The sequence below is a fragment of the Acinetobacter sp. WU_MDCI_Abxb74 genome, from assembly GCF_025513915.1.
GTDB lineage: Bacteria > Pseudomonadota > Gammaproteobacteria > Pseudomonadales > Moraxellaceae > Acinetobacter > Acinetobacter calcoaceticus_C.
In genome coordinates, this window is record NZ_JAHPRP010000012.1 from 1 (window position 1) to 57,671 (window position 57,671).

The 57,671-nt window shown below is 38.3% G+C and carries 59 protein-coding genes (1 of these 59 running past the window's edge); 22 read left to right on the forward strand and 37 right to left on the reverse strand.

Translation table 11 applies throughout. From position 1 onward, the window contains the following. Positions 1-182 precede the first annotated feature (182 nt). Positions 183-986, reverse strand: a complete 804-nt coding sequence (locus KTH84_RS16255) for a protein kinase domain-containing protein (protein ID WP_262474206.1) — start codon at positions 984-986, stop codon at positions 183-185. Continuing rightward, positions 973-2,481 carry a DUF3336 domain-containing protein gene (locus tag KTH84_RS16260; protein ID WP_004643431.1) on the reverse strand — a complete coding sequence of 503 codons (1,509 nt, stop codon included), beginning with the start codon at positions 2,479-2,481 and terminating at the stop codon, positions 973-975. Before KTH84_RS16260 ends, KTH84_RS16255 begins: the two co-directional genes overlap by 14 nt. 177 nt (positions 2,482-2,658) lie before the next feature. On the opposite strand from KTH84_RS16260, the gene KTH84_RS16265 reads away from it, so the two are divergent. Next, entirely contained in the window at positions 2,659-3,540 is an 882-nt protein-coding gene (locus KTH84_RS16265) for an ATP-binding protein (protein ID WP_262474208.1), read from the forward strand. Positions 3,541-3,648: 108 nt separating this feature from the next. Further along, complete coding sequence (locus tag KTH84_RS16270; RefSeq protein ID WP_262474210.1) at positions 3,649-4,746, forward strand: DUF6670 family protein; 1,098 nt, start codon at positions 3,649-3,651, stop codon at positions 4,744-4,746. 8 nt (positions 4,747-4,754) lie between these two features. Here the strand turns inward: KTH84_RS16270 and tsaD are convergent, their stop codons facing one another. Further along, on the reverse strand, positions 4,755-5,765 hold the full coding sequence (gene tsaD, locus KTH84_RS16275; protein WP_075431473.1) for a tRNA (adenosine(37)-N6)-threonylcarbamoyltransferase complex transferase subunit TsaD: 1,011 nt from the start codon (positions 5,763-5,765) through the stop codon (positions 4,755-4,757). Positions 5,766-5,910: 145 nt separating this feature from the next. On the opposite strand from tsaD, the gene rpsU reads away from it, so the two are divergent. Beyond that, positions 5,911-6,126 carry a 30S ribosomal protein S21 gene (gene rpsU, locus KTH84_RS16280; protein ID WP_001136722.1) on the forward strand — a complete coding sequence of 72 codons (216 nt, stop codon included), beginning with the start codon at positions 5,911-5,913 and terminating at the stop codon, positions 6,124-6,126. A gap of 25 nt (positions 6,127-6,151) precedes the next feature. Further along, positions 6,152-6,598 (forward strand): GatB/YqeY domain-containing protein, encoded by a 447-nt coding sequence (locus KTH84_RS16285; protein ID WP_042897124.1) that lies wholly within the window; start codon positions 6,152-6,154, stop codon positions 6,596-6,598. 90 nt (positions 6,599-6,688) lie between these two features. On the opposite strand, the gene KTH84_RS16290 is transcribed toward KTH84_RS16285, so the two are convergent. The 12 genes from KTH84_RS16290 to KTH84_RS16345 all read right to left on the reverse strand — a co-directional run bounded on the left by KTH84_RS16290 (position 6,689) and on the right by KTH84_RS16345 (position 19,043). Then, positions 6,689-8,116 carry a M48 family metalloprotease gene (locus tag KTH84_RS16290; RefSeq protein WP_128814455.1) on the reverse strand — a complete coding sequence of 476 codons (1,428 nt, stop codon included), beginning with the start codon at positions 8,114-8,116 and terminating at the stop codon, positions 6,689-6,691. Between the two features lie 142 nt (positions 8,117-8,258). Then, positions 8,259-9,224 carry a 2-hydroxyacid dehydrogenase gene (locus KTH84_RS16295; RefSeq protein ID WP_262474213.1) on the reverse strand — a complete coding sequence of 322 codons (966 nt, stop codon included), beginning with the start codon at positions 9,222-9,224 and terminating at the stop codon, positions 8,259-8,261. Positions 9,225-9,235: 11 nt separating this feature from the next. Next, positions 9,236-9,883: a hypothetical protein gene (locus KTH84_RS16300; RefSeq protein ID WP_262474215.1), complete on the reverse strand. Its 648-nt coding sequence runs from the start codon at positions 9,881-9,883 to the stop codon at positions 9,236-9,238. 100 nt (positions 9,884-9,983) lie between these two features. Next, a complete protein-coding gene (locus KTH84_RS16305; RefSeq protein ID WP_262474217.1) occupies positions 9,984-11,873 on the reverse strand; it encodes a M48 family metalloprotease in 1,890 nt (629 codons plus the stop codon). A gap of 78 nt (positions 11,874-11,951) precedes the next feature. After that, positions 11,952-13,493 (reverse strand): amidophosphoribosyltransferase, encoded by a 1,542-nt coding sequence (gene purF, locus KTH84_RS16310; protein ID WP_262474219.1) that lies wholly within the window; start codon positions 13,491-13,493, stop codon positions 11,952-11,954. Positions 13,494-13,518: 25 nt separating this feature from the next. Next, positions 13,519-14,106 (reverse strand): CvpA family protein, encoded by a 588-nt coding sequence (locus KTH84_RS16315; RefSeq protein WP_262474221.1) that lies wholly within the window; start codon positions 14,104-14,106, stop codon positions 13,519-13,521. 6 nt (positions 14,107-14,112) lie between these two features. Next, positions 14,113-15,117: a quinone-dependent dihydroorotate dehydrogenase gene (locus KTH84_RS16320; protein WP_262474223.1), complete on the reverse strand. Its 1,005-nt coding sequence runs from the start codon at positions 15,115-15,117 to the stop codon at positions 14,113-14,115. Between the two features lie 89 nt (positions 15,118-15,206). Continuing rightward, a complete protein-coding gene (gspM, locus tag KTH84_RS16325; RefSeq protein ID WP_133972571.1) occupies positions 15,207-15,686 on the reverse strand; it encodes a type II secretion system protein GspM in 480 nt (159 codons plus the stop codon). Next, complete coding sequence (gspL, locus tag KTH84_RS16330) at positions 15,686-16,825, reverse strand: type II secretion system protein GspL (protein WP_262474226.1); 1,140 nt, start codon at positions 16,823-16,825, stop codon at positions 15,686-15,688. The genes gspM and gspL overlap by 1 nt, the downstream gene beginning before the upstream one ends. 22 nt (positions 16,826-16,847) lie before the next feature. Beyond that, a complete protein-coding gene (locus KTH84_RS16335) occupies positions 16,848-17,303 on the reverse strand; it encodes a SixA phosphatase family protein (protein ID WP_042897139.1) in 456 nt (151 codons plus the stop codon). A 56-nt stretch (positions 17,304-17,359) separates the two neighbouring features. Continuing rightward, positions 17,360-18,433, reverse strand: coding sequence for an NAD(P)H-dependent glycerol-3-phosphate dehydrogenase (locus KTH84_RS16340; protein WP_202741592.1), 1,074 nt, complete (start codon positions 18,431-18,433; stop codon positions 17,360-17,362). Positions 18,434-18,467: 34 nt separating this feature from the next. Next, positions 18,468-19,043, reverse strand: a complete 576-nt coding sequence (locus KTH84_RS16345) for a nitroreductase (protein WP_262474229.1) — start codon at positions 19,041-19,043, stop codon at positions 18,468-18,470. A gap of 209 nt (positions 19,044-19,252) precedes the next feature. Here KTH84_RS16345 and KTH84_RS16350 point away from each other — a divergent pair, with 209 nt between their 5' ends. Next, positions 19,253-19,633: a hypothetical protein gene (locus KTH84_RS16350; protein ID WP_005046134.1), complete on the forward strand. Its 381-nt coding sequence runs from the start codon at positions 19,253-19,255 to the stop codon at positions 19,631-19,633. A 39-nt stretch (positions 19,634-19,672) separates the two neighbouring features. On the opposite strand, the gene rhlB is transcribed toward KTH84_RS16350, so the two are convergent. Together rhlB and KTH84_RS16360 are read right to left on the reverse strand one after the other, a co-directional pair. Next, the gene (gene rhlB, locus KTH84_RS16355; protein ID WP_197730994.1) at positions 19,673-20,824 is read right to left on the reverse strand and encodes an ATP-dependent RNA helicase RhlB; all 1,152 of its coding nucleotides are present in this window, start codon (positions 20,822-20,824) and stop codon (positions 19,673-19,675) included. Between the two features lie 102 nt (positions 20,825-20,926). After that, positions 20,927-21,139, reverse strand: a complete 213-nt coding sequence (locus KTH84_RS16360; protein WP_000126912.1) for a cold-shock protein — start codon at positions 21,137-21,139, stop codon at positions 20,927-20,929. 374 nt (positions 21,140-21,513) lie between these two features. Here KTH84_RS16360 and KTH84_RS16365 point away from each other — a divergent pair, with 374 nt between their 5' ends. The 5 genes from KTH84_RS16365 (at position 21,514) to KTH84_RS16385 (ending at position 24,245) form a co-directional block, all read left to right on the forward strand. Beyond that, complete coding sequence (locus KTH84_RS16365; RefSeq protein WP_042897147.1) at positions 21,514-21,759, forward strand: sulfurtransferase TusA family protein; 246 nt, start codon at positions 21,514-21,516, stop codon at positions 21,757-21,759. 133 nt (positions 21,760-21,892) lie between these two features. Next, on the forward strand, positions 21,893-22,759 hold the full coding sequence (gene rpoH / locus KTH84_RS16370; RefSeq protein ID WP_003650733.1) for an RNA polymerase sigma factor RpoH: 867 nt from the start codon (positions 21,893-21,895) through the stop codon (positions 22,757-22,759). A 110-nt stretch (positions 22,760-22,869) separates the two neighbouring features. Then, entirely contained in the window at positions 22,870-23,235 is a 366-nt protein-coding gene (locus KTH84_RS16375; protein ID WP_262474238.1) for a DUF423 domain-containing protein, read from the forward strand. A 13-nt stretch (positions 23,236-23,248) separates the two neighbouring features. Further along, positions 23,249-23,446 carry a sulfur carrier protein ThiS gene (thiS, locus tag KTH84_RS16380; protein WP_042897149.1) on the forward strand — a complete coding sequence of 66 codons (198 nt, stop codon included), beginning with the start codon at positions 23,249-23,251 and terminating at the stop codon, positions 23,444-23,446. Between the two features lie 13 nt (positions 23,447-23,459). Continuing rightward, positions 23,460-24,245, forward strand: coding sequence for a thiazole synthase (locus KTH84_RS16385; RefSeq protein WP_005039404.1), 786 nt, complete (start codon positions 23,460-23,462; stop codon positions 24,243-24,245). A 127-nt stretch (positions 24,246-24,372) separates the two neighbouring features. Here KTH84_RS16385 and KTH84_RS16390 read toward each other — a convergent pair whose 3' ends face one another. Together KTH84_RS16390 and yaaA are read right to left on the reverse strand one after the other, a co-directional pair. After that, entirely contained in the window at positions 24,373-24,999 is a 627-nt protein-coding gene (locus KTH84_RS16390) for a metal-dependent hydrolase (protein WP_262474244.1), read from the reverse strand. Between the two features lie 22 nt (positions 25,000-25,021). Next, the gene (yaaA, locus tag KTH84_RS16395; RefSeq protein WP_133972557.1) at positions 25,022-25,795 is read right to left on the reverse strand and encodes a peroxide stress protein YaaA; all 774 of its coding nucleotides are present in this window, start codon (positions 25,793-25,795) and stop codon (positions 25,022-25,024) included. Between the two features lie 125 nt (positions 25,796-25,920). On the opposite strand from yaaA, the gene KTH84_RS16400 reads away from it, so the two are divergent. Continuing rightward, positions 25,921-26,553 (forward strand): alpha/beta hydrolase, encoded by a 633-nt coding sequence (locus KTH84_RS16400; protein WP_042897153.1) that lies wholly within the window; start codon positions 25,921-25,923, stop codon positions 26,551-26,553. A gap of 199 nt (positions 26,554-26,752) precedes the next feature. Continuing rightward, positions 26,753-27,709: a ribonuclease Z gene (locus tag KTH84_RS16405; protein WP_262474249.1), complete on the forward strand. Its 957-nt coding sequence runs from the start codon at positions 26,753-26,755 to the stop codon at positions 27,707-27,709. Positions 27,710-27,815: 106 nt separating this feature from the next. Here KTH84_RS16405 and KTH84_RS16410 read toward each other — a convergent pair whose 3' ends face one another. The 4 genes from KTH84_RS16410 to pheA form a co-directional block, all read right to left on the reverse strand. Next, positions 27,816-29,276, reverse strand: coding sequence for an aminoacyl-histidine dipeptidase (locus KTH84_RS16410; RefSeq protein ID WP_262474253.1), 1,461 nt, complete (start codon positions 29,274-29,276; stop codon positions 27,816-27,818). A 171-nt stretch (positions 29,277-29,447) separates the two neighbouring features. Beyond that, the gene (locus tag KTH84_RS16415) at positions 29,448-29,831 is read right to left on the reverse strand and encodes a hypothetical protein (RefSeq protein ID WP_042897158.1); all 384 of its coding nucleotides are present in this window, start codon (positions 29,829-29,831) and stop codon (positions 29,448-29,450) included. A 127-nt stretch (positions 29,832-29,958) separates the two neighbouring features. Next, positions 29,959-32,205 (reverse strand): bifunctional prephenate dehydrogenase/3-phosphoshikimate 1-carboxyvinyltransferase, encoded by a 2,247-nt coding sequence (locus KTH84_RS16420; protein ID WP_197730993.1) that lies wholly within the window; start codon positions 32,203-32,205, stop codon positions 29,959-29,961. Between the two features lie 107 nt (positions 32,206-32,312). Beyond that, positions 32,313-33,422 carry a prephenate dehydratase gene (gene pheA, locus KTH84_RS16425; RefSeq protein WP_003650703.1) on the reverse strand — a complete coding sequence of 370 codons (1,110 nt, stop codon included), beginning with the start codon at positions 33,420-33,422 and terminating at the stop codon, positions 32,313-32,315. Positions 33,423-33,606: 184 nt separating this feature from the next. Between pheA and KTH84_RS16430 the strand changes: the two genes are divergently transcribed. Beyond that, on the forward strand, positions 33,607-34,551 hold the full coding sequence (locus KTH84_RS16430; protein WP_262474256.1) for an alpha/beta hydrolase: 945 nt from the start codon (positions 33,607-33,609) through the stop codon (positions 34,549-34,551). 106 nt (positions 34,552-34,657) lie between these two features. Next, positions 34,658-35,284, forward strand: a complete 627-nt coding sequence (locus KTH84_RS16435; RefSeq protein WP_262474258.1) for a hypothetical protein — start codon at positions 34,658-34,660, stop codon at positions 35,282-35,284. Between the two features lie 47 nt (positions 35,285-35,331). Here KTH84_RS16435 and KTH84_RS16440 read toward each other — a convergent pair whose 3' ends face one another. Both KTH84_RS16440 and KTH84_RS16445 read right to left on the reverse strand, forming a co-directional pair. Then, positions 35,332-36,477 (reverse strand): acyl-CoA dehydrogenase family protein, encoded by a 1,146-nt coding sequence (locus KTH84_RS16440; protein ID WP_202741578.1) that lies wholly within the window; start codon positions 36,475-36,477, stop codon positions 35,332-35,334. Between the two features lie 163 nt (positions 36,478-36,640). Continuing rightward, positions 36,641-37,999 (reverse strand): dicarboxylate/amino acid:cation symporter, encoded by a 1,359-nt coding sequence (locus KTH84_RS16445; RefSeq protein ID WP_133972539.1) that lies wholly within the window; start codon positions 37,997-37,999, stop codon positions 36,641-36,643. Between the two features lie 503 nt (positions 38,000-38,502). On the opposite strand from KTH84_RS16445, the gene KTH84_RS16450 reads away from it, so the two are divergent. Then, entirely contained in the window at positions 38,503-39,498 is a 996-nt protein-coding gene (locus KTH84_RS16450) for a glycosyl transferase family protein (RefSeq protein WP_262474262.1), read from the forward strand. A 38-nt stretch (positions 39,499-39,536) separates the two neighbouring features. Here the strand turns inward: KTH84_RS16450 and KTH84_RS16455 are convergent, their stop codons facing one another. From KTH84_RS16455 to KTH84_RS16465, 3 genes are all read right to left on the reverse strand, one after another. Further along, entirely contained in the window at positions 39,537-39,944 is a 408-nt protein-coding gene (locus KTH84_RS16455) for a hypothetical protein (protein ID WP_003650692.1), read from the reverse strand. A gap of 62 nt (positions 39,945-40,006) precedes the next feature. Then, positions 40,007-40,279 carry a YeaC family protein gene (locus KTH84_RS16460; protein ID WP_133972533.1) on the reverse strand — a complete coding sequence of 91 codons (273 nt, stop codon included), beginning with the start codon at positions 40,277-40,279 and terminating at the stop codon, positions 40,007-40,009. Next, the gene (locus tag KTH84_RS16465) at positions 40,276-41,184 is read right to left on the reverse strand and encodes an NAD(+) kinase (protein WP_003650688.1); all 909 of its coding nucleotides are present in this window, start codon (positions 41,182-41,184) and stop codon (positions 40,276-40,278) included. Before KTH84_RS16465 ends, KTH84_RS16460 begins: the two co-directional genes overlap by 4 nt. A 186-nt stretch (positions 41,185-41,370) precedes the next feature. Here KTH84_RS16465 and mrcB point away from each other — a divergent pair, with 186 nt between their 5' ends. Then, complete coding sequence (gene mrcB / locus KTH84_RS16470; protein ID WP_133972531.1) at positions 41,371-43,767, forward strand: penicillin-binding protein 1B; 2,397 nt, start codon at positions 41,371-41,373, stop codon at positions 43,765-43,767. A 21-nt stretch (positions 43,768-43,788) separates the two neighbouring features. Next, positions 43,789-44,340, forward strand: coding sequence for a tetratricopeptide repeat protein (locus tag KTH84_RS16475; RefSeq protein ID WP_202741575.1), 552 nt, complete (start codon positions 43,789-43,791; stop codon positions 44,338-44,340). Positions 44,341-44,365: 25 nt separating this feature from the next. Here KTH84_RS16475 and KTH84_RS16480 read toward each other — a convergent pair whose 3' ends face one another. Then, positions 44,366-45,265, reverse strand: coding sequence for an NUDIX domain-containing protein (locus KTH84_RS16480; protein ID WP_262474268.1), 900 nt, complete (start codon positions 45,263-45,265; stop codon positions 44,366-44,368). 136 nt (positions 45,266-45,401) lie between these two features. On the opposite strand from KTH84_RS16480, the gene hemP reads away from it, so the two are divergent. Then, positions 45,402-45,572: a hemin uptake protein HemP gene (gene hemP, locus KTH84_RS16485; protein ID WP_004643472.1), complete on the forward strand. Its 171-nt coding sequence runs from the start codon at positions 45,402-45,404 to the stop codon at positions 45,570-45,572. Between the two features lie 71 nt (positions 45,573-45,643). Here the strand turns inward: hemP and KTH84_RS16490 are convergent, their stop codons facing one another. The 4 genes from KTH84_RS16490 to KTH84_RS16505 form a co-directional block, all read right to left on the reverse strand. Further along, positions 45,644-46,984, reverse strand: coding sequence for a sensor histidine kinase (locus KTH84_RS16490; protein WP_262474270.1), 1,341 nt, complete (start codon positions 46,982-46,984; stop codon positions 45,644-45,646). Continuing rightward, positions 46,981-47,643 (reverse strand): response regulator transcription factor, encoded by a 663-nt coding sequence (locus KTH84_RS16495; RefSeq protein ID WP_262474272.1) that lies wholly within the window; start codon positions 47,641-47,643, stop codon positions 46,981-46,983. The genes KTH84_RS16490 and KTH84_RS16495 overlap by 4 nt, the downstream gene beginning before the upstream one ends. Positions 47,644-47,748: 105 nt before the next feature. Continuing rightward, a complete protein-coding gene (locus KTH84_RS16500) occupies positions 47,749-48,108 on the reverse strand; it encodes a NirD/YgiW/YdeI family stress tolerance protein (protein WP_202741571.1) in 360 nt (119 codons plus the stop codon). 80 nt (positions 48,109-48,188) lie between these two features. Next, a complete protein-coding gene (locus KTH84_RS16505; RefSeq protein WP_262474274.1) occupies positions 48,189-49,946 on the reverse strand; it encodes a GspE/PulE family protein in 1,758 nt (585 codons plus the stop codon). 288 nt (positions 49,947-50,234) lie between these two features. On the opposite strand from KTH84_RS16505, the gene KTH84_RS16510 reads away from it, so the two are divergent. After that, positions 50,235-51,506 carry an MgtC/SapB family protein gene (locus KTH84_RS16510; RefSeq protein ID WP_262474277.1) on the forward strand — a complete coding sequence of 424 codons (1,272 nt, stop codon included), beginning with the start codon at positions 50,235-50,237 and terminating at the stop codon, positions 51,504-51,506. 8 nt (positions 51,507-51,514) lie between these two features. Here the strand turns inward: KTH84_RS16510 and tsaA are convergent, their stop codons facing one another. Then, positions 51,515-52,249 carry a tRNA (N6-threonylcarbamoyladenosine(37)-N6)-methyltransferase TrmO gene (tsaA, locus tag KTH84_RS16515; RefSeq protein WP_262474280.1) on the reverse strand — a complete coding sequence of 245 codons (735 nt, stop codon included), beginning with the start codon at positions 52,247-52,249 and terminating at the stop codon, positions 51,515-51,517. 101 nt (positions 52,250-52,350) lie between these two features. On the opposite strand from tsaA, the gene KTH84_RS16520 reads away from it, so the two are divergent. Continuing rightward, positions 52,351-53,130, forward strand: a complete 780-nt coding sequence (locus KTH84_RS16520; protein ID WP_005039353.1) for a ferredoxin--NADP reductase — start codon at positions 52,351-52,353, stop codon at positions 53,128-53,130. Positions 53,131-53,182: 52 nt separating this feature from the next. Here KTH84_RS16520 and KTH84_RS16525 read toward each other — a convergent pair whose 3' ends face one another. Beyond that, positions 53,183-54,052, reverse strand: coding sequence for a PhzF family phenazine biosynthesis protein (locus KTH84_RS16525; protein WP_262474283.1), 870 nt, complete (start codon positions 54,050-54,052; stop codon positions 53,183-53,185). A gap of 230 nt (positions 54,053-54,282) precedes the next feature. Here KTH84_RS16525 and KTH84_RS16530 point away from each other — a divergent pair, with 230 nt between their 5' ends. Together KTH84_RS16530 and abeS are read left to right on the forward strand one after the other, a co-directional pair. Continuing rightward, complete coding sequence (locus KTH84_RS16530) at positions 54,283-55,743, forward strand: PLP-dependent aminotransferase family protein (RefSeq protein WP_262474337.1); 1,461 nt, start codon at positions 54,283-54,285, stop codon at positions 55,741-55,743. Positions 55,744-55,996: 253 nt separating this feature from the next. Continuing rightward, positions 55,997-56,326, forward strand: a complete 330-nt coding sequence (abeS, locus tag KTH84_RS16535; protein ID WP_004791191.1) for a multidrug efflux SMR transporter AbeS — start codon at positions 55,997-55,999, stop codon at positions 56,324-56,326. 73 nt (positions 56,327-56,399) lie between these two features. Here abeS and KTH84_RS16540 read toward each other — a convergent pair whose 3' ends face one another. Together KTH84_RS16540 and KTH84_RS16545 are read right to left on the reverse strand one after the other, a co-directional pair. Beyond that, a complete protein-coding gene (locus KTH84_RS16540; protein WP_262474285.1) occupies positions 56,400-57,176 on the reverse strand; it encodes an ABC transporter ATP-binding protein in 777 nt (258 codons plus the stop codon). Positions 57,177-57,185: 9 nt separating this feature from the next. Further along, on the reverse strand, positions 57,186-57,671 hold the 3' portion of the coding sequence (locus KTH84_RS16545; RefSeq protein ID WP_262474288.1) for an ABC transporter permease. Its footprint extends 228 nt past the window's final position; only the last 486 of its 714 coding nucleotides appear in the window; the start codon falls outside the window, past its right edge; the stop codon is at positions 57,186-57,188.

The following is a 57,671-nucleotide window of genomic DNA, read 5'->3' on the forward strand; positions in this document are numbered from 1 at the left end:
GCGAAGAGACTCGAACTCTTACACCTTGCGGCGCTGGAACCTAAATCCAGTGCGTCTACCAATTTCGCCACGCCCCCGATGGCTGTGTATATTAGCGATAAGATCTAACAGTGACAAGTGTTTTTTTTCTAAATAAATCTGACCGTGTAAATTGTATACAGAAACTAGATCAATGATTTTTATCAGATTGAAACTGCTTTTAAGCAATTGATCGCTTCAGCAGCATTTGTAAATCGATTTTGCTGCTTTTTTTGCAATAAACCTGAAAGTAATGGATAAAAACTCATAAACTGTGTGGGTAATTGAATGGTTAACTTTTGGCAATGCAATACTGCCCAATCATAGTAACTGCTTGCTTCTAAGCGAGTTTGGGTTAACCACTCATATAAAACAACACCAAATGCGTATAAATCGCTTTGTATATCCTTACACGCCCCTCCAAACAGCTCTGGCGCCATATATCGTGGCGTAGCATCCATCCTTGAATCTGAACTTGATAAAAGTCGGGCTTTCTCAAAATCAATCAAATAAGAATTTTGCTGAAACTTTCGAAAATGCTCTTTCTTAATATCTCCATGAATCCAACCAAATCTATGGAGTTCTGCGAGCTTATCTAACGCGAACCAAATCGTATGATATATATCAGTTAAATCTGTCTTAGAAAGCAATGATCCAAACCACAAATCAGTATGAGGTAAAATTAAAACCCTGCCTAAAGAATGGTTCAACTGAGGAATGGCACTCACTTCGATTAATTTATGGGGTAAAAGCCACGCAGGTTTCTGATGATTAATTTCTTCGTAAAATAATTGTTCATGGATAAAATCTTGCTCACTTTGAACATGCGTTTTAGGCAAATGATATTTTAACCAATAATCTTTGTTATCTATGCTAAATGTCCATAGATACCGCCCTAAAGCGGCACTCGCAGGTTTTGTCACACTTTTTAAGTTCTCAATATGCGAAGCAAAATCATGCTTCAGCATAGTAAGACTCTGGCTGTTGTTGCTTTTCTTCAAAACGCAAAACTTCTAAGCAATGCTGAATTGTCTTGCCAATACGAGCATGGGTCTCAATTGAAGAAATTTTTGGCCAAGTCGCGCGTTCCCCTTCTCGTTGCAAACGTTTAAACAAATGTGGACGTGGGTTTTGCAAAGTATAGGTATAGTGACTCAAGCCATATTTAGCAATAATATTAACATCGCCATAATAACGTTGCCCCATTACGCCATATCCATGATCTAGCAATCTCCTAATCGGAGAAATAGAACCAAGTCTTTGACGGGTAAAATCCATAATTCCCATCGACAGTACTTTGCCTTGACGTCTTAAAATACGTTCTGGCCAACTTAAAACGTCTTTACGAAAGCGGTCTGCATCATTTTGCATAAATGGCACAATATGCGGGTTCACCTGACTGGCAATGGTGTAATTTAAATTATATAAACGCGCCATTCTTTCTTGCGGAAAATCATTTCTTACACTGCCATCTACCCATTTTGTGTTTGCCATATAAGGTGTATGTTCACCATCATAACGTTTACTGGTTAAACGAACTGGCGGAAATAACACAGGTACAGCACATGAAGCCAATACAGCACTCCATACCAAAACGTTCGGAGTCATAATGGCATTCATAATTCGTGGGTTTTCTGTTGCATCATAGGGAGCAACCGCAACATTAATATTTAAACCAGATTTTTTGAAAGCTTCCTCAAAAGTAAGATCACCTAAGTTTTCAACAAGGAATTTTTTCAAATAATGCACATCGGCAATGCCACCATTTCCCTTAATGAGTTCACGAAGTTTTCTAAAATGAAAAGCATCGCTAAAGAATTGTTCTCCATTTAATAAATTTTGAACATCTTCACTGGCAGAAGTTCCGAGCATGCCTGTCATAATTGCCCCAGCGCTTGAGCCAGATAACACTTTAGGCATTAAGTCTTGTTCAATTAAAGCTTTACACACCCCAGTGTGGAAAAGACCTAAAGTCGCTCCACCTGAGAACATAAGAGCCGGTTGTCCATATGCTTTTTCACAATTTTCAAAAAACTCAATTTTTTCTTTTCGTTGGAAAGTAATACACTCACTTGAAGCAATATAGGCCAAACTTTGGCTAACTTCTTCAATATAATCTTCAATTAGTTTTTTTGTGCCTACATGCGTTGCAGCAAAAAGCATTGGATGACCAATGTTTGCAATATCGTACGTTAAGCCTTCTTTGAGTAGATAGATTAAATCTAATGTTCGATGTTGCTGGCGGTATCTTTTCAGTAAGGTATATCGATAAGAAATAAGTTCCGCATCGAAATAAGGTGAACTATTATCAAATTTCCACTCTTGCACACCAGTTTCTTCATCTAGTTTTAATGCAAAAGACTTCCACTCTTCATAAGATTCAGCCATGTCTAATTGACGTTGTAATTTTTTGATACGGTAAGCCTGATGCGGATTCATATCACTTCGTATTTTTTCAAACATATTTCGTCCTCATCTTCACAGATGATTTTACTGAATAGACATGACAACACTATGCGCGGTCTGAACATTTCAATCAATTGCAAAACCGATAAACTGTATAGCAATAACTTTTTTGTCAGCCTGTTATTTTCGGTGTTAGTATCTTAGTAAATTACTGTTTAACATGATTGACTTACCATGGCTACCTTTGATTTACCAGACAATTTAGTTCAGACATTATCACTTGTATTAAATCAGTTACAGCAAGTCTTACCTGAACCTAAACAAGAGACAGATTTTACTGCACCTGCATTTAGATGGGAAAATCAGCAGCTTAAAGCCATCTATACGCCCAAAAATATTTATTTAGATGACTTAAAAGGTATTGAACGCCAAAAAGAAAAAATCATTCAAAATACTTTGCAATTTTTAAATGGTTTACCAGCAAATGATGTACTTTTAACAGGCTCACGTGGTACAGGTAAATCATCTATTGTTCGTGCTTTATTGACTGAATATGCAAATCAAGGGTTACGTTTAATTGAAATTGAACGTGATGATTTAGCAGACTTACCTAAAATTCAAAAACTTATTCAAAACCGAACTGAAAAATATATCGTATATTGCGATGACTTAGCTTTTAATGCTGAAGATGAAAACTATCGTAGTTTAAAAAGTGTATTAGATGGCTCACTACAATCTGGTTCGAGTAATTTTATTATTTATGCAACTAGTAACCGTCGCCATTTGTTACCCGAATTCATGCATGAGAATACACCTGTAACTAGAGTTGATGTTCCACAATATACTGAATTACATCCACAAGAAGCTATTGAAGAAAAGATCTCTTTATCAGATCGCTTTGGTTTATGGTTATCTTTTTATCCAATGGACCAGAGTTTATATTTAGAAATCGTAGAACATTATATTCATAAAGCAAACATGACTTTTAGTGACGAAGTTCGTGCTGAAAGTTTACGTTGGTGTCAAATGCGTGGTCAACGTTCTGGACGTGCTGCTTATCAGTTTTCTAAGCACTGGATTGGTTTAAATGGATTAAAAGAGTTGTCTAACAATTAAACGAAATGTCCCGCAAAGCCTTAGCTTTGGCCTGAAAACCGCTTAGATTTGGCAGTTGTTTTTCATAATCTAAAACAAAGATAGTCCTATCCTTATTTAGGTTTATATATGAAAAAACAAATGCCCAAAATTTCTATAGGCAGCAAAGTTTTAGGTCAAAGCTTATTGCTCGCGCAAGGCACCTTGGATCAAGCGGAAAAATACTCAACTCTTCCTTTTACTCAGTCTCATATCATTCGCCCACGAGTTGACGAAAAATATTATAGCTGGACACATTACGGTATCTTTTTCCCACTTTTACCCGAACCGCATCGTTATCTAAACATTATGATTTTATTAGGTACGCCCGGTGCGCTAGCCTTTGATCATGACGACATAATTAATGAAGACCCCAGAAAAACAGCCACATTCTTTTCAAGTACTGCCGCAGTTGAGCAAGCTTTGCTTAAGGCTTACATCATTCCCAAGGATACAAAAATTGATAAAGACGGAAGCTTGATAGAATTAGGCAAAGAAATTTCAATACAAGGGACATTTCCGCAAGTTCATATCCATGGACATTATGATGGACTTGATTTCGACTTTGATATTGATGTTACATCACATGTTTCGTGGTTTATAAAAACACCGATTTATGATCATTTTAGTTTATTGGCAAAGTTTAAAGGCTTTTTAAGTTATCAAGCAGAACGCATTAAAAGTGAGGGACTCTGTACGTATGAATATGCACGAGCAGTTGGTCCACATAGTTTCATAAACAAACTTCTTCCTGACGCTTATAAACTGCCGCTTGATTTTTTTACTTATCAAATTATTAATTTAAATGAGACCACTCAACTTCTTCTTACAAAAGCAGATATTGCTGGACAGACAGTAGCTTATACCCTGCATATTAGACATCTTGATCAGCCAGCTGAAATTTATACAGATGTTAGCTTTGACGTTATTTCTCATCAAGTCGATGAATACATCTCACCGACTGGAGAAAAAATGCGACTTCCGAAATACTTTTCGTGGATTGCTCGAAATGAGAATAAACAAATTATTTTGAATATTCAGGCAGAAATTGACTGCCCACTCCGTTATGGTCATGGGCGAGGTTATGCCAGTGGGTATAAATTTACTGGTAATTACTTCGGCAACGAAGTTCAAGGCCGTGGTTATATCGAATACATTGATATCGAAAACCAAAAAGCTTTTGAATAAAAATAGTTTTATTCAGGAATAGACAATTCTGTCATTGGCCAACGTGGTGTTGTGGTTACAGCCAAACCATCATGTTGACCTGCTTTTAAGCGCTGATAACCAGCAAAAGCAATCATTGCCCCATTATCAGTACATAAGGCAGGTTCAGCATAGTAAACTTGTGCCTTAATTTTAGCTAATGAAGTTTCCAACTGTTCACGTAATCGTAAATTTGCGCTCACCCCACCCGCTATAACTAAACGTTTTAGTCCAGTTTGCTTTAGAGCTTTTACTGATTTTTTTACTAAGGTATCTACAATTGCTTCTTGGAATGAAGCTGCAATATCCGCGTCTCGATTTTCACCATTCAATTTTTTCAATTGCACAGAAACTGCGGTTTTTAAACCACTAAAAGAAAAATCTAAACCTTGGTGAAGCATTGGTCGCGGAAATGCAAATGCTAATGGATTTCCACTTAAAGCTAATTTTGCAATATTTGGACCGCCTGGGTATGGCAAACTCATCATTTTTGCAACTTTATCAAAAGCTTCTCCAGCTGCATCATCAATAGACTCACCCAAGAGTTCATATTGACCAATACCGTGAGCGGCCATTAATTGTGTATGTCCACCTGAAACTAATAAAGCAACAAATGGAAATTCGGGTGGTTGACTTGAGAGTAGAGGTGCCAACATGTGCCCCTCCATATGATGAACACCAATTGCAGGTTTATTTAAAGAAAAAGCTAAAGTTCTTCCAAATAAAGCCCCTGTCATTAAGGCTCCCATTAAGCCAGGACCGCGCGTATAAGCAACCGCATCAATCTCTTGCTTTTTTATTCCGCTTTGGTCAAGCAATTGATTCATTAAAGGAATTAATTTACGAACGTGGTCACGAGAAGCAAGTTCAGGTACTACTCCACCATATTCGGCATGAAGTTTAATCTGACTATAAAGAACCTGTCCCCGCAAGCCGAGTTCGCTATCATAAAGTGCCAACCCTGTTTCATCACAAGAAGTTTCCAAGCCTAAAACAATCATCAAAACTGCCTTTTATATGAGTCAAAATATTGCAATCGCTATTATAGACTTGTGATATGAGTTGTAAATGAGTAAAATACTGACCTTCACTTGTGATCCGGCACAATAGTGTGCTTGATCTTATCCATAATCTAGAGGATTTTACATGCCACAAGTTAAGTTGAAAGAAGGCGAACCAGTTGACGTAGCTATCCGTCGTTTCAAGCGTTCATGCGAAAAAGCTGGTGTTTTAGCTGACGTTCGTAAACGCGAATTCTACGAAAAACCAACTCAAGAACGTAAGCGCAAAAAAGCTGCTGCAGTTAAACGCTACCAAAAGAAATTGGCTCGCGAATCTGTACGTACTACTCGCCTTTACTAATTAATTTGTGATTGACTGCTGAATTATGACTACTTTAAAAAACCAAATTACTGATGCATTAAAAACTTCTATGCGTGCCAAAGATATGGCAACAGTGACGGTTTTGCGTGGTCTACAAGCAGCAATTAAGCAAATCGAAGTCGATGAGCGCAAAGAGCTTGGCGACGCTCAGGTTCTTGCGGTCATTGAAAAGCAAATTAAACAACGTAAAGAATCGATCAAAGCCTTTGAAGGTGCTGGTCGTGATGATTTAGCTAGTAAAGAACAAGCCGAAGCTGAGATTTTATCTCAGTTTCTACCAGAAGCTATGACTGAGGAAGAGCTTGATTCTCTCATTGAGCAAACGATTTCTGCTCAAGAAGCAACTAGCATGAAAGATATGGGTAAGGTGATGAATTCTCTACGTCCGATCATAGCCGGGCGTGCCGATCCTTCTATAGTTTCAGCAAAAATTAAAGCTAAATTAGCTTAATTTCTTCTCTTAAATTTCATACTCCTTCAAACTAAAATTCTTTTTAGTTTATGTAAACGTGTCTATCTGAAAATTTTAAAAGATCTATCTTTAAATTTTCATTCTTCGCTCATCTTGCATTTGTTTTAATCTACTATCTATTCTAGCCGACATTGCTTGATTGTCTTTTGCTAAACGCTGAGCATGCAACATCGATTTAATTGCATTTTCTTCACTACCCGACCAATATTCAGCTTCTGCTCGATAGCGTAAAACGTTGACTGCCCTCAACGATCCTGCCTTGTCCAAATTAGCGGCTTGCTGTAAAAATTGCCAACCTTGTATATCTCTTGGGTTTTTATTAATAAATCGTTGAACAAGCGTTTGAACTTGTGCAAATTTTCCTTGACGTAATAGCACTTCAGCCAATTTATAGCTAAAAGCTCTATTTTCAGGCATAGTCATTTGTGTAGAAGCGATTGAAGAATAAGCTTGATCAAGTTTGTTTTGCCCCAGATAAATATCTGTCTGCAATAAGGCAACAAGGGGTTTTCCACTAGATTTCACTTGATCTAAGGTAGATTGTGCCTGTGCATAATCACCCTGTTTTGCATAAAAAGCTGTCAAACCAATAAGACCAGCAATATTTTTTTGAGAAGCCAAACTCTGTAGTTGGTTTTCAGTAGCCTGATTTGAAACCACCATTGTGTACCATTTTAAAATTTCAAAATCTGCATCATACATACGATTTTTAACTTTAGGCATTTGGTTTGCACGAAGCCGAGCTTCACTCATACGCTCGGTCGTCAATGGATGAGTCAGCCAAAAATCTGGTAAAAAACTTACCCGACTCGTTGCACGATGCATTGTTTCAAAATAATCCGCCATACTTTGAGGGTTATAACCCGCTGCATACATATATTGCATGCCAATACGGTCTGCTTCACGTTCCTGATTTCGACTATATGTTAACTGGCTATCCATTAGTGCAGCCTGTGTTCCCAACATCACTGCTGCGCCTGCATCTCCACCGCCCTGTGCAGCTATTGCCACACCTGCTAAAAGCCCAGCTAAACTTAATAAAGTTTGTCCCTTAAAGGCTTCCTCTGAACGGCTAAAATGTCTTTGTGATACATGGGCAATCTCATGCGCCATAACTCCAGCAATTTCATCAATATTGCGAGCTGAAGCAATAAGCCCAGTATTTAGTGCAAATAGGCCACCCGGAACAGCAAAAGCATTAATTTGTGGATCTTTAATAACAACTAGACCAATAGGCTGACCAAGCTGAGTCTCGCTCAGAATACTTGAAAATACCTGAAAAAATTGATCTTCGAGCCAGATATCTTGAATAACTGGCATTTGTTTATGAACTTCACGGAAAACTTTTTCACCAATAAATTTTTCTTTTTGTTGATCAAGCAAGCCTATCCCACTTCCAATATTTGGAATTTCCACCTGATTCGCAGATGGCAGAGGGTCGAAAGACTGTGCATACGACACATTTGCTATAAAAGTCGCACTTAAAATAACTGGCAAAAATCTCAAAAGTTTTTCTCTATTAAAATTAAACCATAAAAAAAGCCTACTGATGTAAACCATAAAAAATGATGTTCAATCAATAGACTTTTACTATATCACTCGAAATCGACTAGTTTTGCAATGAAGTGTTATTAATCACTTATATAAAGTTTTGGTTTACCAGATATCTAGGAGTTTTATCCTCCAAAGCTTCAACCAGATTTTTATAGGCAAGATTTGCCATTTTTTTACGGGTTTCGGCAGTAGCTGAACCCACATGAGGTAAAGTGACTACGTTAGGCAATTTAAAAAGTGCTGAATCCTGTAAAGGTTCTTTTTCATACACATCTAAGCCAGCAGCAAAGATCTGATTTTGCTGCAAAGCTTCAATTAAAGCTTGCTCATCAACTACTGAACCACGCGCAATATTAATAAAAATAGCGTGTTTTTGCATAAGTTCAAACTGAGCTTTACCCATTAAAGCTTTCGATTCGTTATTTAAGTCAACCGCAGTTACTACAAAATCAGACTGCTGGAGTAATTGATCCAAACCAAGATATTGTGCGTTTAATGGCTCAGCTAATTCAGGCTTTTCACGACGATTATGGTAAACAATATTCATGTTAAATCCATAAAAACCACGCCGTGCAATTGCAGCCCCAATATTACCAAGCCCAATAATCCCCAATGTCTTTCCAAAAACATCCAAACCGAATTGCTGAGGCCCTACTGTTCTTTTCCATTCACCTTGTTTAGTCCAATGATCAAGAAAAGGAACTTTTCTAGCAGCGCTTAGTAACAATGTAAAAGCAAGATCAGCTGTCGTTTCAGTTAAGACATGAGGTGTATTTGATAACCAGATTTTTCTTTGATTTAGATAAGCCAGATCATAATTGTCATAGCCCACCGTTACAGATGAAATAATTTTTAGTTTTTGAGCTGGTGCGAGATTACTTTCATTGAGTAACCGTCCTGCGCCAATCATTCCGTCAGCATCTATAACGTGTTGTCGTATTTGTTCATTAATATCACCCAATTTGGGGTTAAGAACTACAACATGATAATTCTGTTGTAATCGAGACAAAATTTCTTCATCAATTTGGCTAAAAACTACAACTTTTTTCATGTAAATCCCTACTACTCGTTGTTATCTTGCATTAATTTCCATAACCTTTTTTTAAGGAGTGGTTTCTCCAACATTTCTTTTAAACTTGCTAAATGAATAATATTGGCGTGTTGAATATAAGAACAGTCACCAAGACACAATATTTTCTTCTCCGCGGCGACAGCATCTAAAAAGCCTTGTATATATGAACCCGCGCCCCGCTGATCTTGATAAGTAGCTAACGGAAAAGGCCATTTCAATTCAGCATACTGCCCTATTTTTGCTTTTTGTATGTTGGTCCAAAGCTGTTTTTCTTCTTCACTTAAATTCGTAACATCTAAAAAAATAACACATTTCTCAAGAGAAAAAGCCTGTAACTCAAATGATGCAATCTTAATGATAGGCGCTTGCACTTCATTGTGAGGTGCTATAACAGGTTGAACCTGTATTGAAACTGGCGCCACAATTTCAGGTTCAACTTTTGGAATATCTTTGATTTGTGGCTTTGTGGGCTGCTCAAGAACGACTGGTTCTACAGAAGGCAATATAATCGGTTCAGGTTCGTCAACAACATGATCTCGCCAAAGGCTTTGAGCATTATTTTTTTGGCACACCTGTGTCTTAGGAATCCATAAATCAATTCCTAAAGTTGCCAGTATATTTCTTTGCTGCCCAATCATGTTTGAATCAATACCTCTACTCAATCTACATTCTAACGGGCTTCAGTTTTTTTTTCAGTGTTTTATTTCGTTCAGTTGTTTTTATAATCGTAGATGTCTTTTAAATAATCATAACACTATTTCTTTTTTGCATTTGCTCAACAATTTCTTCTGTCTCAAAGCCGAAACGCCAATAAAGCAATTCAAGTACATCCAGCTCATCTTGAGTGATGATGCGGTCGCTCCATAAGCACATTTCCGCAATCGCTAAAATACTAAGACGATCACGCAATAATAAACCTGCAATATCATTTAAAATTTCAGCAAGATCTAAAGGCTCATCCGAAATTTCATCATAAATATTCATTTCATCAGGATTGAGAAGCGAACGCAAAATACGTTCACGTACTTCTAACTGATTTGGACTATTAATTTGCTGAACATGAAGCAAAGCATCAATCAAACGAACAATTTGAGGTTTTACTTCTTCAAATGCAGTTGGTAAATGCAGCGGCATCAAATTCAGTTCATATTTAACCCGCTCTAACAAAAGTGCATCTAGCAAACCAATTTCACCATCTTCTTGAATAATGAGCGCTAGCTTAGTAAGAAATTGCCGCGCAATACTTGCTGGCATATGCCCAATATTTTTACAAGCATCATGAAATATCTGAATATGAATACGACCATCAAGATTTAATAAGGCATCAATAATGGCATGACTCACTGGCGCATCTTTAGGGATAAATTCTCGATATTGACGAATCATCAAAATAGCGACCATTACCTCACGTGAACCCGTAGCAGTTTGTAGCGCACGCTGGATTAACTCAGGACGCTTCTTATTTCGACGCACATCACTATTAAGAGGCTTAATGGCATCATTTAATGCAAAACTAATGGGTGACAATCTTAATAAAGGCAGCGGTTGTGGAGATGACCACGGAACATAAATTTCTTTCTCAGATTCCTCTAAAAAATGAAATAAGCTAAATAACGGACGATTGCGGAGTTTTTTTAAATTTTCTAATTGCAAATCTTGTAGCAAAGTCGGGTTTAACTCATAAATACGCTCACGAATGCTCGGGTGAATATTCATCCAGCTTTGAGGACTAAGTGAGTTAGCAAAACACATATGCGCAATTGATTCAGAATAAGCGCTATGAATTTGTGAACCGGAATGATGAACATAAATACGCAATAAAGTCTGAGTATTCGCACTATTTTTTAATAATCGTACTGTTTTTTGGTCATTACGAAATGTGCGGCCACTCAAAGTTAAATACTTAATGAAGCGGGTAATTAGTACGCCTAGGCTTCCAGCCAACCAAATGACGCCACCCACCGCAACAAAGACGGTTTCAAACTTATGTTTATAACCTGGGCTATAGCGCTTAAAACCTTGTTTCGCTAATTTACTGCCCCACTGGCTAAAAGTTGTTAATCCACTATATAAAATCTTTAATTTAGTATTCTCAGCGGCTTCACCCGACAAAATTTGATTAAACTCATGGCCCAACAAACCATATAGTTCAAGTTTATCTAGATTTTGCAGAGCCCCCCACGTCAAAATAATCACAATATCTTTAGGGTGAAAACCTGCTGTAAGGGCATTTACGCCTACTTCATCAGGTAAAACATATAAGGTTGGAACTTTAAGTGAAAAATTTTGCGCCAAATATTCAGTAATTTTTAATGCTTCAAGTTCTTCTGGTGTACTTTCTTCTTTTACTAACCGACGTGCTTTAAGCTGTTTTGCTAAAGAATGTCCACCTTTACGCAAGATATAAAGTTCAGTAACTACCGACCAAACCATAATAAAAAGTAAAAGCGCGACAAAATAAGGACTTAAAGTGTGCCACCAAATGGGCTGACTATAATCAAAAAAATGGACGAGTAAACCTAAAATTAAATTTAAAATAAAAATAGTAAGCAGCACAGCAACCAAACACATAGTGATGGACCATGCCATATTCTTATTTTCGATGAGATAGTGGCTTACTTCTTTCAATGTAAATATTCCCAATTACATTGTTAGTTTTCATCATAAAAGAAAAAAGCGGGAAATACCCGCTTTTTTCAGCTATTTCTATTCTTCTTTAATGCCTGTTAAATCTACAGAAGCTGCGTCAACATTAACATCAATGTAACCATCTTTTTTCTTTTTAGCAGAATCATTACGCTTCTGCTCCAAATTATTTAGATAAACTCCATCGATATCACCTGTTACATAGATTCCATCAAAAACAGAGCAATCAAACTCAGTTAGATCAGGCACTTTGCTAGTACGTACAGCATTTTTCAAGTCTTCCAATTCTTGGAAAACCAAACGATCAGCACCAATAATTTCTTGGATCTCTTCTACACTGCGTTCTGAAGCAATTAGCTCAGTTTTAGCAGGCATATCAATACCGTAAACGTTTGGATACATAACCTGAGGCGCTGCTGATGCAAAGTATACTTTTTTTGCACCAGAATCACGTGCCATCTGGATGATTTCGTTACAGGTTGTGCCACGAACAATTGAATCATCAACCAGCAAAACGTTCTTGCCTCTAAACTCAAGTTCTACAGGGTTTAATTTCTGACGTACTGATTTTTTACGCTGTTGCTGACCAGGCATAATGAAGGTACGACCGATATAACGGTTTTTCATAAAACCTTCACGGAACTTCACACCTAAAATATTTGCTAGTTCTAATGCTGAAGTACGGCTCGTATCCGGGATTGGAATAACCACATCAATATCATGGTCCTCGCCCCAGTCACGTAAAATTTTATGAGCAAGCTTTTCACCCATTTTTAAACGAGCTTTATAAACTGAAATTCCGTCAATGATGGCGTCAGGACGTGCAAAATAAACATATTCAAAAATACATGGGCGGTACTTTGGATTAGCTGCACATTGTCTTGTGAACAATTCACCATCAGCAGTGATAAAAATTGCTTCACCAGGTTCAATGTCACGCTCAATTTTAAAACCAAGCGCTGTAATAGCAACTGATTCAGAAGCGATGATGTATTCCATCTCGCCTTGTTCAGTCATACGTGAACCATAAATGAGTGGGCGAATACCGTTTGGATCGCGGAAACCAACTAGACCATGACCGGTAATCATCGCCACTACGCCATATGCACCTAGACAGCGCTCGTGTACACGAGTAACTGTGTGAAAAATATCATCTGGTGTAGGGTTTAAAGTACCGTTCTTCTGCAACTCATGCGCGAATACGTTCAAAAGAACTTCTGAGTCAGAATCAGTATTCATATGACGTAAATCTGTTTTAAACAGGTCATCATGAATATCTTCGGCATTGGTTAAATTACCATTATGTGCGAGCGTAATACCGTAAGGTGAGTTCACATAAAACGGTTGTGCTTCAGCACTGCTAGCAGAACCAGCAGTTGGGTAACGTACATGGCCAATACCATAATTACCAAGTAATGCTCTCATATGACGAGTATGAAAAACATCACGTACCATACCGTTATCCTTGCGAAGGAAAAGACGGCCTTCATGGCAGGTTACTATTCCAGCTGCATCTTGCCCACGATGTTGCAACATCGTTAAAGCATCAAACAACATTTGGTTCACTGGCGATTTACCGGCTATACCAACAACTCCACACATAGCAACCTCGCAGACAAGCTAGGAATTAATAAAAAGGATTCTTTGTCGAATGGTCGGATCGGTTTTCTAAATCTTCCGATTCGTCCACTGGTTTTGAAGGGGTGCTTGATGCACTACCCCCAGATGTTATTTGATGAAATGCCTCACTTGCTGCATCTTTAGACAACTCGGTCGCTAAAGGTGCATAAGGCAGTAAAAATTGTATAAGTCTGGACTGTTTCCAGTGTGGTGAACTTTCAACCCAAGGCCCTACGCCCTGCATTGTAATCAACACAACCAACAAGCCTTTTAAAGAACCAAAAGCACCACCTGCTAAACGATTTAATGGCCCCAATTTCAGACTTTTCAAGAGGCCATTTAAAAATGCAGTGACGATCCATGTTAAAACAATGATCATAAGTGCTATAAATGCGAAAGCTGCAATCTTTTGAACCACTGGATCATGACTTAAACCTGACATTGACGGCGCAAGAAGGACAGCATATTTTGCACCCATAATTAATGCAATGATCCATCCTACCAAGTTCGCAAAGGCTTTGATAAATCCTTGTCGCAAACCGTTTAGCCCCCCAATGAGCAAAAGTATCAGAATAATGATATCAATTGTGTTCATATTCACTTAAGTCATGGCTGCAACACATCGCTTTACAAGAGTAGGACCGGTATAAATCAGTCCACTATAGATCTGCACTAATGTTGCCCCAGCTTGCTGTTTGGCTACCGCTTGTTCACCCGATAAAATTCCACCGACACCAATTAATGGTATTTGTCCTTTTAACGTTTGAGCAAATAAGCGCAAGCATTCTGTACTTTTTTCAAACACAGGTGCACCTGATAGGCCACCTGACTCATTACTATAGGGAAGGTTTTCTACACCTTCTCTCGATAAAGTCGTATTTGTAACGATTAGACCATCAATTTTAAATTGCAATAATTGCGCTGCAATAAACTCAACATCTTCTGCTGTTAAGTCAGGCGCAACTTTTAAAACCAAAGGAACATAATGATTATATTGCTCGGCAAGCTCAAGTTGTCTTTCTTTTAATGTTTGCAATAATTCAGTTAATGCATCGCCACTTTGTAAACTTCTTAAGTTCTTAGTATTTGGAGATGAGATATTAACGGTAATATAAGAAGCGTAGTTATAAACCTTCTCAAGGCAAATCAGGTAATCATCAACAGCCTTTTCTACAGGCGTATCTGCATTCTTACCAATATTGATACCTAGAATGCCTTTAAATTTTGAAGCTTTAACATTCTCAACAAGCTTATCAACACCATCATTATTAAAACCCATGCGGTTAATAATGGCTTTCGCTTCAGGAATACGGAACAATCGTGGTTGTGGATTACCCGACTGAGGACGAGGTGTAATTGTACCAATTTCAATAAAACCGAAACCTAGTCCGGCTAAAGAATCAATATGTGCACCATTTTTATCAAGCCCAGCCGCTAAACCTACCGGATTTGGAAATTCAATTCCCATACAGGTTGTTGGTTTCGATTCTACGCTCTGGCGTAGCAGGCCGAACTTATGTGCTTTATCAAGCATAGATAATGTTAATTCATGGGCACGCTCTGGTGCTAAACTAAACAACATCGGGCGAGCAAGTGAATATAACATACCAATCACAGTCTACTGATTTTAGGTAGGCATATTATAGGCACAGGTAGCACAAAACACCATGCTTAAGAACAGCATATTTTAATATGTTATTGAACCGTCGCTGTTAATTTAATCTGTCCTTCACTTGAAACCATTTCCATTTTTTGAATACTTAAACCCATTTGCGCAAGTTGGGTTAAAAAGTTCGCTAAAATTGCATAATTCTGATGAGTAACAATAATTTGTAATTGCTCACCATTTTGTTGAGAAGTGACCGTTAAACCTTGTTGCTGAGCTACTCGTTGTATTTTTTCCGATTGGCCCAGCTCAAGTTCACTCGCTGGTTTCATGGTAACTGCATTACTCTGCATCCAGACCATCAAATCTTTTAAATCATTTAAGCGCTGTTGTTGTTGCTCTGCCAAGGAATGCATTTTCCAAAGTGAAGCCCCTACAATAGTCACTACAAGAAAAATTGTAGTAAAGACCACCATAACCCGCTCACGCACAGTTAAACGATCTAAATATTGAGTGACTTGTTCAATCCACTGGTCAAAGCGGTTTTGCAATTGAGTTATCATTTTCATTATTGTATTTTCACCACTCCAATTGCCCCACCACCATCGGCTTGAACATTACCCAATTCAGCTTTGAATCCCTGCTGGTTAAGTTGTTGTGTTAAAGCTTGCAAATCATCTGCTGACTTTGCTTTTAATGCCATAGTTAGTGTTGATGCATCATAAGCTAACTGCTGAGCTAAAATTTGTCTTTGCATTAAAATAGGACCAACACGGCTCAATAAAGAAAGTGCTTGTGTATCACCTTGCTTACTCATGCGTAAATGACTTTCAAATTGGCTTTTTATATTTTGCTCATTTACCCGACTTGAAGGACCAAACCAATATTTATATTGCTCGACCGTCTGTTCCGCGGTTTGATTAGCCACATTTCTTAACTTTATCCAACGCAAAAAATCATAACTAAACTGAACCACTATAATTGCTAAAACAATAGCGGCACACGCTTTCCAATAACCAGAAACCGTATGCTCTTGCCCTTTGGCTTTCGGTAGAACAGTAAAAGGATGCTGTTTAGGTTTATCTAAACCCTGAAATTGATAGATAAATTCAGAATGATGTTCGGCATCTGATGCTGCCACCAAACTTTCGAGTTGCTCTGTTGTTAAACCACTATATTGATAATGAGTTTCGACTGATTGAAACTCTAAAAATAATGCTAAATCATCGAGTGAATTACCCACCCATTTACTTTCACGCACAAGTAATTTCTGGTCAATATTACACAAAACCACTTGCTGCTCTTGAGGTTCAGGTAAAATCAGAAAGTCTGGCAATAAAGCAACGAGTTTAATAGGCAGCAAAGCCATTGCATGCTGCCATGTTTCAACTGTTGTTTTTGCCACTCCCAATACGGTTAATTGATCAGCATGAAAATGATGCACTACTTTCATATGATCAATAGGCAAAGTTACAAATTCTTCAAGCAAATATTTAACACCATCTGCCCCTAGTTGCTTGTAATGAGACTTTGCCATGTGCTGCTGGAGTACCTGAGCATGGCGACTAGGGAAAAAGATGACAGCTTCTTTTCCTTGATGTAATTGCAGGTCTTGTATGAGTTGATCAAGACTTGCTGCCTGCAACCAGTTTTCTCCGTTAGACCAATGCCATATTCCATTGGTTTCAGGCATCCATAAATACAGCATAATGGGCTAAATGACCTTTTAATTATATTGTGGGTATAAAACTATTTTTTTGTGTTGATAAACCAGTTGCAATAACAGCCTGATCATAAATTCGAGCTTCGGCAAGTGCAAATGGATTAAAGTTTTCATGTGTCAGTAATTCGGCAATATGCCCTACCACGTTCATATGACACACGACGACAATTGACTCATAAGGTACCTGAGACAACCATTCAACTGCTTCTTTTGCATTATCATCTGGTTTAATTTTATCGCATAACAGCACAGGAACATCTTTAAAATAAGTTTGAATATGCGCCAATGTCTCTTGAGCACGCAATAAAGGACTAACTACAAAAATATCAGGCTTAACAATATCTTTTAAAAATGTTGCTGTCTGCTCAGCTTGAGCATGTCCACGAGCGGTAAGCGGACGTTTAGTGTCATTACCATTCACTGGAGGAGCGGCTTCACCATGACGAACCAATGTCAGTTGCATAAATATTCCTTGTTAATAATTCTTGCATTATAACCGTAATTTATGACATTTCTTCTTCAGACTTCATGATGAGGTAAAACAAATTCAACGTCACTACGATGTCCATTTTTCATCAGAGATAATGCAATATTTAAAGGTGGCGCACCTTCGAAAATAACCTCATATAAGGCATTTGTAATAGGCATATATACGTCTAGTTCTTCTGCTTTACCACGCACTTGAACAATCGTATTAATTCCTTCCGCAGTTTGCCCCAACTCTTTACTCGCTTGGTCAAGTGTTTTACCTGAACCTAAAGCATAACCAATCTGATAATTACGGCTTAATGGACTATTACAAGTTGCAAATAAATCACCAACGCCAGATAAACCTAAGAACGTTAACGGATTTGCCCCTTGCTTGACTGCAAAACGGCTCATTTCGGCTAAAGCACGCGTTAAAATCATACTCTTGGTGTTTTCACCAATTTTGTAAGCAGCACCAATTCCCATTGCAACTGCATAAATATTTTTAAGTGCCCCACCTAGTTCAACACCATGCACATCATCGCTACCAAACACTCGGAATAAAGCGCTATGAAGAGCATGCTGCACAGCATAACGAACTAATTCAGAATCACTGGCAATAACAGTACCAGATGGCATCCCCGCCATAATCTCCTTAGCGAGATTTGGGCCAGATAACACCCCATAAGGAACTTCTGGCAATTCTTCACGAATAATATCGCTCATGAAGCTAAAAGTTTTAGCCTCAACACCTTTCGTTAAAGAAACAACCGCCTGTGCAGTAATAAAAGGAGCAATTTGCTTTAATACATCACGAAATGAATGACTAGGAATTGCCACCAAAATAATATCTCGATCACACACTGCTTGTTCTAGGTCAGATACAGCACGTAAAGATGACTCTAAAACAAAGTCTGGTAAATATCGTTTATTAATATGGGTTTTATTAATTTCTTCTGCTGTATTAGCATCACGAATCCAGATCATGGTGTCACAGCCATTACGTGCAGCTAAATTCGCCATAGCCGTACCAAAACTACCTCCACCTAACACAGTAATACGTAATGCTGTTTTTTTATCGACCTCAACAGGTTCCACTAAATCTGTAAACTTAAATTCAGCCATGCTTTATTATCCTATTTCTTACTTTTACAGACTTTTATGCCTGCCAAACTTTTACGAATTCTTTACTTTCAATATCTGCACGCGGTGCAATCGCTTTAGCTGCTGTGCCCACATAAATAATACCTGAAATTAAATCATGTGGTTGCAATCCTAAATGCTGTTTTAACCAGTTTGATTCGACAACAGCCCCACTACGCCACATGGTGGAAAAACCTTGAGCTTGTAATGACAATAAAAGGTTCTGTACAGCAGCCCCTGTACTTAAAATCTGTTCAAAATGTGGAACCTTAGGATGGTCTTGCAATTGCGTAAGCGCTAAAATGAGTAAAGGCGCGCGGAAAGGATGTTGCTTAACTCGTTCAAGTTGCGCTGAGTCAGTTTCACCTAAATCAGCTAGTGCTTTCGCTAAAACCTCACCAAACGCAGCACGCTGTTCAGCCTCAATAACAACAAAACGTGTGGGTTTAAGTCTATGATGGTCAGGAGCAGTTAAAGCCGCTTGAAAGGCCAATTCTAATTGATCTGCATTTGGTGCAGGCTCAATCAATTGACCAATAGATTGACGTTGGTGAATATTCTGATGAATTATCTGTGTTGCTGAATCCGTCATTAATATTGATCTAACTCAAAAAATTCAAAATAGATTAGCATAATCTACCGATAATCCACCATTGTATCTAGAACATAAAAATAACGAGTTCATATTTTGACATTTTGCTAAGACAAAACATCAAAACTAATACAACCTCTTCAAAATCAATTAGAAAACTTGTGTTCAAATAGTTAGATCTTTTGACGATTAAACATATTAGGTGAACCATGAAAAAAATAATTTTAGCGAGTGCATTGAGCAGTGTTGTTTTATTACTAGGTGCTTGTGCCACTACCCCTAAAAACACCTTGGCTGTTCAAAAAGAAAATAATCAATTTGAAGTCACGGGCATTGGTAAAACAAATCTAATTGCAAAAAATAATGCGATTACTGCCGCTCAAAAAACTTGTTCAAAAAATACTACGCCTGTTGTTGTAGATGAAAAAACAACATATAACGGCGTATTAAAAGATGTAGTAAGCGAGAAAACAGGCCAAATGGTTGAAGCAGCAGCTGGTGTGATTGGTACTTTAACTGGCAAAAATGCATCTCTAGCAAAAGATGATGACTACCAAACTACACTTACTTTCTATTGTAAAATTAATTAATCAAAAAAAAATCCCAATCAAATGATTGGGATTTTTTTATTAGCAATAACCCTCTATACGGGTTAATGGTAATTTCTTACCAATTGCTTTTTCAATTTCTGGCAAGTAAAAAGCATCATCTTCTGAAAGGAAACTAATACTTACACCTTGTGACCCAGCACGGCCTGTACGACCAATACGATGCACATAATCGTCTGATTGCTCAGGTAAAGTATAGTTGATCACATGAGATACGCCATCAACATGAATACCACGGCCTGCAACATCAGTTGCGATCATGATATTATTTTTACCCTGCTTAAACTGGTCTAACATTTTTAAACGTTTATCTTGAGCAATTTCACCTGAAAGCATCCCGACCCGATATCCATCTCTCTTTAAATGATCATAAAGACGGCGTACTTGATCACGTCGATTAGCAAAAATCATGACTTTATCGATAGGTTCTTCACGCAAAATATCTTGTAGCAAACGATATTTATCTTGTTTAGCTACGACATAAACACGTTGCTCAACATCGCTATTGGTTTTTTGCTCAGGTTCAATTTCAACAGTGATTGGCTCAAATAACCACTGTCTCGCCAAATTAAGCACGTCATAACTAAAAGTAGCCGAGAACATGAGGGTTTGACGTTCTTCCTTACGCGGAGAATAACGCACGATACGTTTTACAGAAGGAATAAAACCCATGTCCAATAAGCGGTCAGCTTCATCAATGACTAGGAATTCAATTTGATCGAGCCAAACTTCTTTTTGTTCTACAAAATCAATTAGTCGTCCAGGAGTGGCAACTATGATATCTACAAAATTAGCATCTAGCTGTTTCTTTTGCTTATCAAAATCTACGCCACCTAACAGGGTCACGATGTGTAAATCTGAAAATTTTGTGAGTAACTTCGCATCGCTTTCAATTTGCAATGCCAATTCACGAGTAGGCGCTAAAATCAAGGCACGTGGCTCACCACGAAAACGCTGCTCTTGAATCGGGTTATGTAACAAGTCATTAATTACACTAATCAGGAAAGCAGCAGTTTTACCTGTTCCTGTTTGTGCTCTACCAATTGCATCATGCCCGCCCAACGTATATTTTAAAACCTTTTGCTGAATCGGGGTCATTTGCTTAAACCCTAAAGCATCAATCGCCTTTTTAAGTTGCGGATGTAAATTCAAGGTTTCAAAACCAGATGTCATAAATACATGCTCTAACAAACAATCTCTCTAATGAGAAGATCATTATAAACAAAAACGCCCCAATTCAAAAATTGGAGCGTCCGTGATTCATCAAAAGATGAATTAGTCTAAAGGCTGAACGTTTTCAGCTTGAAAACCTTTTTGACCTTGTACTACACTAAATTCTACGCGTTGGCCGTCACGTAAAGAACGGTGACCGTCACCAACGATTGCACGGAAATGAACGAATACGTCATCACCGCCGTTACGTTGAATAAAGCCAAAACCTTTAGTGTCGTTAAACCACTTTACTACGCCTTGTTCGCGAGCTGTCATAAGTCAATCCTCAGATGTTGAAAAAAGGACCTTCCGGTGTTGCAAACAGCAGAGCAAACAAGTTTTTAAAATATTTATAATCTTAAAGCTTGTAATCATTCTGTAAAACTATCAACAATTTCCGGTTACATCCATTTGTTATAGGGTTTTTAAACCATTTTAAGTGTGTGGTAAATCCTAAAACGGTTCGAGCTTACCATGGGTTTATGACAATTAATAGAATTTTTTTCAATTATCTCCCCTATTTTTAGTCCTTTTTTTAAACAGCTTATTACAATGTTTTTTATAGGTAATTGCGTGTTTCTTCTTTTATAAAATGTGCCGTATTTATAAAAAATTTGTTAAAATAATTTTTTTAGTTGTTTTGATAATGAATGACCAACTCTTCTTTTACTACAGCAGTCATTGAAATTAACGCTTTGGGCCAACCCTGTCCGATGCCCCTGTTAATGCTAAAACGTGAACTCAAAAAAGTATCGGGTAAACAGCAATTCTTATTAAAATCTTCTGACCCTCATAGTGAAATAGATGTAACTCGTTACTGTGGGTTACATCATTTTATGTGTCAGACTACACATATATCCGAAAGAGAATTTCACTATTTAATTGAAACTCAATAATTCTTTGCTAAACTAAAAGATTAGAAATTGCATAAAATTTTACATTTTTCTACCCAATTTTCCTTAATTATGAAGCTGATTCAAATTAAGATGAATTTATTGGTTATCCCATCCGATCCTACAAGGAGAAATCATGAGTGACAGCAGCAATCAATTGATGCCCCTGTCATTGTCTGCGCCCGGTGTAAACCTTGGTGCATATATCAGTACTGTCAATCAGATTCCTATTTTAACGGCCGAGCAAGAAAAAGAACTTGCTGAACGTTATTATTATGACCAAGATCTTGATGCCGCAAAAATGCTGGTAATGTCGCATTTACGTTTCGTCGTTCACATTGCGCGCAGCTATGCAGGTTATGGCCTACCACAAGGCGACCTTATTCAAGAAGGTAATTTAGGCTTAATGAAAGCCGTGAAGCGTTTCGACCCAAATATGGGCGTGCGTCTTGTATCTTTTGCCGTCCACTGGATTAAAGCAGAAATTCACGAATACGTTATCCGTAACTGGCGTATTGTCAAAATTGCAACGACCAAAGCACAGCGTAAATTATTTTTCAATTTACGTAGTTTAAAAAAATCGAGTAAAAAATTAACGCTCGAAGAAGCTCAATCGATTGCGAATGACTTAAATGTAACGGCAGAGCAAGTTCTGGAGATGGAAGGTCGTTTGACCGCTTATGATGCTGCTTTCGAAGCTCAAGGCGACGACGATGATGACACCCCACATACTGCACCTGCATTGTATCTTGAAGACAACCGCTATGATCCAGCTCGTTTAGTCGAAAATGAAGACTGGGAAGAGCAAAGTACATCTGCCCTACATAATGCAATGGATCAGTTAGATGACCGTTCGCGTAACATTTTACAACGTCGTTGGTTAGATGATGACAAATCTACTCTCCACGAGTTAGCGGCCGAATATAATGTATCAGCAGAGCGTATTCGCCAGCTTGAAAAGAATGCAATGGAAAAAATTAAAATTGCTATGTCTGCAAGCTAAAATAAATTTAAAAATAAAAGGGCGATTAGCCCTTTTGTTTTATCTGGCTATGTTTAGCCAACCTAATCTATGATAACGTTGCCTTTCATTATTCATTTGCGTTTTTTGTTATGTGGATTGCCATTTCAGCCCTTAATCTTGCCTTTGCAGTCATGTTGGGTGCTTTTGGAGCACATGGTCTTAAAGCTCACGCGAGTCCTGAGCAACTGGTTTGGTGGCATACTGCAACCGACTATTTTTTCTACCATGCTTTAGGTCTCTTAGCACTTGGTATTTTAAGCAAAGTCATCCTTACGTTTCCTATTAAATTGCCATTCATATTGATTCAGATCGGTATTTTATTCTTCTGTGGTTCTCTCTATATCATAGCGCTTGGATTACCGCGAATTTTAGGGGCAATTACCCCAATTGGTGGAGCATTTATGATAGCTGGATGGCTCGTTTTGGCTTGGAATGCCCTCAAATACGCAAAATAATTGGAATGTGATCATGCAAATTTATTTAAATGGCGAATTAACGGACACGCCTTGTCAAAACCTAATGCAGCTCATTCAGGCTTTGGCACTTGAAGGAAAAAGATTTGCGGTCGAATACAACCAGCAAATTATTCCAAAAAGCAAATTAGAGCAAATCACTATTGCTCAACATGACCGTATCGAAATTATTCACGCTGTTGGCGGCGGCTAAGTCGGAGTTATCCATGCAAGACACCCCTCTCATTATTGGTTCACGTTCTTTTCAATCTCGTTTATTGGTAGGAACTGGCAAATATAAAGACTTAAATGAAACAGATTTAGCCATTCAAGCAAGTGGTGCAGAAATCGTTACTGTTGCAATCCGCCGTGTGAATATTGGACAACATCCAGATCAGCCAAATTTACTGTCTGTCATTCCGCCAGAAAAGTATACAATTTTGCCAAATACCGCAGGTTGTTTTGATGCTGATAGCGCAGTACGCACTTGCATGTTAGCGCGTGAACTTCTAGACGGTCACAACTTGGTAAAACTTGAAGTTTTGGGCGACGAAAAGACATTATATCCAAATGTAACCGAGACTTTAAAAGCTGCACGCACTTTGATTGATGACGGTTTTGAGATTATGGTTTACACCTCTGATGACCCGATCATTGCTCAAGAACTTGAAAGTATGGGCTGTGTTGCGATTATGCCTTTAGGCAGTCTCATTGGTTCAGGTTTAGGTATTTTAAACCCGCATACTATTTCAATTATTAAAGAAAATGCAAAAGTGCCAGTTTTGGTAGATGCAGGCGTTGGCACAGCAAGTGATGCAGCTATTGCTATGGAACTTGGTTGTGACGGTGTGTTGATGAATACAGCGATTGCTGCGGCTCAAAACCCTATTTTGATGGCCTCTGCAATGAAAAAAGCGGTTGAAGCAGGTCGTGAAGCATTTTTAGCTGGCCGTATGCCACGTAAACGCATGGCAAATGCAAGCTCACCAGAAACAGGTTATTTCTTTAAATAATTTATTTCTAAGGAATCACTGCTTTTTCAGTGATTCCTCTCTCCTCTTAGCCATTCCCACTTTTTAAAAAGTCTAAAAATCTATATCGCTCTACTCTAATTAACAGATCTAGATTCTTATATTTAGCTTAGGCTATATCTAATATTTGCTTTAAATTTTGCCTAGCTCTTAACTCAAAATTCTTTTGAAAATAAGTCGTCTGATAAAGTGGGTCTGACTGATAAAAATGCGTTAAAACTTCTTTTCTTTTAATTGAATATACTTGTGGATCAACCCAAGAATATTCCTGCTGAATCTGCTGTTCATATTCCGTAAAACGTTCAGGTGTTGCTGCCAAAATAGCTAAATCAATATCTAATAAAAACTGTAAATCTAGGACATCAGTCGACACATGCTTTTGGGTAGCAAGAATCCACTGCTTGATTTTCTGAACTGTATTTACTGTTAAGTCTTGAGCCATATATTGCTCAAAGAGCTCAGCACTTTTAAGCTCATTGTCTTTGGCTTGTGGATCATAGATAACATCATGAAAATAAATTGCCAATGCCACTGCATATGCATCATTTAATTCTGATCGAATTGACTCGAACAGAATTAAGCATTCATATATATGTTGAACAGTATGATAAGCCCGCTGCTTTTCACTATAAGCAGCGATGAGTATATCTAAGATTTTTTGCGGCTCAGAAAAGTGATAATACTGATGCAGCTCAAACCAAACATGTTCCAATTTTGATAAATAAAGCTGCATCATAAAATACTATCCTTTCTTAGGATTATTGCTCATCTCGCTTAAATACCAGTTCTTTTGCTGATGAGTTTTCAGCATCAAAGTAGTATCCATCAGTATTGAACGCTTTAATATCCTCAGCTTTATTTAACTGGTTTTCAATCATAAAACGAGCCATTAAACCGCGTGCTTTTTTCGCATAGAAACTAATGACTTTATATTTGCCATTTTTCTGGTCAAGAAAAACAGGCTTAACAATTTCAGCCTTAATTTTCTTCTCGTTGACCGATTTGTAGTACTCATCTGAAGCTAGATTTACAAGTAATTCAGATTTAGTTTCATGCAAGTCTTCATTAATCTGGTTGGTGATAATCTCACCCCAGAATTCATACAAATTATGACCACGTAAATTTTTTAATTTAGTGCCCATTTCTAGACGATAAGGCATCATTAAATCTAAAGGACGTAATAAACCATATAAGCCAGATAGCATACGTAAATGCTGCTGTGCAAAATCAATATCTTTGTCTTTTAAATGATAAGCATCTAAACCTGTATATACATCACCTTTAAATGCATAGATCGCTTGACGAGCATTTGAAAAATCAAATTCGGGCTTCCAATCTCTAAAGCGATTAACATTAAGTGTGGCAATTTTCTCACTCACACTCATTAAACTCGCAATTTCCGATGCAGAAAGTTTGCAACACACATCAATTAATTGTGCTGAGTTCTCTAGCAATCGTGGTTGAGTAAATTCATCTGTGGGTAAAGCTGTTTCATAATCTAAAGTTTTTGCAGGAGAAATTAAAGCAAGCATAGACAACCTGAAAAAATTATTCTTAATCCCAACTATAACAGTAGATATTTTTTAATGCTAACTCGTGTTTTCAATGGCGACTATCGGTAAAATAGCATCACGTATTGTTATTTAGCGGTTCTTATATGTCTGAGCAAACTTTCATCCAGGGTCCAGTAGGTAAAATTGAACTTTTTGTAGACCGCCCTGAAGGTGAAATCAAAGGCTTTGCGGTTGTATGCCATCCGCATCCATTGCAAGGTGGAACCCCTCAACATAAAGTCCCAGCACTTTTAACCCAAATCTTTAATGAATATGGCTGTATTGTTTATCGTCCGAGTTTCCGCGGCTTAGGCGGCAGTGAAGGCATTCATGATGAAGGCCATGGTGAAACCGAAGATATTTTAGCCGTAATTGAACATGTTCGTCAGCTTCATGAAGGCTTGCCATTTTATGCAGGTGGCTTCAGTTTCGGTTCACATGTTATGGCAAAATGCTTTGCACAACTTAATCCTGAATTACGACCTGTACAGTTAATTCTATGTGGTTTACCAACGGCTACCGTAGTGGGCTTGCGTCATTATAAAACACCTGAAATTCAAGGTGATATTCTACTCATTCATGGTGAGCAAGATGACATTACCTTGCTTTCAGATGCAATCGCATGGGCAAAACCGCAAAAGCACCCAATTACGATTTTACCGGGCGCTAACCACTTCTTTACAGGCTATTTAAAACAGCTCCGCCAAATCATTACACGCTTTATTATCATGAAATAAATTGTGGTTTGATGGACATAGATTAAATCTACGTCCATCATTTTATAAGCCATGTAACGACTAAAAATTATTCCAACTTAAACCAAAACGAGCCAAATATTTTTTCACTCGATCAATATCGTTTGTTCACCATAATTTCTATAAAGCTTTATAAGTGTTTATAATTAAAATACGTATTTGACTTAAAAATTCCAAGAATATGCTTCATTTTACTTTTTTAGGTACGTCATCGGGTGTACCCACTCTTACTCGTAATGTTTCAGGATTAGCGATTCGTAACAACAAAAATAAGGACTGGATTTTAATTGATGCTGGAGAAGGTACTCAGCACCGCATTCAACAGGCCAGACTTTCATTACAAAACATGATTACCATTTGTATTACACACGTTCACGGCGACCATTGTTATGGTTTAGTTGGTTTACTGGCAAGTGCAGGCATGAATGCCCGTACAAAACCGTTAATAGTCATTGCACCAAAAGAAATTCAGCAATGGTTTGAAATCACTGCCCGACTTACGGATTTACATTTGCCCTATTCACTCCAATTTATTGATGTTAATGAAGCAATACAGCCACAACAGCTCACCGATGAATTCATCGTTCAGGCACATCCTCTTAGCCATCGTGTCCCAAGTTTTGCATTTAGCATTTACATAAAATCTATGCAGAAAAAGCTAGATATCCAAACTTTAACTCAGCTTGGCGTACCTAAAGGCAAGATTTGGGGTGATTTAAAACAAGGCTACGATGTTGAATTTGAGGGACAAATCTTAAAATCTAAAGACTTTATCAAAATTCAAAATCAGCAGATTCATGCAATTATAGGTGGTGATAATGATCAGCCTGAACTATTAGCCGATGCTTGCAAAGATGCTCAACTACTTATTCATGAATCAACTTACTTACAAACAGTTTTAGATAAAGTAGGCAAAGGACCAATGCACAGCTCAGCAAAAATGGTGGCTGAATTTGCAGAGCAGCAATCTTTGGATAATTTAATTCTGACGCATTTTAGCCCTAGGCATCAGGATAAAGCTGGACAGCAAACTATTGCTGAAGAAGTTCGCCAGTTTTATAAAGGTCATTTTTATTTAGCAAATGATTTTGACGAGTTTACTTTAAACGAAGCCGGACAACTTTTAAAAATCGAATAAAATCATATGAGTTATAAAATCGAATTTATCGAGTTAGGTACAAATTATTTTCATGTAGAGGTCAAAGTTTAAGAAGCTCACTAATGAGCTTCTTATTTCTAAAAAATTACTTTACAGATGCTAGAGCCGTCACCAACAACTTCCAGCATTTCTCTACCGTATCTACTTTTACTCGCTCACCCGGTGCGTGCGCTCCTTGAATGTCTGGTCCAAATGAAACCATCTGCAAATCTGGATAGTGCTCGGCAATAATCCCGCACTCTAGTCCTGCATGAATTACTTTGAGATTTGGCTCGATATTAAAAGCGGTCTGATAGGCTTGCTGTAAGCACTTTAAAGCAGCCGAATCAGGATTTGGTGTCCAACCTGAAACTAACGGTGTGAGTGTAGAGCCAATATTAAATTGACTAAAATGTGCCTGAATTTTCTTTGCAAAATCTTCAGCTTCTTGATTTACCATTGAGCGAACCATTAAAACAGCTTTTCCACCCTCTCGATTTAGTTTTACAACCCCAAGATTATTTGAGGTTTCAACCACGTCTGGTAGAGCCTGACTCATACTTGCAACGCCGTATGGGCTTGTTGCCAAAGCTTGTAGCCATTCGCCTTGCTGCTGCAGAGCAATCACTTCAGTCACTTCAGCACCAGTTGATTGAATACTTAATTGCAGATTGTCATCAATACCCTGTAGCTGTTTTTTCCATGTCGTTTGATATTCAGAGAGTAACTTTTCTAGTTCTGGTAACTGATTAGGCGAAATTGCAATAGTGGCAACTGCTTCTCTAGGCAACGCATTACGAGCTGAACCACCACTAAACTCAACAAGTCTTCCACCAAGCTTTGCTAAATACTCATTTAAAAAGCGGGCTAAAATAACGTTGGCATTGCCACGTCCTAAATGAATATCTACACCAGAATGACCACCTTTGAGGCCAGCAACCTGAATGTTCAAGGCAGTCAAGTCTTCAGGAATTTTTTCATAATTAAGTGGCTGTGCCACTTCAACATCGATACTACCAGCACATCCGAGATATAACTCGCCCCACTCTTCTGTATCAATATTGAATAACCATTTTCCTTTTAGCACACCTGCCTGTAAAAGGCGCGCACCACTCATGCCTGCTTCTTCATCAATGGTTAAAAGAACTTCAATTGGCCCATGAGCAAAGTCACTTGAATCTAAAACTGCCAAAGCCAAGGCTACTCCAATGCCATTATCTGCACCCAAAGTGGTATCTTTAGCAATTAACCAGCCATCCTCAAGAACTGGGCGAATCGGGTCTTTAAAGAAGTCGTGTACTGTGCCAGTGTTGGCTTGTGTGACCATATCTAAATGGCCTTGAAGAATGACTCCGGGCACATGCTCCTTACCCATCGTACCATTCTTACGGATAATCAAATTTCCTACTTCATCTACGTAAGTTTCTAAATTTCGACTTTCTGCCCAATCTTGCAAATATTGGCGAAGTTGCTGTTCATGTTTTGATGGACGAGGAATTGTGCAAAGTGTTTGAAAATGTTGCCAAACGACTTGAGGAGATAACGCTGCAATATCAACCTGTGTCATGAAAATCACGCTCTAATGATGTAAATATCGTAATAATTTCAATATACACAACACATTAAAGATAGGTAGGGATTTCAGGAAAGATTTTGTATTTTTATATTTAATTTAAATAAAAAATACGGCTTCGTTAAAAAGCCGTATTTAATCGTAGAAACTTATCAATTGTTTTATTTAGCTTTTCCACTCAAATGCTGAAAAGCTTTGATCGGCTTTCAAACTATTTTCAACTGCCTGTGCAAGTTGACGAATAATACTTTGTGTTTCAATTTTCTCAAACCAATCTTGCTCTTCATCGGGATTGGCAGAAATTTCACACATCAAATGCCCATCATGGTCTGTTTTTTGACAAGTAATAGACAACGGCAAAAGATGATTATCAATACTGACTTCTACTTTTTCATGTTCATGCACAATATGCTGCGCATCAAAACCATAATGTTCCAATTGTTTAAATAATAAAGCCGCTACATATTCTTGGGTGATATGGCATTCATTTGGTGGATGATCAAGCACCCCATGTTGTGGGCAACTGGCAATAAATTGTAATTTTTTCATCCTTTATCCTAACACTTTTATCATTATCTGCACTTAGCATAAGCAATAAACAAACAGCAGCCAAGCATTTAGCCCGCTGCTGCCGTTGCTATTGTGTTAGCAATTATAAAATGTGTTAGGTAAAAAGTTATTGGCTAACTTCAATCGTTAAGCCTGCACGATTCGCCAACTCAGTAAAAGTTGGGAAGCTGGTAGCAACTGTTTCCGTACCCTGAATCGTAATCGGACCAGAATTACGAAGGCCTGCCATACTAAAGCTCATGGCAATACGATGGTCATGGTGTGATTCAACTTCACCACCTGTAAAGATTGGTGACCAATCGCCAGACTTACCCTTGCCTTCAATAATGATGCCATCTTCAGTTGGTGTGCAGTCAATGCCCATGATTTTTAAGCCATCTGCCATCACTTGAATGCGGTCAGACTCTTTCACGCGAAGCTCTGCTGCGCCAGTTAATACGGTCTGTCCTTCTGCACAAGCTGCTGCAATAAATAAAGCTGGGAATTCATCAATTGCTAAAGGCACTTGGTCTTCAGGCATATGGATGCCTTTAAGCGTGCGTGAACCTTTAATATGAATATCAGCAATAGGTTCACCGCCTGCAATACGTTCATTTTCAACAGTCAGATCAGCACCCATCTGTTTTAAAATTTCAATTACGCCAGTACGTGTTGGGTTAATACCTACGGCCTCTAGAACAACATCGGCACCTTCAGTAATTGCAGCACCTACCATGAAGAAAGCAGCTGATGAAATATCTGATGGTACTTGAATATCAGTACCTACTAATTTGCCGCCACCAACTAGAGAAATTTTGTTGCCTTCAGTTTTAACATCATAACCAAATGCACGAAGCATACGTTCAGTATGGTCACGTGTTGGCTCTGGTTCTGTCACAGAAATTTCACCTTCAGCCCATAAGCCAGCAAGCAAAATACCAGACTTCACTTGAGCAGATGCCATTGGTAAATCGTATTGAATCGCTTTTAATTGTTGACCGCCAGTAATGCTGACAGGTGGTGTACCTTTTTCACCCGTAGTTCGAATTTGTGCGCCCATTAAACGCAATGGTTTAGCAATACGCTCCATTGGACGTTTAGAAAGTGAAGCATCACCTGTCATGACAGAATCAAACTTTTGAGCTGATAACATACCTGAAAGCAAACGCATGCTTGTTCCAGAGTTGCCCATATATAAAGCACTTACTGGTGCTTTTAAACCATGCATGCCCACACCGTGAATAGTCACTTCACCATTGTTAGGACCTTCAATACTTACTCCCATATCACGGAAAGCTTGCAAAGTTGCTAATGCATCTTCACCTTCAAGGAAGCCAGTGACATGAGTAGTGCCTTCGGCAATAGCACCAAACATAATGGAGCGATGTGACACAGATTTGTCACCCGGTACGGTAAATTTACCTTTAAAAGTTTTATTTCCCGGTAAGATACTGAATTGCTGTGTCACCTTATTTTTCTCCATTAAAGGTTTTTTGGCTAACATATGATTGAAATGCTGACGTGCTGCTTGAGCATGGCCGAGTAAACCCATTAATGCATGAGAATCTTCGTTTTCAATCAATTTTCTAAGTACTGTAAGCTGTTTTTCAAAACCATCTACAGCATTTAATATGGCTGTTTTATTGGCAAAGAAAATGTCATGCCACATTTGTGGATCACTGGCAGCAATCCGCGAAAAGTCACGAAAACCACCTGCTGCATAACGGAAAATATCGAGATTATCTTCACGATTCGCAAGTTGCTCGACCAGATTAAATGCCATTAAATGTGGTAGATGACTCGTATGTGCCAGCACTTCATCATGCTTGGCAACATCCATACAAATGACTTCAGCTTTTGCTGCCGACCAAAGTTGAATCAGTTTATTAACAGCCCATTCTGCACTTGTTGGTAACGGCGTTAAAATCACTTTATGATTTGCAAATAAGTCAACTTTACCCGCGTGAACACCTGTGTGTTCACTACCCGCAATAGGATGCCCCGGTACAAAACCTTCTGGTAAATCTTCACCAAATACAGCTTTCGCTGCATCAACGACATTACCTTTTGTGCTTCCTACATCGGTTAAAATTGTGGTTGCCGACAAATAAGGTTTAATTTGCTCAAGCACTTTTTGTGTAGCACGCACTGGCAAGGCTAAAACGACTAAATCTGCCCCTTTCACGGCTTCAACCGGATCAGAAAATCCTTCGTGTATTAAACCAAGTGATTTTGCATCTTCTAAAGTTTTATGTGAGCGTGTAGATGCCACAATAGTTGTCGCCAACTTTTCTGCAACAATAACACGAGCTAAACTCGACCCGATGAGTCCTAAACCAATAAATGCAACTTTTTTAAATAGGGGTTGTGACATAACTTCAACTTTGCTTTTGCTCAAAGATATTTAAACCATTGAGCAATTTGTTTTTAAGCATAATGACATGCTTATCTTCATGCATGTCATTATTCCAACATAAGTGATTACAGAACAGCGGCAGGATAAGAACCTAAAATACGGATCTCTTTCACCATTGGGCGAATATCATTAATCGCAGCAGCAACATTCTCTTGTTCGATATGCCCTTCTAAATCGATAAAGAATACATATGCCCATTTTTCAGGTAATGCTGGACGAGTCTCAATACTTGTTAAGCTAATATTATGTTTTGCAAATGGCGCTAAAATTTCTAATAAAGCACCCGCACGGTCATGCGCTGAAATCAATAACGATGTTTTATCATTGCCACTTTGTGGAATTTTTTCACGGCCAATGACTAAGAATCGTGTTGTGTTTTCCGGATTATCTTCAATATTGCTATGTAAGATTTCAAGGTTATACATGCCTGCTGCAATATCAGATGCAATCGCTGCCGAATGCCATTCATTACGAATACGACGTGCAGCTTCTGCATTTGAGTTTAAAGCAACGCGCTCAACACCCGGATAATGCGCATCTAACCATTGGCGACATTGAGCCAAAGTTTGTTGATGAGCATAAATCTGCTTAATACTGTCTTTACGTGTATTTTCAGAAACAAGAAATTGATGATGAATACGTAATTCAACTTCACCAATCACATTTAAATTCGATGTTTTGAAGCAATCTAAAGTATGGTTCACAACACCTTCAGATGAGTTCTCGACTGGAACCACACCGTAATGTGCACTGCCTGCTTCCACTTCACGGAAGACTTCATCAATGGTTGGAAGTGGACGTACAACCGCATCTTTACCAAAATGCTTAAGCACAGCAGACTGAGTAAAAGTCCCTTCTGGTCCTAAAAATGCAATACTTTGTGGCGCTTCTAAAGCAAGGCAAGCAGACATAATTTCACGGAACAAACGCGCCATAGTCACATCAGATAAAGGACCTTGGTTGCGCTCCATGACTTTACGTAATACCTGCGCTTCACGTTCAGGACGATAAAACAAAGGATTCTCTTCAGAAGCAAATTTAGCTTTTGCAACAGCTTCAGCAAGGCTTGCGCGGCGATTTAATAATTCTTGAATCTGTTGATCTACGCTATCAATATCTTCGCGAATTTGTTCTAAACTAAGAGAAGTCGTTTTGTTTTGATCATCGTTGATCATTAGAATGCAGCCTCAGTAAAATCATCTTTTAAACGAGAGTATAACAATAGTCTGCTTTGATTTGTTAGGCAATATGGCTGTAAGAGCTTTTTTCATTAACCTTTTTGCTCACATTTCTTTGATCACTTTATTTGATAATGATTTTCATTTATCATTTACATAATAAATTTTATTATTGTTTATTATGCATAAATCATTTTTCTGTTTATCTTCTAGTTTTTTATTAAGTACTTTAATAAGTTGTGCTGCTTTAGCTCAAAATCCTATACAAAATCAATCAAAAATCGTTTTTCAAAATAATCAGGCACAATTTCAAATTAAATCTAAAAATACAGGCCATGATTATTTAATTCAAATCTATAAACCACCCGTTGCCCCACCACAACATGGTTATCCGGTACTTTATATTTTAGATGGAAATGCAACCTTTCCAAGTGCAGTCAATATCGCTCAATCTATTGGCGCTGGTTCTACAAAATTAGGCCTAGACCCGCTGATGATCGTCGCGGTCGGTTACCCTAAACAAAAAACTTTTGATGCACAAAAACGTGCTTATGATTACACGCCAAAACCTTCTGCTGAATTTCAGGCACAAGGTAAATATAAATATGGTGGTGCTGACCAGTTCATCGCATTTTTAAACGATGAGCTCAAACCAGAAATCGCCAAACAGTTTCCAATGAATAGCCAACAACAGAGCCTATATGGACATTCTTTTGGCGGCTTATTTGTGCTTTATCATTTTTTTCAAAAGCCTGCTGCGTTCCAGCGTTACTTTGCTGCAAGCCCATCTCTCTGGTTTGATCAAGGCATGCTATTTCAAAAGTTGAATCAATGGCAAACTCAAAACCCACTCACAGCGCCAATGCTCATGACCACAGTCGGTACCCATGAACAAGGCGGACCTCGCACTCAACTTACTAATACGTTTAATGAAACAGATTTCTTTAAAGCTCTGGAAAATAAACGTTCAAACCAATTTAGTTATTGGCATTTTTACAATCCTGCTGAACAGCATATTACTAATTTATATAGCAGCTTACCGAAAGCACTTATGTTTGCTTCGTGCCAAAACTTAGAAAGCTGTAAATCTTTATTTGATGAGCCTACAAAGCAAGCTGCTAAATAAAACATACCTAAATTAAAGAGAAGCATGTCACCTCTCTTAAAGATAGATCTATCAAAGCATAGATTGGTTATACTACTTAAAGATGTCATAACAACAGTAAAATAGAATGAATAAAATTATTGTTTTAGGTCTGCTAAGTTTTATAAGTATCAGCTTAACTGCCTGTGGGGGATGTTCAACACTTGCGGGTTGTAATGGTAGTGATCGTTCCCCGTACTATATCACTTCTGTGAGCAATCAAATCCGAGGTATTACTTTACCGCCTAAAACCAAACTCACTTATCAATCACAACATTTTAAGCAGGAATATGAACAAGCGCATGCATTAAAAGAGAAAAATTTAACTAGCATCACTTTACCAGAACATACTGCAATCGTTTGGGGTGGTATGCCTGTAGACATGTTTGTGCAATTTGCCAATCCCGAGATGAAAGGATTTTCGGTTTATCCAGTACGAGGATTTAGAACAGAATTATCAAATGAGTTTTTACGTTTATGGAAAAGCTGTGAAAGCGATTTAAATATTAATTTAAAGAATCCAAATGACTGGACTTTTAATCCTGAAAATATGGAAATAATTGGTTGTAGTGTCAATATTCAAAAGCGTAGCACCTACACCGAAGATTCAGTTCGTCAAGATGAAGCCGATGAGTTTTTAAGAAAGATTAATCATGCATTACACCAACTACCGAAACAACAAAACTATCCTGTACTTCATCGACCTACAAAGTAACCCAAAAAAGCCTGCTCGAAGACAGGCTTTTTTTTAAACCTATTTAATTAGGCTTTACCAATTAATCCACGTGCTACGATTTCTTTCATAATCTCGTTTGTACCACCGTAAATACGTTGAATACGAGCATCTACAAAGAAACGTGAAATTGGATATTCGGTCATATAGCCATAACCACCAAAAAGTTGGAGCAAATTATCTGCGACTTTCATTTGCATATCGCTACTGAAACTTTTCAATGCCGCAGCCGTTTCAACATCAAGTTTGCCTTCTTGATATAAAGCAACGTTTCTTTCATAAAAAGCCGCTGTAGCAAGTTCATCAATTTTTGCTTGTGCCAAAACAAAACGAGTATTTTGGAATTGTGAAATGGGTTGACCAAATGCTTGGCGTTCTTTTACATACGCTGTTGCCAAATCAATTGCACCGCGAATTGCCCCAATTGCAGTAGATGCAATGGCAGTACGTTCACGTGGTAATTCTTGCATTAAATAAGCAAAACCGTGCCCCGCTTGACCAAGCAACTGGTCTTTCGGTACTTTCACATTGTCAAAAAACAACTCAGAGGTATCTTGAGAATGCAGGCCAATTTTGTCGAGGTTGGTTCCTTTTTTAAAGCCTTCTAAGTGAGTGTCAGCTAATAATAATGAAACACCTTTTGCACGCGCTTGAGGATCTGTTTTTACTGCAAGTACAACAAGATCAGCATGCTGTCCATTTGAAATAAAGGTTTTTGAACCATTTAATAAATAATGATCGTCTTGCAAGATGGCACTGGTACGCATTGATTGTAAATCCGAACCTGCTCCCGGTTCAGTCATACCAATTGCACCAACGACTTCCCCTGTTACCATTTTCGGTAGCCAGTATTGTTTTTGCTCTTCTGTCCCGATGTGTAAAATATAGGGTGCAGCAATTTCAGAGTGGCAAGAAATGGCTGTTGATAATGCACAAAAACCAGCACGTGCAGACTCTTCAACCAACATTAATGAATAGTATGTTGGAACGCCATAACCACCATATTCTTCTGGAATATCCACACATAAATAGCCATTTTCACCCAATTGATTCCAAACTGAACGAGGCATGATTCCTTCGCGTTCCCATTGGTCATAGTGAGGCGCGATATGCTCACTCATAAAACGTTTAAAATTATCACGGAATAATTCTAAATCTGCATCGTATGCCAACATAATATTTTCCTTCAGCTTTATTGTTTTATCAAATCTCGTTGTTGTGCATGCTAATCATTTTTTTAGCAACTGTCATGGCATAGCCGCTCATTAAAACTGTACTTTTCAGTCAGCCAATAAAAAAGGAAGCTTTAGCTTCCTTTTTTATATAGGTTTATTTGAATTAATCTAGGCCTTCAGCGACTTGAGGAGTTTTTGGTTCCATCATTTTTCTGTCGACTTCATCAGGATTATTTAAGGCATCGTTGAGCTTATCTTTATCTAAAGCGCCGACCCATTTAGCAACCACAATCGTTGCTAAAGAGTTACCAACAAGGTTGGTTAAAGCACGGGCTTCTGACATGAACCGATCAATACCTAAAATCAATGCCAAACCTGCAACTGGAATATGTCCTACAGCAGATAAAGTTGCTGCCATAACAATAAAGCCAGAGCCAGTTACACCTGCAGCACCCTTAGATGAAATTAAGAGGACCAGCAATAAAGTGATCTGATGTTGAATATCAAGCTGTGTATTCGTTGCCTGAGCAATAAAGATTGCAGCCATGGTCAAGTAAATTGATGTACCGTCAAGGTTAAATGAATAACCTGTTGGAATGACTAAACCGACGACTGATTTTTCACAGCCTGCAATTTCAAGTTTACGTAACATACGCGGCAGAACAGATTCAGAAGAAGATGTACCAAGTACAATTAATAGCTCTTCGCGAATCAGGCGAATCATCTTGAGGATACTGAATCCACTAATACGGCTGATTGTACCCAAGATCAAGAAGATAAAGAGTAAACATGTAATATAGAAACAGAGAATTAATTGCCCTAATTGTACGAGTGAACCAACGCCATATTTACCGATGGTGAATGCCATCGCACCAAATGCACCAATCGGAGCCAGTTTCATGATCATATTCACAATGTTAAAGAACACATGTGCAACTTGATCAATAAATTTTAAAACTGGACGTCCAGCATCACCTAACTTATGTAAAGCAAACCCAAAGAGAATTGCAAAAAGAAGGACTTGTAAGATTTCACCATTTGCAAATGCACCAACAACCGTATCTGGAATAATGTGCATTAAGAAATCAATGGTAGATTGTGACTCACCAGAACTGACGTATTTTTGAATGCCCGAGGTGTCTAGCGTTGTAGGATCGATATTCATTCCTACACCTGGTTTAGCAATGTTAATTACAACAAGGCCAATCAGAAGTGCAACTGTTGAAACGATCTCAAAGTATAATAATGCAACGCCGCCCGTTTTCCCGACTGACTTCATGCTTTCCATGCCAGCAATACCGCTTACCACGGTACAGAAAATAACAGGGGCAATGATCATCTTGATCAAACGAATAAAGGCATCACCTAATGGCTTGAGTTGCTCACCTAAACCTGGGATATGTTGTTCGACACCATTGACAATTTGCGTTGTGCTTGGGGAAAAATGCCCTACCAAAACACCCGCAATAATCGCAACAATCACTTGAAAATAAAGTGATTTATAAATCGGTTTTTTAGCCATAACTTTACTTCAATCTATATTTCCAAGTCCGTTGGAAATACCAAAATGAAACGTCTATTCTTTACGAATACACAGCCCTAACCTTTTACAATAACACCGCAAAAGGGAAACGGTTCTTTGTAGACAAAAAACCTTCCTACTACCTCAATGAAAACAAAAAAGTTGTTTTCTAAAACAGGAGAATACCTAAAGTTTCTAACCACTTTGAGTAGTTAGAAATAACCTCTTACTCTTTCAATAAAAAGCTGAAGATATAGGAGAATCACAGAAAATTATGATATGAGTGCTCAAAAAAGCACAAGAAAGTTTACTCGAATTAAATAACAATTCGGTTAATTTTTTGGCTAATACGCATAAAAAACACTCAGGAAGCTCTAAGACTTTAGTATAAGAAACACTTTTGATATTTTTTCAGCGGTTTTTTATGTCATATTGATTAAACACTTGTGGACATTTCATTTTGAGCTGCCTACATCCCACATTTTTATTGCTTTTGAACTATGATGAATACTAAACGTAATATTTATAAAGATGCTGAACACCCCTTTGCTCAATATGTCCGTATTTTAGGGAAAGGAAAAAGTGGTTCACGCTCTTTAAGCTATGAAGAAGCTTATCAGGCATTTACCATGATTTTAAAAGGTGAAGTGCTTGATGTGCAGTTAGGCGCTTTTTTAATGCTGCTTCGGGTTAAAGAAGAATCTATTGATGAACTCGCGGGATTTGTTCAAGCGACTAGAGACCAGCTTAATTTTAAGCCTTTAGATGTCGATCTAGACTGGTCATCCTATGCAGGTAAACGTAAACACTACCCATGGTTTTTGTTAGCAGCCCTCACCCTTGCACAGCACGGTTATAAAATTGTCATGCACGGCGCATCAGGTCACACACTGAATCGAGTTTATACCGAGCAGGTTTTAGAATATCTTGATTATCCAATTTGTCATTCAGAACAAGACGTTCGTACACATCTAGCAGAGCAAAATTTCGCATACTTACCATTAGACGTGATTTCACCTGTTTTAAGTGAACTGATTTCCTTGAGAAATGTGATGGGATTACGTTCGCCTATTCATACTTTAGCCCGCTTAATAAATCCTTTTAATGCAAAGGTCACCTTACAAGCTATATTCCATCCAGCTTATAGAACTTCCCATCAACATAGTGCACTGCGCTTAGGCTATCAAAATAGTGCAGTCATTAAGGGTGAAGGCGGTGAATTTGAGCGAAATCCGGATGCCAAAACACTCATTTGTGGCATTAAAAATGGTGAACTCTATGAACATGAGTTACCAAAGCTCACACCTGAACGTAGTCCAACTGAAGAAGAATTAGATTTAGCAACTTTTAAAGCAGTATGGTTAGGTCAGCAGCATCATGAATATGGAGAAATGGCAGTAACAGAAACCATCGGAATTGCACTATATACCATGGGAGTTGCTACTAGTTTTGAAGAGGCAATGCTGAAAGCAAAAGCATTATGGAATAGTCGTTTCTAATATATGAATGACCAAGGTTATATCGGATAGCCTTGGTTTTAAGGTTCAATATAATAAAAATCTGGCCAAAATGGATATTCCTGACCTGAAGAATGAATATTTCTTAGTTTCAAGTGATCACCTATTTTGATTGTAATCTTATTAGAATCGTAGGAACCCGAAAGATAAGCATCTCGTTGTTGACCAATAAGTGTCTTACAATATAAATGATGCGCTTTGATCTTTTGGGAGCTTCGTATTGTTTGCGACTCCAGCACCTGAATCCCAATCAATAACATGGGATAACCGTCGTTCTTTATACTTGTATATTTAGCTTGAGGTGAAGTGTATTTCCGACTCGCAACAACCTTCACGTTGAGTAAACATTCAATCGGCTGTTTGGCTAATGCAGCACCACTAAACAATATTAGAAATAATAGTACGTAAATAGGTTTTAAACGTTTCATAGGATTCTTTATTATATTTTGATAAACATAAAAAAAGCCCAGTAATCACTGAGCTTCTTAAATTAAACAAAACGAATTGGCTTAAATTCTGGCTCATGCTTGTGATGATCATCTTCACAAACTTCACCTTCTTCTTTCTTACCGCGGTCAATATAACCAGTACGTTCTTCTTCCGGTAAGTTCTTTAATTCCCAAGCGATGACAGCTTGCATACAAGTTTCACGCTGCTCTTTTGTTAAAACAACGCCATTTGGCCATTTACCAATTTCTACTGCTGTTTTTAAACGCTCTACAATTTCAGGGTTTAAAACAGATAGCATTTGTTCAATATTCATGATTCATCTCTTTGAAAAGATTCAAAATCTTGGTTCCAACCAAGTTTGGTACGGCAGGCCATATAGAAATCATAACCTGGTGGATGCAATAAACTTAGTTTAAATGGATGTTTACGGATGTGTAAACTATCTCCGACATTCAGCGATATACTATGTTGTCCATCAGCACTCACCATCGGCAAAACTCGATTTTCGCGAATAACAATTTTAATTTCGCTTTGCCCGCCGACTACGATGGGACGTGATGACAATGTATGGGGATGCATTGGAACTAATGCAATCGCATCCATACTTGGATGTAAAATTGGTCCACCACCTGACAACGCATAAGCCGTTGATCCTGTTGGAGTAGAAACAATTAAACCATCACTATGCTGACGATAAACATATTGACCATCAATGTTGAGTTCAAAGTCAATCATATGGACGGACTTACCCGAATGCAAAACAACATCATTTAAAGCGATTGCATCATAAATAACTTCGCCATTTGTTCGTACTTCCATTTCAAGTAAGAAACGGCGATCAAGTTGAAAATGCCCTTGAAGGACTTGATCAAGTTTAAAAATCGCTTCTGAAGGTTTGATATCAGTTAAAAAACCTAGTCGTCCACGGTTGATGCCTATTACAGGCGTATTGTAACGGACCAACGCTCTCGCCGCATGGAGTAGCGAACCATCGCCTCCAACCACAATAACTAAATCAGCAACTTCACCTAATAAATGGCGACTTACTATCTGTGCATGATCATAAGGCACTAATTCGGCTGTTTCCTGATCAAAAATGGGGTTCAAACCTAAGTTCAACAAATGATCATGAATTAAACATAGTGTTTCTACAACTGATGATTTATCTGGTCGACCGATTAACCCGACGTTTCTGAAGGACTTATGTGAAATTTGCACGAATGAGTAAGCTCCGCTGCGATACTCGCCTATAATAACATTAACCCGATTAATTTAAAAAAACATAACTACAAGATGCTGTAAAATTCAATCTAACTTTTCCAATTATTCACAGTTTTATCATTGCAAATTGATGACAAGCTATCGCATCATTACAGGCATTGTTAGGGTTTTTATCTCATTTTTATGAAGTTTGAACGTGGTATCGGTTTCTTTGCACTAATCTTTTCGATTTTAATCATTGGTGCTTTTATTGCTCTTAGTATCTATCTGATTCGTCTAGATAATATTATCCGTGAAAAATTTGAAGGACAGCGTTGGGATATTCCTGCCAAAGTGTTTGCACGACCTTTGGAAATTTATAACAACGCACCTATTTCTCAAGCAAATTTCACTCAAGAATTAAAGCTATTGGGTTACAAAACTTCAAGTAATTATGACAAGTCTGGAAGTTATGTTGCTCAAGGCAGCAATATGTATATCCACACACGTGGTTTTGACTACGGTGATAGTGTTGAACCAGAGCAAGTACTAGAGTTAAGTTTTGCCAATGATCAAGTTGTTGAAGTTCGAAGTACCAAACCTTCTTCAACAGGCGTTGCGCGCTTAGAACCGCTACTCATTGGAGGAATTTATCCTCAACACAATGAAGACCGTGTACTCATTAAACTGAATAATGTCCCTAAACCACTCATTGAAGCGTTAATTTCTACAGAAGATCGCAATTTTTATCATCATCATGGTATTTCAATTCGCGGTACGGCTCGTGCATTGGTCAGTAATGTCACAGGTGGAAAACGTCAAGGTGGATCAACCCTGACTCAGCAATTAGTTAAAAATTTCTATCTCACTCCAGAACGCACATTAAAACGTAAAGTTAATGAGGCGTTAATGGCTTTACTCATCGAACTGCATTACAGCAAAGATGAAATTTTAGAAGCCTATTTAAATGAAGTAAACCTTGGTCAAAATGGTAGCTATTCAATTAATGGCTATGGTTTGGCTTCACAATTTTATTTCGGTTTACCGCTACGTGAACTTAGTGTTGCACAACAAGCTTATTTAGTAGGTTTGGTTCAAGGTCCTTCTTTATATAACCCTTGGAAAAACCCTGAAGGTGCAAAAAAACGCCGCGATACCGTGTTAAATAATATGCGTGTGATGGGTTATTTAACTCAAGCCGAATATGAAGATGAAATTGCACGTCCTTTAAATGTGTTAAGTAAACCAAGTTTAGGCCCTGCAAAATTCCCAGACTTTTTAGATATTGTCCGTCGTCAATTACGTACAGAGTATCAAGAAAGTGATTTAACCAATCAGGGATTACGTATTTTTACGACCTTAGATCCAATTACTCAAACTCAAGTTCAAAACGCATTTAAAGCTTCAGTAGATCGTTTGGCTAACAGTAATCCAGCGCGTTTGAAAAACTTACAAGGCGCGGTACTGATTGCGCATCCTGAAAATGGCGAGTTAGTTGCAGCGGTTGGTTCTACACAAGACTTCACTGGTTTTAACCGTGCTTTAGATGCGAAACGTCAAGTCGGTTCTTTATTGAAACCTGTGATTTATTTAAGTGCTATTGAATCTGGACGCTATAACTGGGCAAGCCAAATTGAAGATGCGCCGATTAGTGTTCCTGTAGATGGAGGAAAAAGCTGGACTCCTAAAAACTACAGTGGTGGTGGACATGGTGTAGTCAGCCTGAGTGAAGCATTAGCAAATTCATATAACCTATCTGCTGTACGCATGGGTCAAGAATTTGGTCTATCTACATTTAGCAATAATTTAAGAAAGTTTGGTGTTGAATCAACAATTCCTGCCTACCCTTCAATTTTCCTTGGGGCAGTCAATATGTCACCAATGGAAGTGCTCGGAATCTATGAGAACTTCGCTACAGGTGGTTTTAAATATCCAACTCGTGCAATTCGATCTGTCGTAGACGCGAATGGTCGTCTGCTTGACCGTTATGGCCTTAATGTTCAACAAACGATTGATCCTTCTGTCGGCTATATCATGAATTATGGTCTACAACAGGTGATGTCTTCGGGTACTGGTCGTGCAGCTTATAGCAGCTTATCTCCAGCGTTAAAATTGGCAGGTAAATCAGGTACGACTAACGACACACGTGATTCATGGTTTGCAGGTTACTCAGGTAATCACGTTGCTGTCGTATGGTTAGGTTTAGATGACAACAAAGTTACTGGCCTAACGGGCTCATCTGGTGCATTGCCCGTATGGATTAATGTGATGAAGCAATTACGTCAGACTCCTGTAAATATACGTCAGCCAGACACTGTACAGTGGCAGTGGATTGATCGTGCATCAGGTGATTTATCAGCACAGGCTTGTGATGGTGCTATGTATATTCCGATGCTAACGCACACGGTTCCACATCGTGCTACGCCATGTGGAGCGCCGTATTATCAAGTTGATCCAACATATACGCCACAAAGTGATAACACAACGCTTGACTCTCAGGATGATAATACCGACAGTTATATTCGTGAAAGTGAAAGCCAGATGGAACAAGATCTGTCAAACAACTCACGAGTCATTTCAAGTGGTAGTTATAACAACTAAGCGTTAACAGGAAAGTAGGATATGTTGAAGAAAGGTGTTTTTTATATTGGTGCTGTACTTATGGTCGGCTGTACAACTTTGCCTGATCATTCTGGCTCCAAAGAGAAAACACCAACCCCGCCAGTGAAGAAAAATACGGAAACTCCATCGGGTGTAAAAATTACACCTTATGAGCATCCAGAAATTCAACGCAAAAATTTACAGGTCATTGTTCCGCAGCAAAAGAAGCTCCAACGCTTTAATGATGATGGAAGTCAATTACCTGCATTTAAAGTGTTAATGCAAAAGACACAACAGGCTTACAAAAACCAGCAATGGTCAGAAGCTGAACGCTATGCACTCCAAGCACAGCGTTTAGCACCACAAGCAGCTGAGACTTATTTATTTCTTGCCCTTACGGCAAATCATAAACAGCAATATTCTAATGCTGAGTCTCTAGCACGACGTGGTTTAAGTTTTGCCCAAAGTCAGGCCATGAAAAAGCAGCTTTGGTTGACCATTTTAAAAGCTGGGCAACAACGTAATAATCAAAAAACTGTTCAAGAAGCGCAACAAGCATTAAAAGCCCTCTAGCTTTTAATGCTTTTCTATTTTCTTATTAGAAATTACGAATACCTGCTAAGCCATATGCACTATGCTGCTGTGCAGTGGCTAAATCATCAGGATGCACTCCTCCCAATGCAAAAACTGGAATCTGGCTAGTTTGGGCTAGATCAGCAAAGCGTTCCCACCCTAATGCCACAGCTTCTGGATGAGTTGCTGTTGGTTGTATAGGACTAATAAAAACAGCATCACAACCAATCTGCTCAGCCTGCTTTAAAGAAACCGCATCATGACAAGCGGCAATATAGCGTACGCCTACTGTTAAATCGCCCTTCTGCAAATTCATGAGCTGAGATTGTTTTAAATGAACGGTCTTAATCTGTTTCTTTAACTCAGGGCTCAACTGCTGCCAAATATCTGTATTAATAATTAAGTTTAATAACTGATTTTCATCTAAAGCACTTAATTGCTTTATATATTGCTGCTCAGATTCATCTTCTATACGCCAGTACAATAAAGTATTGCTACGCTCTACAGGCGTAAGCATATGGCTGATTTTGATGAGATGAGGCCAATAGAGTCGCTTTATGATGTCTTTATTGGCTTTTGGAAAGTTTAAGTGAAGTAGCTGTTCCCGTGTGTACCATGCCCATGGTTGATGAATAAGATTTAATAATTCATCAGGCACATAACTATGGAATAAATGTAAATTGACAATAATGTCGTCATACTCATGGTGAATATAATCAAACTGATGCCAATCTTTTAAACCGATACCGACTTCTTCATAGATTTCACGGCGACAGGCTTCTTCGGGTGTTTCCCCCTGCTCAACCTTTCCACCAGGAAACTCATGCTTTCCACCTTGATGCTGCTGCTCTTCGCGCCATCCAACTAATATTTTTCCACGATGAATTAAGATGGCTATTGCGACATCAACGATCGGTTTAGGCATTTTTCTACTCTCTAAAACTTTTCTCAAGTGTAAGCAAATTTTATCATTTTATAAAATCTTTAAAATATCATTGACAGACCTATTCGATAATGATTATCATTTAAATCGTTCAAGAACATACCACGGAGCACAACAAATGAACGCACCTTTTAGCTTATTTACTCGTAACAATGAAACAGCTCACGCCTTACCAATGTTACATTCTAATAACCTCTTTGCATTAGGCCGCGAAATCCGCATTATGCATGCTGGCGAGGAATATCGTTTACGCCTCACTCGCAATAACCGTCTTATTTTAACTAAATAAAAATACACTCGCGTTTCAATAATATTCGTGGGAAAACAAAAAATGGATAGCATGGGTAACCATGCTATTTTTTATAATGGAAGATTAACCTCCACCCTCAAACCACCCTGTTCAGCATGCATAAAATGTAATTCACCGTTATGCAATTCAATAATTTTTCGTGTAATCGAAATTCCCAACCCTGAACCTTGCTGCTGAGTACCTAATACCCGAAAAAAACGCTGTCCTAAACGTTGCAATACCTCATCATCGACACCATTTCCAGTATCTTGTATAGAGATCTTAATTTGCTGTTCATCCTGACTAATCTCAACATGTATAGAGCCTAAAGTCGGGCTATAACGAATGGCATTATCAAATAAATTTCTAAAAGCGATAAAGAGCAATTCTTCATTCGCAAACATTTTAGTTTCTGTCGATAAGGTATTTGTCTTTATCAACATTTGTTTAGCTTGTGCATCCAAATCTACAGTTTCAATGACTCTGGCCAGTAAGTAATTTAAATCGATAACCGCCTTGGGAAGTTCCGGCTGCTCTGCTTCATTGGGTTCCAAGCGAGCAAGAAGCAATAAATTTTCAAGTATTTTTGTACTTCTTGAAACGTCTTCCTGTATACGCTCAAAGTCCTGATGAAGTTCTGGAACATGTTGATATTTACGCTGCAAAACCTGAAGACGCATTTGTATGGCAGATAATGGAGATCGTAACTCATGAGAAGCATCTGCGGTAAAACGCTGTTCAGCGACTAATGCCCTTTGCAACCTTGCAAGTAATTGGTTTAGCGCATCAATCACAGGCTGAATTTCGGTAATGACATCTGGGTCTTGAATAGGTTCTAAATTTGATGCTGTTTTTTGGGCAATACGTTTAGAAAGTAGATTTAACGCAGCCAATTGTTGTTCAGTACGCCAACTGACAATGACCCATTGTAGCAGCCAGAACAACACCATAAGACCACTATACCCAGCAAGTGCCTTGAGTACTTCTTCGATACGGGTACTCATTGGCTGAAAGACTTCAACTTGAAGTTGGGAGTCGTCTTGCTGTGTAGCCAAACTACGCCATAATTGACCATCAAACCAAAAATATGAAAAACCTTCTGATAAATTACCTTGTTCAAAAAGCTCGTGCTGATAGCTATGAGAATGAGTAAGTACTTGGCCTGCGTCTAATAACTCATACTGAATATCAAACTCATCACTGAGCTCATCAAACTGTTTCATAGAGTGCCCAGAAAGATCAGAAACTAGCAATGTGTCTGAAATTTCATCCATGATTTCGTCTTGCACTGACATGTTGTGATAAATAGAAAATATAGTGAGTAAGCTTAAAGCCAGCAAGCCCACCACGACACTACTCCACATCGTGGTTTTAACCAGTTGCGACTGCAAGGATGAGCGATTTGATTTCATTTTAAATCTCCCATACGGTAGCCTAGCCCCCGTATGGTTTTAATGCAGCTACTCCCGATTTTTTTTCGAAGCTGATAAATAAATACTTCTATTGCGTTACTTTCAATTTCCTCACCCCATGCATAGAGCGCTTCTTCTAATTGATCACGTGTAATAATATGTTCAGGATGCACCATCAGCTTACGCAATATTTGGAACTCTTTCGCTGTTAAATCAATAGATTTTCCAGCACACGATACAACTTTTGCTTGTGTATCGAGTTGCAGATTTCCCCACGTTAAAATCGATTGCTGACTCAACGTTTGCTTGCGTAATTGAGCGCGGATTCGAGCAGATAATTCTTCTAAACTAAAAGGTTTAACTAAATAATCATTTGCGCCTAAATCTAGTCCTTCTACTCGGTCATGAATACTGTCACGTGCGGTAATAAAAATAACAGGAACATTTTTTTGTTTATGACGGATCGTTGTTAAAACTTTTTCACCAGCCAGTTGAGGCAGCCCCCGATCAAGCAAAATACAATCATAGTCATGCTGCTCGATTGCCGTAAGCGCATAATCACCTCTTTCCACCCAATCGACCTGATAACCATCTAACTCTAACCATGATTGAATACTTTCAGCTTGAGAGCGATCATCTTCTGCAAGCAAAATTCTCATCTATTTTTCCTGTTATATCCTGATTTAATCTTGCCTAGCCTTTTTTAAAAAAGCAAAGCCGCATTATTAAAATGCGGCTAAAGGCAATACATCTAAGATTATTAATTAAAACTGAACTTGATCCACATCAATTTCGACGCGTTTTAAAGGTTTATAATCAATGTCTACTTCACCAATTAAAGTTACATTTGTATTTGGTGAAATAGGACGACCTTGCCAAAGCTCATCATCTACATCAACTGTAATGCTACCTGTCTTGTCACGAAATTGATATTTTTCATCACCTAAAGATTTTACAACCTGACCATGTAATTTTATTGGTGTACTATCTTTAGCCGTTAATGCCTGTTTTACCGTGGTGACAGTTGCCGGAGCAATTGCAGCCTGATTGACTGGTGTATTCGCTAGAACTACACCAGCGGCAGTCATACCAGCAGTCATCATCATTACTTTAAGCATATTCATATAATTACCCTCTGTTTTTGGTTTCCTCTTGGGATAAAGCAATTACATCATGCATAAATGAGGTGAATCTTAAGAAAAACTTAATTTAAGGGCACAACCCGCAATACCTCTTCTAGAGTCGTAAGACCATCAATGACTTTACGAGCACCCGCAATTCTTAAGGGTTCTATACCTTCTTTCTTAGTTTGTGTTCTCAAATCATTTAAAGTTATATGGCTACTCATAAGATGCTTAAGCTCAAGACTTACTGGCATAAATTCATAAATACCGATTCGCCCCTTATAACCTGTATGACGACATTGTTCACATCCAACAGCCTGATAGACTTTTTCTGGCATTTCTATAATGTAATCGAATGTTAGGTGCTGCCACTCGTCCTCATTAATTTGTGCTTGTTGTTTACAGTGTGGGCAAAGCTGTCGCACTAAACGTTGCGCGAGAACACCCAAAATTGTTGCGGCAGTAAGAAATGGCTGAACACCTAAATCGTGCAAGCGAGTTAAACTGGACGGCGCATCATTGGTGTGTAAAGTTGATAATACTAAATGACCGGTTAATGCCGCTTGAATTGCCATATTCGCCGTATCTTGATCACGAATTTCCCCAATCATAATAATGTCGGGGTCTTGACGCATGAGTGCCCGCACACCATCTGCAAAGCCTAATTCAATTGCATTGTTGACCTGCATCTGGTTAAAACTAGGCTCTAACATTTCAATTGGATCTTCAATAGTACATACATTAACCTGATCTGTTGCGAGCTGCTTTAACGAAGAATATAGCGTTGTCGTTTTACCTGAACCTGTAGGACCCGTGACTAAAATAATGCCATGACTATTTTTTGTTAATTGCTGCCACTGTTGTAATAGGCTCTCTTCAAAACCCAGTTGATGAAAAGAACGTACCAACACATCTGGGTCGAAAATACGCATAACCAGTTTTTCACCAAATGCAGTTGGCAAAGTTGATAAACGTAGCTCTGTTTCTTGCCCCTTTGGCGTCCGAGTTTTTAATCGACCATCTTGTGGTTTGCGCTTTTCGGCGACATTTAAACGTCCTAAAATCTTAATACGTGCAATCACGGCGGTCAGCGTATTTGAAGGCATGTTATAAATGGTGTGCAAAACCCCATCAATACGAAACCTGACTTTACCATTATCTTTGCGCGGTTCCATATGAATGTCGCTGGCGCTCTGCTCGAATGCAAACTGTAAAATCCAATCAACTAATTTCACAATATGCTGATCATTCGCATCTGGGTTTTGGCTATCCCCAAGCTGTAAAAGAGCTTCAACATTTTTATTTTCACGGTCATGAGCTGCATCTTTTTGAGCTGAGTTTACCGCCCGACTGACCTGATAATATTCTCGCAAATAACGTTGTAACTGTTCGGGATTGAGTAATACCCGCTCAATTTTTTTAGGAGCTAGACTTCGTTCAAGATTATTGAACCAATCTGTTTGAAATGGCTGGTCTGTTCCAATCACAATTCGATCGGCATGAATTTCGACAGCTAAAATATGATTGCGAATAGCAAATTCTTGTGACATGACTTGAGTTAAAGCACTCACATCTGCCTTTAAAGGATCAATCACAAATAGAGGAAGTTGAACCCGATCTGCAAACCATAAGCACAAACGATTTAAACTTAAATGGGCCTGTGTGTGCTGCTGATCTTTTAAATTAAAATGTGCGATCCACTGTAAAGGATGCCATTTCAACTGGTCTTTTTGGCGCTGGCTTGACTGTACCAGTAATTTATCTCGTTCTGTAATACGGCCTTCTTGTAATAGTTGTTCTAGACACCAATATGTATCTACGTCTACATGTGCATTCATGCGTTATCCCCAATATATTTTTACAATATAGCAGAGATATTTTTGATTTAACTTACCCCAATTTATTTAAATTCAATTTTCAAATATCCTTCAACTTCAATTAATTAAACTAATTTTCAGCTTAATATTTTTTTGCGTCACAGGTCATGTTTATAAAAATATTTTGTACGTTGCTTTGTCTAAAAAAGACACTATGCTCACCATAATAAAAAGCATAAACTGAAGGCGAACATCTGATTTTAAAATGATTAAAATCTACATATAACAATAAACCAAAGAGGAAGTAATATGGAACTTCCAATGACAACGTCATTACAAACAGCATCTTTTGAAGAATTCATTACAGTCATTGCTGCGGCTCTCGGTTGTGGCTTATTAATTGGTCTAGAACGTGAACGAAGTAAGCTTAAACATGAATATAAAACTTTCGCTGGTTTCAGATCTTTTGCAATTAGTGCGCTATTAGGAGCAATCTGTTTTTTATTTGGCACTTCAATTGGGATTGTTGGAGCTTTAATCATTGGGGCAATCAGTATTGTATCTCTCAAAAATCAGCCAAATGACCCTGGTGTGACCACTGAACTTGCCTTTATCATGACCTACTTCATTGGGGCACTTTGTATTTGGAATATCTCATTGGCTGCTGGACTAGCCGTCATCATGACAATTATTTTATTGGCTAAGCAATCTATGCATGGCATTGCTAGTCAGTGGATTACCGAATCAGAATTGCGTGATGGTATTTTCCTACTCGCCTTGCTCTTAATTGCGTTGCCTTTAGTTCCTAATAAGCCTTTCTGGGGGCCTGTTTTAAATCCACATGTCATTTTAAAATTACTTACTTTAATTTTATTTGTGCAAGCACTCGCGCATATTGCGAAGCGGTTACTCTCCTCTAAAAATGCATTATTACTTTCTTCTTTAGCTTCAGGTTTTGTTTCCAGTACAGCAGCTATTGCCAGTCTGGGTTTAGAAGTACGCTCTGGTCGTGCGAATGCCACCACAAATGCAGGTGCTGCATTAATGTCTTGTGTTTCAACGCTCATTCAGACCTTAATTATTGTGATCGGTATTAGTTTTGCTTGGTTTAAGTTGATTATATTTCCTACACTTATTGCATTAGTTGTTTTAGCAATATGGGCCTTTATTTTATTACGTAAAACAGAGCCTAGCACTAGTTCACCCGAACTCGACTCAAGAATGTTCAGCTTAAAAGAAGCCATTATTATTGCCGGAACACTCACCCTCATTCAGGCAGGTGTTTATGGTTTAAGTATATCTTTAGGCGATGCAGGATTAATCGCTGGAACCCTGCTCGCTTCTTTATTTGAAATACATGCAGCTATTGCGGCAGTCATTGTACAAGGTGAACCTGATAGCACACATATGACGCCTTTATTAATTGCCTTTTTAGGAGGCTTTGCAGTGCATGCACTTGCCAAAAGTGTGAACTCTGCAATTTCGGGCGGGCTGCCCTATGCACTGGCTTTCGTTCCCGCCCAACTTATTCATATGGCTATATTCATTGCTTTACTTTGGCTCAATATCCATTGGTTTTAAAAATATCTTTATTGAGTGGCTGAAGAAGTCTTCACGACATCAACCACTGTAACTATAAATTGATCAACTTTAAAATGAATATCGAAACTTGAGAATTTCATTTTATAAATTCGTTCAGGGTCTTCTTGATAGGCAGGCCGAGGGTCTAAAGCTAAAACTTGTTCAAGCTCATCAAGATATTGAGAATTCATTTCTTTATTTTGTAGAAAATATTTTTGAGCAATGAGAGCAGATTCAGACCAAATGACTGATTTACGCTCTGGTTCTGCATGTGCATAACCACTTTGTGCTTCAGCAATCGCATCAGAATATTGAATATAGGGTTTGATGTCTAAAATAGGAGTGCCATTTAATAAATCGCTGCCAGTGACATAGACACGAACTGACTTACCGACTTTTTCAACTTTATTCAGCTTTACCACTGACAGCCCAATTGGAGAGGGTCGATACATGCTACGTGTTGCAAATACGCCAATTTTTTCATTACCCCCTAATCGTGGTGGACGAACCTGAGGACGGAATTTATCTGCACTACCCTGATTTTTATTGTCATGAAACTGCCAAACTAGCCAGAGATGACTAAATTGTTCAATTCCTTCAAAAGCCAACAAGTCATTATAAGGTTCTACCATGTCGATATATGACTCAATATTTACCAAATTAGGCTGGCGTGGAATACCGAATTTTTCTCGATATGGAGAACACATGTGGCCGATTATGGGGAAGGTGACAGAGTTGATCATCACTTTTTCTTATAAACACAATTAAATATATTCAGTTTATCGGGAATGAAATTAGATTAGAATAGCAATCTGTTTTCTTTTAATCGTGATCGAGACCTTTAATGGCTGCTTTTAACGTCGAACGCATTACTCATGTTCACCACTGGAATGACACCCTTTTCAGTTTTAAAACTACACGCGACACTAGCTTACGTTTTAAAAATGGTCAGTTCGTAATGATCGGACTTGAAGTGAATGGCAAACCGTTAATGCGTGCGTATTCGATTGCAAGTGCAAACTACGAAGAAGAGTTAGAATTCTTCTCAATTAAAGTACAAGATGGTCCTTTAACTTCGATTTTGCAAAAAGTACAAGTTGGCGATGAAATTTTAATTTCTAAAAAACCGACAGGTACTTTGGTTCATGATGACCTTTTACCAGGTAAAAACTTGTACCTTTTATCTTCTGGTACTGGTCTTGCTCCATTCTTGTCAATTATTCGTGACCCAGAAACTTACGAACGCTTTGAAAAAGTAATTGTTGTTCATGGCACACGTTATATTTCTGAATTAGCTTATCAAGACCTTATCTTGAATGAACTTCCAAACCATGAATTCTTTGAAGAATTAGGCATTAAAGACAAACTTGTTTACTACCCTACTGTAACTCGTGAACCTTTCCACACTCAAGGCCGTGTTACCACTGCAATTGAAACTGGTGCTTTATTCGAAAAAGTTGGTTTACCACGCTTTAACCGTGAAACTGACCGCGCAATGCTTTGCGGTAGCCCTGCTTTCTTAAAAGACGTTGCTGCGCTACTTGACGAACATGGTTTAGTTGAATCACCTCGTATGGGTGTAATGGGCGACTACGTAATTGAACGTGCTTTCGTAGAAAAATAAGATTTTCTAATTAAAAAACCGAGGACTTTACCTCGGTTTTTTTATATCTGTTTTATAGGTTAATCGTACCATCGATACAGGTAACAGCAGTTCCACCTACTAAAATTTTATCTTGATATAAATTTAGTTGAAGCTGTCCGTCACGTCCTAAAACGCGCCCTTGTGAAGAAAGAACTACGTCGTTCTGTGCTGGCAAAATACCATGGTAACGAATAAAAGACGCTACGCTGCCATTACCACTACCACAAACTGGATCTTCATTTATTCCAATTGAAGGAGCAAATGAGCGGACTTCTATATGTTTTTGCTCATCATTATTTTCATAAAAACCATAAACCGTCACTCCACCAACTTTCATTTCTAAATCATGTTGTTTTAAAGCAGCAAAGTCTGGTTGGCTATCTAAAACAGCTTGCGCGTTTACAGCTTGCAAGACAACCCAGCGTGCGCCTACATCAACTAATGTGGCATTCCATTGCGTATTAATTTCACATTTTAAAATCGCTGCTAGTTTTTCAGTCTGGGTTTGATCTAAAGGTGTAATTTTAGGTTCTGGTAGTTCAAAGGAAATATGATTTAATTCACTTACCGTAAGAGCAACTAAACCTGCACTACATTGCTGTACCAATTTTCCTTCTTTAGCCGAAATTAGACCAGCTTCAAGTAAAGCATGGGCTGTGCCGATTGTAGGATGGCCTGCAAATGGTAATTCACTTTGCGGAGTAAAAATTCGAACCTGATAATCGGCTTGCGAATCTGTAGCAGGCAATACAAATGTAGTTTCAGAGAGATTGGTCCAATTGGCAATCGCCTGCATTTGTTCAGATGTTAAGGTACTAGCGTCCATAATCACCGCGACAGGATTTCCTTTAAATACTTGTGAAGTAAAAACATCAACTTGTTTAAATGCTACAACGGACATAGACCACTCCTACTCATTTTGATATTAAAAAATTATGGTTTTAATTCCTTACCATTTTTTGATCTTACTGATTTATTTTTAATGGTTACAGTATCAGTTAATATGAAAAATAATAGACACAGTTTTTAAGTTCAGAACTCGATTAAACAGACCAATCTAAAGTAATCACAATATTTGAGATAAATAACAGATCACTATAAAGTGTACCCATTGCTTTGGCTTTTTAATGAATTGATATGTACAAATATAAAAAAGTAAGTGATGACTTAACCCTTCAAATTCAGAATGGGCGGCAACCTATTGGTTCGCGTCTACCTTCAATACGAGACTGTGCAAACCATTATCAGGTCAGCATTAACACTGTAAAGGAAGCGTATCGTCAGCTTGAAGATCAAGGTTTGATTTCCGTTCGACCTCAATCTGGCTACTATGTTTGTCATGCACCTTCAAATTTGCCAGAACTCGAAGAGCGTTATGTCAGTGAAGAAAAAGTGCCACTTTCAGGTATTAGCTGTTTTCTCGCACAAATCGTTAAAAAGCAAATGGACCCAACCTATATTAATTTGGCTTTAGCTTGCCCCTCAGGAGAAAATTTCTATCCTATTGAACGTTTAAAACGCTTAACTGCACAGGTTTTACGGACACAACCAGATATTTTTAAAAGCTATACCTTACCACCCGGGTCAACACGACTACGCACACAAATTGCTAGACGAAGCTTGCAACTGGGCATGTTTCTTTCAGCAGATGATATTGTGCTGACTCACGGCACGATGGAAGCTTTAAGTCTCGCAATTATGGCCACCACTCAAGCGGGTGACACCGTAGCTCTTGAGATTCCTACTTTTCATAATTTGTACCCACTCCTTCATAATTTAGGCCGAAAAATTGTAGAAGTGCCGACTTCGCCGCATACAGGCATGTGTCTAGATACGCTTGAGGAGCTATTAAAATCACAAAGTGTACAAGCTATATTAACGATTCCAACAGGACATAATCCTCTCGGTTTTAGTATGCCTGAAAGTAGCCGCCGTCGCTTGGCAGAGCTAGCTAATCAGTTTCAAGTTCCTGTTATTGAAGATGCGATGTATGCCGAATTGCAACTAGCCGAACCCCTCTTACCCAACATTAAGGCATTTGATCAAAATGGATGGGTACTCGTATGTAGTAGCTATACCAAGACTGTGGCACCTGACTATCGAATTGGTTGGTTAGAAGCTGGGCGCTTTCGTAATATTGTGCAGCAACTTAAATTTACGACAACTGTTGCAGAACCAGTCTTACTCACCGAAACCTTAGGACTTTTCTTAGAAAATGGCGGTTATGACCTGCATTTACGTCAGCTCAAAAAACGCTATCAACAACAAATTGACACCATCAAGTCTTATATTTGTCGTTATTTCCCGCTCGGTACTCGAGTCAGTCGCCCACAAGCGGGATTTATTTTATGGCTAGAACTACCCGAATCTATCGACACATTAGAACTGTTTCATCAGGCAATGGATGAAAAAATCTTATGTATGCCGGGAATTTTGTGTTCAGCTGATAAACGTTTTAGTCATTGTTTACGTATTGCAGCTTGTTTTGAGTTGAATCCAAAAATGTTAAACGCTTTGATGCGCCTAGGAGAGCTAGCAAAAAATATGCTTACCTCCCAAAACAATATGGGCAAAATCGCTACTCATTCATAATTTATAGCATGTGAAGAGAGATATGAGAGCATCAATCCTAGCTTATGCTGTCGATTAAACATGGCGCTTTAACCATTGGCGATTAGTTTTTATTAATGGTTTATATTGCTTTGCTAGTGATAAAATCAATTTATCAGTTCAGTTTGATTTACTAATATTTTTGTACCAAAAAAATTAAATAATCGTTAAAACTGGTCAAACCATTTCAACATTTCATATAGATTGATTAAAACTCATTCTGGCGCAGCTCCCCATGTCTTATCTTTATTTAGCAATTGCGATTGCTTGTGAAGTCATTGCAACTTCAGCCTTAAAAGCATCTCAAGGTTTTACTGTTCCGATTCCATCTATCATTACAGTTGTAGGCTATGCAATTGCTTTTTATTTATTGTCCCTTACGCTAAAAACGATTCCGATCGGAATTGCATACGCCATTTGGTCTGGTGCAGGTATTATTTTAATTTCAGCCATTGGCTGGATATTTTACAAACAGCATTTAGACTTAGCAGCCTGCATTGGTTTAACTCTAATGATCGCAGGTATCGTGATTATTAATGTATTTTCTAAAAATACTCATTTATAAAATATAATTAAAAAGCAACCGAGTACGGTGAGAATCCTTTGTAAAAAATTTCACCATACTCGGTATGAACAGCTTATTTTAAACTACCCGTTAAAAATTGCTTTAAACGTTCACTTTTCGGGTTATTGAGTACTTCATCAGGATGACCCTGTTCTTCAATTTTCCCTTGATGCAAAAAAATCACTTGATTAGACACATGACGTGCAAAGCCCATTTCATGTGTTACCACAATCATAGTACGTCCTTCTTCAGCCAAACCCTGCATTACTTTTAGTACTTCACCCACCAACTCTGGGTCAAGCGCGCTGGTTGGTTCATCAAACAACATGACTTCCGGTTCCATCGCCAAAGCACGAGCAATCGCTACACGTTGCTGCTGACCACCAGATAAAAATGCTGGATATTTACTTTCAACATTTTCAGGCAATCCAACTTTACGTAGATATTTTCGTGCTCGTTCTTCTGCCTCAGCACGTTTTACCCCAAGTACATGAATTGGCCCTTCAATCACATTTTCCAGCACCGTCATGTGCGACCATAAATTAAAATGCTGGAATACCATCATGAGCTGGGTACGCATTTTTTGTAGTTGCTTTGGGTCAACCACTTTTAAATTGCCTTTTTTATCAAAGACTGTGCGTAGTTTTTCACCATTAAGCTTAATGGTGCCATTGCTCGGTTGTTCTAAAAAGTTGATACAGCGCAGTAAAGTACTTTTACCTGAACCAGATGAACCGATAATACTAATGACATCACCAGCATTTGCATCAAGTGATATTCCTTTAAGTACTTCATGATCACCAAATGTCTTATGTAAATCGCGAATCACTAGTTTTGCAACGTGTTCCATTTATGTCTCCTAATGATTCGATGGCTTTAAAAATGCCAACCAACGTTTTTCAAGCCGACGAAACAGCCAAATCAAAATAAATGCCAGCATCGCATACAACACTGCGGCAATTCCAAAAGCATTGAAGGTGTCATAGGTTGCCGCATTTACATCACGCGCAATTTTCAAAATATCAGGAACAGTTGCTGTAAATGCAATGGTTGTCGCGTGCAGCATTAAAATGACTTCATTACCGTAAAATGGTAAAGCACGGCGCAACATCGATGGAATAATAATGCGGGTATAGCGTTTCCATTTTGACATTCCAAAAGCTTGTGCAGCTTCAATCTCGCCATGTGGAATAGAACGGATTGCCCCAGCGAAAATTTCAGTGGTATATGCACCAGTATTGAGCGCGAATGCCAAAATGGTGCAATTTATACCCTCTCGAAAAAACGCATCAAGCGTCTGATGTTCATGGATGTAATCAAAGCTGTAAATGCCTGAGTAAATAAT

Coding starts and splice junctions, on each gene's coding strand:
- KTH84_RS16255 (WP_262474206.1), bottom strand. CDS start 986: ATGCTGAAGCATGATTTTGCTTCGCATATTGAGAACTTAAAAAGTGTG.
- KTH84_RS16260 (WP_004643431.1), bottom strand. CDS start 2,481: ATGTTTGAAAAAATACGAAGTGATATGAATCCGCATCAGGCTTACCGT.
- KTH84_RS16265 (WP_262474208.1), top strand. CDS start 2,659: ATGGCTACCTTTGATTTACCAGACAATTTAGTTCAGACATTATCACTT.
- KTH84_RS16270 (WP_262474210.1), top strand. CDS start 3,649: ATGAAAAAACAAATGCCCAAAATTTCTATAGGCAGCAAAGTTTTAGGT.
- tsaD (WP_075431473.1), bottom strand. CDS start 5,765: ATGATTGTTTTAGGCTTGGAAACTTCTTGTGATGAAACAGGGTTGGCA.
- rpsU (WP_001136722.1), top strand. CDS start 5,911: ATGCCACAAGTTAAGTTGAAAGAAGGCGAACCAGTTGACGTAGCTATC.
- KTH84_RS16285 (WP_042897124.1), top strand. CDS start 6,152: ATGACTACTTTAAAAAACCAAATTACTGATGCATTAAAAACTTCTATG.
- KTH84_RS16295 (WP_262474213.1), bottom strand. CDS start 9,224: ATGAAAAAAGTTGTAGTTTTTAGCCAAATTGATGAAGAAATTTTGTCT.
- KTH84_RS16300 (WP_262474215.1), bottom strand. CDS start 9,883: ATGATTGGGCAGCAAAGAAATATACTGGCAACTTTAGGAATTGATTTA.
- purF (WP_262474219.1), bottom strand. CDS start 13,493: ATGTGTGGAGTTGTTGGTATAGCCGGTAAATCGCCAGTGAACCAAATG.
- KTH84_RS16315 (WP_262474221.1), bottom strand. CDS start 14,106: ATGAACACAATTGATATCATTATTCTGATACTTTTGCTCATTGGGGGG.
- KTH84_RS16320 (WP_262474223.1), bottom strand. CDS start 15,117: ATGTTATATTCACTTGCTCGCCCGATGTTGTTTAGTTTAGCACCAGAG.
- gspM (WP_133972571.1), bottom strand. CDS start 15,686: ATGAAAATGATAACTCAATTGCAAAACCGCTTTGACCAGTGGATTGAA.
- gspL (WP_262474226.1), bottom strand. CDS start 16,825: ATGCTGTATTTATGGATGCCTGAAACCAATGGAATATGGCATTGGTCT.
- KTH84_RS16335 (WP_042897139.1), bottom strand. CDS start 17,303: ATGCAACTGACATTGGTTCGTCATGGTGAAGCCGCTCCTCCAGTGAAT.
- KTH84_RS16340 (WP_202741592.1), bottom strand. CDS start 18,433: ATGGCTGAATTTAAGTTTACAGATTTAGTGGAACCTGTTGAGGTCGAT.
- KTH84_RS16345 (WP_262474229.1), bottom strand. CDS start 19,043: ATGACGGATTCAGCAACACAGATAATTCATCAGAATATTCACCAACGT.
- KTH84_RS16350 (WP_005046134.1), top strand. CDS start 19,253: ATGAAAAAAATAATTTTAGCGAGTGCATTGAGCAGTGTTGTTTTATTA.
- rhlB (WP_197730994.1), bottom strand. CDS start 20,824: ATGACATCTGGTTTTGAAACCTTGAATTTACATCCGCAACTTAAAAAG.
- KTH84_RS16360 (WP_000126912.1), bottom strand. CDS start 21,139: ATGACAGCTCGCGAACAAGGCGTAGTAAAGTGGTTTAACGACACTAAA.
- KTH84_RS16365 (WP_042897147.1), top strand. CDS start 21,514: ATGACCAACTCTTCTTTTACTACAGCAGTCATTGAAATTAACGCTTTG.
- rpoH (WP_003650733.1), top strand. CDS start 21,893: ATGAGTGACAGCAGCAATCAATTGATGCCCCTGTCATTGTCTGCGCCC.
- KTH84_RS16375 (WP_262474238.1), top strand. CDS start 22,870: ATGTGGATTGCCATTTCAGCCCTTAATCTTGCCTTTGCAGTCATGTTG.
- thiS (WP_042897149.1), top strand. CDS start 23,249: ATGCAAATTTATTTAAATGGCGAATTAACGGACACGCCTTGTCAAAAC.
- KTH84_RS16385 (WP_005039404.1), top strand. CDS start 23,460: ATGCAAGACACCCCTCTCATTATTGGTTCACGTTCTTTTCAATCTCGT.
- KTH84_RS16390 (WP_262474244.1), bottom strand. CDS start 24,999: ATGATGCAGCTTTATTTATCAAAATTGGAACATGTTTGGTTTGAGCTG.
- yaaA (WP_133972557.1), bottom strand. CDS start 25,795: ATGCTTGCTTTAATTTCTCCTGCAAAAACTTTAGATTATGAAACAGCT.
- KTH84_RS16400 (WP_042897153.1), top strand. CDS start 25,921: ATGTCTGAGCAAACTTTCATCCAGGGTCCAGTAGGTAAAATTGAACTT.
- KTH84_RS16405 (WP_262474249.1), top strand. CDS start 26,753: ATGCTTCATTTTACTTTTTTAGGTACGTCATCGGGTGTACCCACTCTT.
- KTH84_RS16410 (WP_262474253.1), bottom strand. CDS start 29,276: ATGACACAGGTTGATATTGCAGCGTTATCTCCTCAAGTCGTTTGGCAA.
- KTH84_RS16415 (WP_042897158.1), bottom strand. CDS start 29,831: ATGAAAAAATTACAATTTATTGCCAGTTGCCCACAACATGGGGTGCTT.
- KTH84_RS16420 (WP_197730993.1), bottom strand. CDS start 32,205: ATGTCACAACCCCTATTTAAAAAAGTTGCATTTATTGGTTTAGGACTC.
- pheA (WP_003650703.1), bottom strand. CDS start 33,422: ATGATCAACGATGATCAAAACAAAACGACTTCTCTTAGTTTAGAACAA.
- KTH84_RS16430 (WP_262474256.1), top strand. CDS start 33,607: ATGCATAAATCATTTTTCTGTTTATCTTCTAGTTTTTTATTAAGTACT.
- KTH84_RS16435 (WP_262474258.1), top strand. CDS start 34,658: ATGAATAAAATTATTGTTTTAGGTCTGCTAAGTTTTATAAGTATCAGC.
- KTH84_RS16440 (WP_202741578.1), bottom strand. CDS start 36,477: ATGTTGGCATACGATGCAGATTTAGAATTATTCCGTGATAATTTTAAA.
- KTH84_RS16445 (WP_133972539.1), bottom strand. CDS start 37,999: ATGGCTAAAAAACCGATTTATAAATCACTTTATTTTCAAGTGATTGTT.
- KTH84_RS16450 (WP_262474262.1), top strand. CDS start 38,503: ATGAATACTAAACGTAATATTTATAAAGATGCTGAACACCCCTTTGCT.
- KTH84_RS16455 (WP_003650692.1), bottom strand. CDS start 39,944: ATGAAACGTTTAAAACCTATTTACGTACTATTATTTCTAATATTGTTT.
- KTH84_RS16460 (WP_133972533.1), bottom strand. CDS start 40,279: ATGAATATTGAACAAATGCTATCTGTTTTAAACCCTGAAATTGTAGAG.
- mrcB (WP_133972531.1), top strand. CDS start 41,371: ATGAAGTTTGAACGTGGTATCGGTTTCTTTGCACTAATCTTTTCGATT.
- KTH84_RS16475 (WP_202741575.1), top strand. CDS start 43,789: ATGTTGAAGAAAGGTGTTTTTTATATTGGTGCTGTACTTATGGTCGGC.
- KTH84_RS16480 (WP_262474268.1), bottom strand. CDS start 45,265: ATGCCTAAACCGATCGTTGATGTCGCAATAGCCATCTTAATTCATCGT.
- hemP (WP_004643472.1), top strand. CDS start 45,402: ATGAACGCACCTTTTAGCTTATTTACTCGTAACAATGAAACAGCTCAC.
- KTH84_RS16490 (WP_262474270.1), bottom strand. CDS start 46,984: ATGAAATCAAATCGCTCATCCTTGCAGTCGCAACTGGTTAAAACCACG.
- KTH84_RS16495 (WP_262474272.1), bottom strand. CDS start 47,643: ATGAGAATTTTGCTTGCAGAAGATGATCGCTCTCAAGCTGAAAGTATT.
- KTH84_RS16500 (WP_202741571.1), bottom strand. CDS start 48,108: ATGAATATGCTTAAAGTAATGATGATGACTGCTGGTATGACTGCCGCT.
- KTH84_RS16505 (WP_262474274.1), bottom strand. CDS start 49,946: ATGAATGCACATGTAGACGTAGATACATATTGGTGTCTAGAACAACTA.
- KTH84_RS16510 (WP_262474277.1), top strand. CDS start 50,235: ATGGAACTTCCAATGACAACGTCATTACAAACAGCATCTTTTGAAGAA.
- tsaA (WP_262474280.1), bottom strand. CDS start 52,249: ATGATCAACTCTGTCACCTTCCCCATAATCGGCCACATGTGTTCTCCA.
- KTH84_RS16520 (WP_005039353.1), top strand. CDS start 52,351: ATGGCTGCTTTTAACGTCGAACGCATTACTCATGTTCACCACTGGAAT.
- KTH84_RS16525 (WP_262474283.1), bottom strand. CDS start 54,052: ATGTCCGTTGTAGCATTTAAACAAGTTGATGTTTTTACTTCACAAGTA.
- abeS (WP_004791191.1), top strand. CDS start 55,997: ATGTCTTATCTTTATTTAGCAATTGCGATTGCTTGTGAAGTCATTGCA.
- KTH84_RS16540 (WP_262474285.1), bottom strand. CDS start 57,176: ATGGAACACGTTGCAAAACTAGTGATTCGCGATTTACATAAGACATTT.